The following is a 56,171-nucleotide window of genomic DNA, read 5'->3' on the forward strand; positions in this document are numbered from 1 at the left end:
AGCACCAGCGACATGATCGAGACCGCGGGGGAGCGCAGCACGGCCCGGCTGGTGAGCGCCCCGAGCGCGGTCCCGGCGAGCACGGCCAGGGCGTGCAGGACGAGGGCCGCGCCGAGCACGTCCCGGCCGGGACGCTCGCTCAGCCCGAGCAGGACGGCCCAGCCGAGCCCGACGGCGGCCAGCCCGGCGCAGGCGGCCAGGCTCGCCACGAGCCCCGCCGCGACCTCCTTGCCGCGCCCGCCCACCATGATCGCGGACAGCTCGCGCTGCCGGTCGGGCTCGGTGTCCAGCAGGCTTCGCGTGGCCCAGGCCAGAACGGGGATGATCAGCACGGCGCCGTCGGCCAGCACGGCGGCCTCCGTGCCCTTGGGCGCCCGGCTGCCGTAGACGATCGCGAGCAGCGCGAGGGTGAGCAGGAGCGCCTGGTGGACGCGGTGCGACCGCACGTACGCGGCCAGGCGGAAGACGGCCAGAGCGATCATCCGGGCTCCTCGGCGGGGTGGGGGAGGGCTTGGGCGTCCTCGATCTCGCCGGCCTGGTAGCCCTTGTCGCGCATCCTGGTCAGGAAGAGCGGGAGCTCGTCGGCGGGCAGGGTGACCGCCACGGTGACCCTCGGGCGTTCCGGGTCGCGTTCGTGGCCGGTGGCCGCGGGGGTGGCCTCCTTGAGCCGGCCGTCCACGACCGACCACGAGCGCAGCCCGGGAAGGCCGCGCAGGCCGCCCTGGTGGTCGCTGGCGATGACGATGCCCCCGCGTCCGGCGACCTCGGTGGCGATGGCGGGCAGCGTCTCGCGGGCGTCGGCGTCCAGGCCGGCGAAGGGCTCGTCCAGGATCAGCAGGCCGGGGTCCGCCATCAGGGCCTGGACCAGGCCGACCTTGTGCGCGCTGCCCTTGGACAGCTCGCCGAGCGGCAGGCCGAGGAGGTGGCCCATGTTCAGGCGTTCGGCCCAGGGCCGCCACCGCGCGCCGCCGCGTACGGAGGCCATGTGGTTCAGGTAGGCGGTCACCGTGAACGGCTGGGACGTCGGGAAGCGGTCGGGGGCGAAGCCCACGACGCCGGGACGGTCGGTGATGCGCCCCCGCGTCGGCCGCGCGAGCCCCGCGAGGAGCCGCAGCAAGGTTGACTTCCCCGCCCCGTTGACCCCGGTCAGCTCGATCACGTCGCCCGGTGCGAGCTGCGCGTCGGCTTCTTCGAGGATGAAGGGCTGACGTCTCCGGTAGCGGAAAGAGACCTGTAACAGTCGCATGGTGCTGCAACGTTATATGTCAGGGCGCAGGGCGGGGATAAAGGCCCTCACAATGGAGACACCCCGGCACATCTCTGGAGGAGTGGGCTTGAACCGCTTTCCGCGCGTCATGGGTATGCGTTCAGGCTATGACCCCGTGGAAGTCGACGCCCTGATCGTGCGCATCGAGTCGACCCTCGGCAGGGGCCCGCACCCGGTCGAGCCCGTCACCGCGGACGACGTCCGCGCCGCGACCTTCCGCGCCAAGCGCGGCGGCTACCACGAGACCGCGGTGGACTTCGCGCTGGAGGCGTTCGTCGTGGCCCTGGAGACCCAGGCCAAGCGCCCGGTACGGCCGGCCATGGCCGAACCCGCCGGGGAACTGCTGCGCGAGGAGTGGTTCGAGACCCAGGCCGCCCGCGTCGAACGGGTGGCCTTCCGCCCCGGCCGCATGGGCACCGGCTACGACGAGGACGAGGTGGACGCCTTCCTCGACCGCGTCGTCGCCACCCTGCGCGGCACGACCGAGTTCGCCGTGACCGCCGAGGAGGTGCGCGAGGCCCGGTTCTCGACCGTGCTCTTCCGCGCCGGCTACCTGATCGCCGACGTCGACTCCTTCCTCGAAGGCGTCGCCGAGATCCTGGACAAGCCCCGCTAAGCTCGTTCGACGGCGGCGAGCAGGCCGCGGAGGTCGGGCAGGACCACCCGGACGACCTCCGGGTCGGCGGGCCGCTCGCCGTGCCGGTTGATCCACACCCGGCGGAGGCCGAGGCGCTGCGCCGGGACCATGTCGTGGAAGTGGCTCTGCGCCACGTGCACCCACTCCACCGGCTCGTACGCCTTCCTGAAGTGCTCGAAGTGCGCCTCGTCCGGCTTGTAGGCCCCGGCGTCCTCGGCGGTGACCACCGCGTCGAACGGCACGGGCAGCCGTCGCAGCGTCTGGGCGATCAGGTCGCGGTCGCAGTTGGTCAGCAGCGCCAGCCGCCGGCCCGCCGCCCGCAGGGCCGACAACTCCTCCCCGACCTCGCCGAACACCGGCCAGTAGGGCAGGGTGTCGCCCAGCACCCGGGCGTCGTCGTCGTTCAGCGGGAACGCGGCGTCGGCGCAGGCGCGGCGCAGCGCCTCGGCCATGACGTCGCGGTAGCGGGCCCGCGGCGTCTCGGTCTCGACCGCGGTCTCGTGCCGCAGGTACGCCTCCAGCAGCTCCTCCCCCCTGCCGGGCGCGATCAGCTCAAGGCTGCTGCCGATGCCGTGCCGCCAGTCGACGAGGGTGCCGAAACAGTCGAACGTGATCCATCGCATGACTCACCATATGACGGTCATGTGCCGGATCCGAGCACCTGGGCGAGCACCCTGCCGACCTCGCCCTCGACCGCCGGCCCGTCGGCCCGCCAGGCCACGTAGCCGTCAGGGCGGACCAGGACGGCGGCGGCGTCGCCGTAGCGCGCGGCCCAGGCGTCCTCGACGTCGAGCACGTCCGCGCCCACCTGGTGGACCCGTACGCCGGGGCCGGCGGCCCGCGCCCAGTCGGCGCCCCCGGGGCCGCACAGCAGGACGAAGGCGTCGTGGAACAGGTCGTGGACGCCGATGCGCACGCCGTCCCGGTCGAGCCAGAGGTGCGGGGCGCGGGTGCCGGGACGGGCGCCCTGGGCCATCGAGTCGCCGAACACCGTCTCGTGGGTGGCGCCGACCATGGCCGACGAGCGGTAGCGCTGCCCCAGGATCGCCGCGACGTGGTCCAGCGGGTCGTCCTCGGGGTTGGGGCCGAACCTGGCCGCCTGGCTGCGTACGGTCAGGTCGGCCAGCTCCAGGGCCACCGGGCGGCGCTCTGCCTCGTAGGTGTCGAGCAGCGCGTCGCCGGCCCGGCCGTCGAGCACGGCGGCCAGCTTCCAGGCCAGGTTGTGCGTGTCCTGGACGGCCGAGTTGGCGCCCAGCCCGCCGGCCGGCGGCCAGACGTGCGCCGCGTCGCCGACCAGGAAGACCCGCCCCTCCCGGTAGCGCGTGGCGACGCCCACCGCCTCCTCCCACGCGGCCCTGCTGACGATCTCCACGGGCAGGTCGCGGCCGATCAGCTCCTTGGCCGTGGCGGCCAGCCGCTCGTCGGTGAAGTCGTCCGGCGACTCGGAGGCGGGGTCGTACGTCAGGGCCATGCCCCAATGGCCCGGCAGCGCGTGGGAGACCATCGCGCCCGAGGCCGTGCCGCCGGGCGCGCCGAGGATCCAGAACAGCGCCCGCTTGGTGACCAGCTCCGACAGGTCGGCCCTGAAGACGAACGACAGGTAGTTACGCAGGACGCTGTGCCCTTCGCGGGCGATGCCCAGTTGATCCCTGATCGTGCCGCGGTAGCCGTCGGCGGCGATCAGGTAGCGGGCGCGCAGGGTCCGGCGCTCGCCGGTGTGGACGTCCTCGGTCACCACCGTGACGCCGTCCGCGTCGGGCTCGATCGACTTGCATATGGTGTCGAAGCGCAGGTCGGCGCCCCGGGCGCGGGCGGCCTCGGCGAGGATCGGCTCGACCGTGCTCTGGTCGGCCATGCCGTACTCGCCCGCGGTCAGCTCGGGCAGCGCCCGGGAGGAGCCGCCCTCGAAGAGCCACTGCCATTCGCCGGCCAGCGTCTCGCAGCGGGCCACGCCCCCTTCCTCGTCGAAGGGCCGTCCGGCCTCCTTGACGGCCTGCTCCAGGCCGAACGGCCGGTAGATCTCCATCGTGCGCGGGGTGATGCCGCGCGCCCTGCCCAGGAGCGACACGCCGGGGTGGCGGTCGACGAGCACGCAGGGCACCCCGTGGTGCGACAGGAACAGGGCGGCGGTGAGCCCGGCGTAGCCGCCGCCGACGATCAGCACGGGAATCTCGGTCATGACGCCCTCAGGGCGGTCCGTTGTGGTCATGGAAGGAATAGTTGCATTGCGACTAGTAGCAAGTCAACTAGTCTCCTTGAACGATAGGGTGAGTTCATGGCGCTCGACCGCGGCTCGCCGCTCGCTCTGACCGTGCTGACCCTGCTGAACCACCAGCCCCTGCACCCGTACGGCATCCAGCGGCTGCTCAAGCAGTGGGGCAAGGATCTGGTGGTCAACGTGGGCCAGCGGGCCGGGCTCTACCGCACGATCGACCGGCTGAGTGAGGCCGGGCTGATCAGGGTCAGGGAGACCGGGCGCGACCAGCAGTACCCGGAGCGCACGGTCTACGAGATCACCGAGGCCGGCCGCGCGCGGCTGACGACCTGGCTGGACGACATGCTCAGCCGTCCCAAACAGGAGTTCCCGCAGTTCCCCGCGGCGCTGGCGAACGCGATGCTGCTCGGCCCCGGCGGGCTGGCCGAGGCGCTGGAGCGGCGGGCGGCGGCCGTGGAGCGCACGCTGGCCGAGCTGGAGTCGGGCCTGACGGCCGAGGAGGACCTGCCGCGCATCACGATGCTGGAGTGCGAATACCTGCGCGAGGTGACGGCGGCCGAGGCCCGCTGGCTCCGCGCCGTCATCGCCGACCTGCGCGAGGGGCGGTTGGAGTGGTCACGCGAGCAGCTCGAACAGGTCAGCTCGGCCCGGGAGTGATCAAATGCGGGCGCGGCCGCCGCAGCAGCGCGACGAGCACCGAGGTCACCGGCGCCGCCAGGAACGCCCCGGTGATGCCCGCGATCACGCTGCCCACCGTGATCGCGATCAGGATGACCGCCCCCGGCAGGTCGAGCGCCTTGCCGTAGACCTGCGGCGCCAGCACGTGTCCTTCGAGCTGCTGCACCGCCACCGTCACCGCGACCACGATCAGCGCCACCAGCCACCCCTTGGCCACGAGCGCCACCACCGCGGCCAGCAGCCCGGCCATGAACGCGCCCACCACCGGCAGGAACGCCCCCACGAACGTCAGCACGGCCAGCGGCAGCGCGATCGGCACGCCGAGGATCCACAGCGCGAGCCCGATGAAGAACCCGTCGACCACGCCCACGATCGCCACCCCGCGGATGTAGCGCCCGATCACCGCGAAGATCAACGTGCCGGTGTCGCGGCAGCGCGCCTTGGCCCCCTCGGGCACGAGATCGACGATCCAGGCGAACAGCCGCTCGCCGCCGTGCACGAAGTACACCGACAGGATGACCGCGAGCACCGCGCCGACGACGATCTCGCCGGCCGTCCTGACCCCGGCGATGGCGCCGCTGGTGATCTGCTTGCCCTGCTTGGACACGTACTCCCTGGCCTGCGCGAGCAGCCGCTGGTCGTCGAGCCCGAAGCGGGCGGCCAGGCCGTGCAGGTCGTCGAACGCCTTGCCCAGGCTGGTGCGCATCTCGCTCAGGCTGTCGACCGTGGGCGGCACCAGCAGCGCGATCAGCGCGCCGGCCAGCACCAGGCCGCCGACGAAGACGACCGTGGTGGCCAGCGCCGGGCCGAGCCCGCGGGAGGTGAGCCAGCGGGCCGGCGGGTGCAGCAACGCCGTGAGGAAGACGCCGATGATGACGGACATGACCACCGTGCGCAGGTGATAAAGGCAGAAGAAGGCCACCGCGATGATCGCGATCCACCCCAACGCCCGCCACGGCCTCATGCCCAACCCCCGATCGTGCCTGGTCAGAGCCTTTCCCGGCAGTGATCGAGGGCAACCCTGTCAGGACGGCGGGGTCAGGTGCGGACGCTGCGACCGCTTGGCCTCCTCGTACGCCGCCCGCTCGGCCGCCGCGCCCACCCCGGCGACGGGCACGTCCCACCACGCCTGCGAGGAGGGGGCGTCGTCGGCCATGGGGTCGGTGCGCACGTACACGACGGTCGTCCCGGCGGACGAGCGGGCCTCCTCCAGGGCCTTGCGCAGGTCGGCGAGCGATTCCGGACGCAGCACGGCCGCGCCCAGGCTCGCGGCGTTGGCCGCCAGGTCGACCGGCAGCGGGCCGCCCGTACGGGAGCGGTAGGACGTGCCCAGGCGGCGCGCGCCGACGCTCTCCGACAGTCGCCCGATGGAGGCGAAACCCGAGTTGTCCACCAGGACGACGACCAGCTGCACGTCCTCGGCGACCGCGGTGACCAGCTCCTGCGCCATCATCAGGTACGACCCGTCACCCACCAGGACGAACACCTCGCGCTCCGGCGCGGCCATCTTGACGCCCACGCCGCCCGCGATCTCGTAGCCCATGCAGGAGTTGCCGTACTCGACGTGGTAGTTGCCGGGGCCGCTCGGCCGCCACAGCTTGTGCAGGTCGCCCGGCATGGACCCGGCCGCGCACACCACGACGCCGTCCGCGCCCGCCGCCGCGTTCACGGCGCCGATGATCGCCGCCTGCGACAGCGGGGAGCCGTCGAGGGAGTACGCGCGGTCCACGCTCGCGTCCCAGTCGCGGGACAGCTCGGCGGCCCTGGCCAGGTAGGCGTCGTCGGGGCGCCGGCCGGCGCAGGCCGCGGTCAGGTCGGTCAGGCACTCCCGGGCGTCGGCGACCAGTTGCAGCCCTGACAGCTTGGCGGCGTCGAAGGCGGTGATGTTGACGTTCACGAACCTGGCGTCCGCCGCGAAGAGCGATCTCGACGCGGTGGTGAAGTCGCTGTAGCGGGTGCCGACCCCGATGATCACGTCGGCCTCGCGGGCCAGCGCGTTGGCCGCGGTGGTGCCGGTCGCGCCCACCGCGCCCATCGCCAGCGGATGGCCGTGCGGCAGCGACCCCTTGCCGGCCTGGGTCTCGGCGACCGGGATGCCGCGCGCCTCGGCGAAGGCGGCCAGTTGGGCGGTGGCCTCGCTGTAGATCGTCCCGCCGCCCGAGACGATCAGCGGACGGGCGGCCGACCTGATCAGCTCGGCCGCCCTGGCCAGCGCGGCGCGGTCCGGCCGCGGGCGCGGCACGTGCCACACCCGGCGGGCGAACAGCTCCTCGGGCCAGTCGCAGGACTCGGCCTGCACGTCCTGCGGCAGCGCCAGCGTCACCGCGCCGGTCTCGGCCGGGTCCGTGAGCACCCGCAGGGCCGCCGTCAGCGCGGCCGGCAGCTGCTCCGGACGGTTGATCCGGTCCCAGTACCGCGAGACCGGCCTGAAGCAGTCGTTGACCGAGACGTCGTACGAACGCGGGTCCTCCAGCTCCTGGAGCACCGGGTTGGCGACGCGGGTGGAGAAGACGTCGCCGGGCAGCAGGAGCACGGGCAGCCTGTTGACGGTCGCGCCGGCCGCCCCCGTGATCATGTTCGTCGCGCCGGGGCCGATCGAGGTCGTGCAGGCCAGCGTGGCCAGCCGGTTGGCGGTCCGGGCGTAGGCGGCGGCCGTGTGCACCATGGCCTGCTCGTTGCGGGCCAGGTGGTAGGGCAGGTCGTCGCCGCCGGTGGCCAGCGCCTGGCCGAGCCCGGCGACGTTGCCGTGGCCGAAGATGCCGAAGCAGCCGCCGAAGAAGCGGCGCTCCACGCCGTCCCGCTCGCTCCACTGGGCGGCCAGGAAGCGCACGACGGCCTGCGCGACGGTCAACCGGGTCATGCGCGCCCCCCGAACGGCAGTCTCGGGTCGATGCTCTGGCCCGACCAGGACGAACGGATCCAGGCGTGCCGGGGATCGTCGCAGAACGCCATCGAACGCTCCTCCGCCGGGCCCGCCAGCACGTTGAGGTAGTACAGGTCGTACCCGGGGGCGGCCATGGAGGGCCCGTGGTAGCCGTACGGGACCAGGACGACGTCGCCGGAGGAGACCTCGGCCAGCGTGTCGACCTGCCCCCGCTCGGAGGAGTAGACGCGCTGGTAGCCGAGCCCGTCGCCGGCGATCTCGAAGTAATAGACCTCCTCCAGCACCGCCTCGCCGGGGTTGGGGGTGTCGTGCTTGTGCGGCGGATAGGAGGACCAGTTGCCGCCCGGCGTCAGCACCTCGACGGCCATGAGCTTGTCGCAGTCGAACACGCCGGGGGCGCAGAAGTTGTTCACCTGCCGGCTGGCCTGCCCCGCGCCCCTGATCTCCACCGGCACCCGGGAGGCGGGCACGTGCCGCGGCGGCAGCGCCCGGCTCGCGCGGGCCGACGGCAGCGCGATGCGTCCCGCGCCGCTCAACGTGGCCCGGACGCCGATCGGCAGGTACGCGAAGTCGCTCGGCCCCTCGAACACCGAGCCGCGCCCGGCCAGCACGAACGTCTCCCCGGCGACCTCGACCGTGCACGATCCCGCCAGCGGAAGGACGATCATCTCCTCCTCGCCGGTGTCGAACTCCAGCGGCGCGCCGGTCAGGTCCGCCACCCGCAGCCCCGAGTACGTCCATCCGGCCAGCGACGGAGTGATCTCCACCGACCAGGGGCCGCCGGCGGCCTTGCCGTAGGGCAGGTAGGTCATGCGTGTGCCTCTCTCACCAGGGCGGCGGCGCCGTCCACCGCAGCCGCCACGTCGTCGTCCGATGGGTAGAGCAGGGCGCGGCCGACGACCAGGCCGCGCACGCCGGGCAGGGCCAGCGCGCGGTGCCAGTCGGCGTAGGCCGCGCCGATGTCGGGCGGGTCGCCGCCGAGGAGCAGCGTGGGCAGCGTGGTGGCGGCCATCACCCGGTCCATCTCGGCCACCACGGGGATCTTCAGCCAGGTGTGGGCCGAGGTGGCGCCGAGCGCCTGGGCGACGCTGATCGAGCGGATCACGGCGTCGGGGGACAGGTCGTTGCGCAGCACGCCGGACTCCGAGCGCGCCGCCCAGAACGGCTCCACCATGGCCACCAGCCGCCTGCGGGCCAGCCCGGTCACCGCGTGGGCGCACGACTCCAGGGTGGCGGCCGTCGCGTGGTCGCCGGGGTCGATGCGGCACAACATCTTGCCGCCGTCGAGGCGCATCGAGTCGATGGCCTCAGGGTCGAAGCCGGTGAAGCGGTCGTCCAGCTCGAACACCGAGCCCTGCAGGCCGCCCCGGTTCATCGAGCCGAAGGCCAGCCTGCCCTCCAGCGCGCCCAGCAGGAGCAGGTCCTCCAGGACGTCGGGGGAGGCGAGAACGCCGTCCACCCCCGGCCGGGCCAGGGCCGTCTGGAGCCGGTCGAGCAGGTCGTGGCGGCTGCCCATGGCCAGCGGGCGGTCGCGTACGGACAGGGCGCCCCTGGCCGGATGGTCGGCGGCGATGATCAGCAGCCGTTCGTCCGCCTCGGGCATCCTCCGGCGTCGCCGGCGGGCGGCGGCCGCGGCGATCTCCTCGGGGCGCGTCGCGCGGACGCGCGTGAGCCACTCGTAGCGGGCCGTACCCGGCAGCGTGAGGTCGCTCACGTGGGCACCTCGTCCAGCAGTTCGTGCACCTCGTCGGTGGTGGGCATGGCGTCGGCGCAGGCCAGGCGGGCGGCCACGAAGGCCCCGGCGGCGTTGGCGAAGCGGATCGTGCGTTCCAGCGGCCAGCCGCGCAGCAGCCCGAGGCAGACCGCGCCGCCGAACGCGTCCCCGGCCCCGATGCCGTTGACCACCTTCACCTCGACCGGCTCGGCCACGACGGTCTCGGTGGCCGTGCGGGCGAGCACCCCGGCCGGGCCCATCTTGACGATCGCCACCCGGACCCCGGCGTCGAGCAGCGCCCTCGCCGCCGCCTCCGGGTCGCGCACGCCCACCGCGTTCTCCACCTCGTCGAGGTTGCCGACCGCCACGTTCGCGTGCGGCAGCGCCTCGCGCGCCGCCGCGCGGGCGGCCTCGCGCGACTCCCACAGCGCCGGGCGGTGGTCGAGGTCGAACACGGTCCAGCCGGAGGTGCGGGCCGACAGGGCGGCGGCGTGCGCCGCGCGGCTCGGCTCCTTGCTCAGGCCGGTGAGCGAGAACCAGAACAGGCCGGTCGCGCGGATGGCGTCGAGGTCGAGGTGGCCGGGGGTGAGACGCAGGTCGGGCGGGTGCTCGCCGCGGTAGAAGTAGATCGGGAAGTGGTCGGGCGGGAAGATCTCGCAGAACGTGACGGGGGTGGCCGGGCCCTCGATGACGCTGACGTGGGAGTCGTCCACGCCGAAGTCGCGGATGGCCCGTCGTACGTAGGCGCCGAAGGGGTCGGCGCCCACCGCGGTGATCACCGCGGAGCGCAGCCCATGGCGTGCCGCCGCGACGGCGACGTTGGTCGGGCTGCCGCCGAGGAACTTGCCGAAGGTCTCGACGTCGGCCAGCCCGACGCCGGTCTGCAACGGATAGACGTCGACGCCGCAGCGGCCGATCGTGATCAGGTCGTACAACGCACCTCCAGAGGACGCACCCTATCTCGACACTATGGCATATTGTCATGACATAAGGATGTCCGCTAAGTTAGGGAATGATCGTTCAGGCCGGGCCCCCGTCACCTCACTTCTGTAGTGTCGGACGGTGAGGAGGTTCGCTCATGTTCGTCCCCAACGGCGTCCACCACGAACAGCACACCACCAAGCTCTCCTTCCGCCCCGCCTCAGGCAAGGGCGGAGCGGCGTGAAAGGCCACTGGAGCCTCGACGACCGCCTCGAACGGGCGCTGCGCGAGCTGCCCTTCGAGGTGCCCGCCGGGTCCGGGGCCGTCACCGTGCGGCTCGACTACGACCGGTCCCAGGGCGTGCTCGACCTCGGCTGCGGCTCACCCGACGGCTTCCGCGGCTGGTCGGGAGGGGCACGCGCCGAGTTCACGATCACCCGCGACTGGGCCACCCCCGGCTACCTGCCCGGCGACCCCGAGCCCGGAACCTGGCACGTGTGGCTCGGGCTGCACCGCGTGCCGCCGCAGGGGCTCGACTTCACCCTGGAGGTCTCGGTCCTGCGCACGGCCCCGTCCGAGCCGGTCGCCGCCGAGCCGCCGCCCGGCGAACGGCCGCCGCGCAGGGACGTCCCCGACGTCGGCGGGCTGCGCTGGTTCGCCGGCGACTTCCACGCGCACACCGTCCACAGCGACGGCTCGCTCACCGTCGCCGAGCTGGCCGAGCTGGCCCGCGGCCGGGGCCTGGACTTCCTGGCCGTCACCGACCACAACACCGTCAGCCACCACCCCTGGCTGCGCGCGACCGACCGCGGCGTCACCCTCATCCCCGGCCAGGAGGTCACCACCGACCGCGGCCACGCCAACGTGTTCGGCGAGGTCGGCTGGGTGGACTTCCGGCGGCCCGCCGACTCCTGGGCCGAGCACGCCGGCCGCGCGGGCGGCCTGATCTCCATCAACCACCCGCTGGGCGGCGACTGCGCCTGGCTGCTGCCCCTCGCCGAACGTCCGAGGGTGGCCGAGGTGTGGAGCTCCGGGTGGTGGGACCGCCGCTGGGGAGCGCCGCTGGCCTGGGCCGACGCCTGGCGCGACGACGTGGTGGCGATCGGCGGCAGCGACTTCCACCGCGACGGCAGCGACGGGCTCCCGGGCGCGCCGACCACGTGGGTGCTGGCCGAGGAGCCGGGCGCGGTGCTCGACGGCGTACGCGCCGGGCGCACCGCTGTGTCGGCCGGGCCGGACGCGCCACTGCTGCTCCGGCTGGGCGACGAACTGCTCGCGCTCGACGCCGACGGCCTGGTGCTGGTCCGCCCAGGTGGCGCCCGCCAGGCCGTCCGCGGCGAGCGGGTGCTGCTGCCGGCCGCCGAGGGACGCCACCGCCTGGAGACCTACGAGAACGAGGTGATCGCCCTATGCGAGTGAGGAGAATCGCGAACGCGCCGGTGAGCTTCGGCGTCTTCGAGCTCAGCGACGCGCCGCCGCCCCTGGGCCCCGACGAGATGGTCCGCGCGCTGGCCGAGGCCGGTTACCAGGGCATCGACTCCGGGCCCATCGGCTACCTCGGCACCGGCCCCGAGCTGGCCGCCCGGCTGGCGGCGCACGGCCTGCTGCTCGCCGGCGGCTGGGTCGACCTGCGCTACGGCGACGCCGAGGCGTACCGGCGGGGGCTGCCCGCGCTGGAGGCCGCGCTCGACGTGTTCACCGCCGCGCCCGAGGCGCCCGCGCCGTTCGCGCCCCGGCCCACGCTGGCCTGCTCGGGCTCGCCCGAGAGGTTCGCCAGGCCCGGCGGGAGCGCCCCCGGGCTGCCCGCCTCCGACTGGCCCGGGTACGCCGCCCGCGTCCAGGAGGCCGCCGACCGCTGCCGCGAACGCGGCCTGGAACCCGCCTTCCACCACCACCTCGGCACCTACGTCGAGACCCCCGGCGACGTCGAGCGCCTCCTGGAGCTGACCGACGTGCAGCTCTGCCTGGACACCGGCCATCTGCTGCTGGCCGGCGGTGACCCGGTGGCGGCGCTGCGCGACTGGGCCGGCCGGATCGGGCACGTGCACGTCAAGGACGGCGACACCAAGATCCTCGCCCAGGCCCTCGACGACGGCGCCGACCTGCGCGAGCTGATGGGCAGGGGCGGCTTCACCCGCCTGGGCGCGGGCGAGCTCGACCTGCCCGCGGTCGTGGCGGCGCTCGACGCCATCGGCTACGAGGGCTGGATCGTGGTCGAGCAGGACACGATGCCGGGCCGCCGGCCGGTCGAGCGGAACATCGCCGACCAGGCGGCCAACCGCGACCGGCTGAGGGAGCTGGGCCTGTGAAGATCGCGCTGGTCGGGTGCGGGGCCGTCACCCAGGCGGTCTACGTGCCGCTGCTGTCCAGGCGGCGGGACCTGTTCGAGGTGAGCGCCGTCTGCGACCTGTCGCGCACGCTGGCCGACGCCGTCGGCGACCGGCTGGGCGCGCCCCGGCGCCACACCGACCTGGCGGAGATGTTGTCCGACGGCGGTTTCGAGGCCGTGATCGTGCTGGCCTCCGGCTCCCACGGCGAGACCGTGCGCCGGGCGCTGGCCGCCGGGTACGCCGTGCTGTGCGAGAAGCCGCTCGCGCTGACCAGGGCCGAGGTGGCGGCGCTGCCCGAGGGGCGGCTGATGGTCGGCTACATGAAGCAGTACGACCCCGCCGTGCGCCGGGCCGCCGCGCTGCTGGACGAGCTGGGCGGGCCGGCGGCCATCCGGTCGGTCGAGGTGACCGTGCTGCATCCGAGCGGGGAGTCGCAGCTGGCGTTCGCGAACCTGACGCGGGCCGGCGACGTCGAGCCCGGCGTGCTCGGGGCGTTGCGCGAGGCCGAGGACGCGCTCGTCTCCCGGGCGCTGGGCCAGGCGGCCCCGGAGTCGCTGCGCAACGTGTACGCGGTCTCCCTGGGGTCGATCTGCCACGACCTGTCGCTGCTGCGGCGCTTCACCGGCTCGCCCGAGGAGATCTCGTACGTGGAGAGCTGGGGGCCGACACCCGGCTCATTGGAGATCTCCGGGCCGTTGCCCGTGGCGGGCCGTTTCCACATCCGCTGGCACTACCTGGACGACTACCCCGCCTACCGCGAGACCGTCGCGATCCACCACGAAGAGGGCACCTTCGAGCTGGCCTTCCCCACCCCCTACCTGATGAACGCGCCCACCACCCTCACCGTGGTCTCCGGGGCCGAGACCCGCGCCGAGCACCGTGAGGTGACCGAGGCGTTCGAGGTACAACTGACGGCCTTCCATGCTTATGTGAACGATGGCAGCCCGCCGATCACCGACGCGGGCGGCGCACTGGAGGACATCGTGACGGCTCAGCGGATCGCCGCCCGCTACGCCGTCCAGCATCGGCTGCCCATCGGAGGGGAGGCGGCGGCATGGACATAGTGGTCGTTCCGCACACACACTGGGACAGAGAGTGGTACGAGCCCTTCCAGCGCTTCCGCCTGAGGCTGGTGGACCTGCTCGACGAGGTGCTCGACACCATGGAGGCCGAGCCCGCCTACCACTTCACCCTCGACGGCCAGCTCGCCTGCGTGGACGACTACCTGGAGGTCCGCCCGGAGAACCGGGACCGCGTCGCCGCGCTCGTCGAGTCCGGACGGCTGGCGGTGGGGCCGTGGCAGATCCTGCTCGACGAGTTCCTGTGCTCGGGCGAGAACATCGTCCGCAACCTCGAACTCGGGCTGGCCGGGGCGGAGAAGCTCGGCGGCGCGATGCGGGTCGGCTACCTGCCCGACATGTTCGGCCACGCCGCCCAGATGCCGCAGATCCTGCGGCGGGCCGGGTTGGAGCACGCCTGCGTCTACCGCGGGGTGCCCTCGTCGGTGACGACCGACGCCTTCGCCTGGGTGGCTCCCGACGGCACGGCGATCCGCACCCAGTACCTGCCCGAGGGCGGCTACGGCAACGGCGCCCACCTGTTCTCCGGCGTCAAGGGGCTGGAGGGGCGGGCGGCGGAGTTCGTCACGTCCATGCGGGCCTGGCACGGCCCCGAGGGCGAGCTGCTGGCCATGTACGGCACCGACCACTCGGCCCCCGTGCGTGGGCTGCCGGAGATGGTGGCGGCCATCGGCGCCCGCATGGACACCTTGTCCGGCTATATCGAGAAATTTCCTGCTGACACCGCGGGGCTGCCCGAGGTCTTCGGCGAGCTGCGCTCGCACGCCCGCGCCAACATCCTGCCCGGCGTCATCTCCGTCCGCGCCGCCGTTAAGCAGGCCATGGGCCGGGCCGAGCGCATGGTCGAGCGCTACGCCGAGCCCCTGGCCGCGCTCTGGGGCGGCCCGTGGCCCGGCCGGTTCCTCGACATGGCCTGGCGGCGGCTGGTGGACGCGAGCGGCCACGACTCGGTCACCGGCTGCGGCGTGGACGAGACCGCCCAGCAGGTCGCCGCGCGCATCGCCGAGGCCGAGCACCTGGGGCAGGCCGTCCGCGACATGGTGACCGCGCGGCTGGCGGCGGCGGTGCCGGTCCACGGCGTGCTCGTCGTCAACCCGACGCCGGCCGACCGCAGCGGCGTGGTGATCGTCGACATGGCCGGTCTGGAACCGCTGGTGGACCCCGCCGGCCTCCCGGTGCCCACCCACACCCTGGAGTACGCGCCGACGCTCCTGCTGGACGAGCGCATCGACCCGGCCACCGTGCTGACCTACGTGCACGGCACCGAGCTGTACGGCCAGCACATCGTCGACTGGGAGGTGCTGGACGACACCCTCATCCTCACCGTGGCCCGCGAGCCGATCGGCCCGTTCGACCCGGCCGAGCTGCGCGGCGCGCTCGACGGCGTGGAGTACGTCCGCGTCGAGGCCGAGGTCCGGCGCACGGTCGCGGCCTTCGTCGAGGTGCCCGCCCTCGGCCACACGAACCTGCTGCCGGGAGAGGAAGGGGTCCCGTACTCCATGCCGCCGGGGGAGACCTGGAAGAGCCGGCATCATCAGCACTGCTGGTTCGGCTCCGACACCGAGGTCCTGCCCGTCCAGGCCGACGAGAGCGCGCTGGACAACGGCCTGCTGCGGGTCGAGATCGAGCCGGACGGCACCCTCGGCCTGTTCGGCAAGGACGGCCGCACGATCACCGGCGTGTGCCGCATCGAGGACGGCGGCGACTCCGGCGACACCTACAACCACGCGCCCCCCAAGGACGACCTGGTCGTGTCCGAGCCGGTGTCGATCAGCACGGAGCTCATCTGCCCGGGCCCGCTCGTGGCCGTCGTGGAGGTGACCCGGATGTACCTGTGGCCGGCGGCGGGCCAGGGCGTCGAGTTCTCGCCGCAGCTCCCGCCGCTCGCGCGCACCGGCGAGACCGAGGACGTCATGGTCACCATGCGGGTCGAGCTGCGGGCGGGTGAGCCGTTCGTCCGGCTGCGGGTGTCGTTCGACAACCGGTGCGCCGACCATCGGGTGCGGTTGCACGTGCCGCTGCCCCGGCATGCCGACCATTCGCTGGCCGAGGGGCAGTTCGCGGTGGTGAGGCGGGGGCTGGAGAGCGAGGGCGGCTGCGGCGAGACCCCGCTGCCGACCTTCCCCGCCTCCGGATGGGTGGCCGCCGGCGGCGTGGCCGCGCTGCTGGAGCACGTGACCGAGTACGAGCTGCTGGACGACGGCTACGAGCTGGCGCTCACGCTGCTGCGTTCGGTCGGCTACCTGTCGCGCAACCACAACGCGCTGCGCCCCGAGCCGGCCGGTCCGCAGCTCCCGACCCCGGCGGCGCAGTCACGCGGGCCGCACACCGTGTCGCTGGCGCTGATGCCGTACATGGACTGGCGGGACGTGCCGCCGGAGGCGGAGAGGTTCCGGCACGACCTGCTGGTCGTGCCCGGCAGGGGCGAATGGGATCTGCCGCAGCCCCCGGCGGCGGCCGGGCTGTCGGTGTCCGGCCAGGGCGTGACGATGACCTCGCTGCGCCGCCGCGACGACTGGCACGAGCTGCGCCTGGTGGCGCTCACCGAGACGGACACGGAGGCCGTCGTGCGGGGCGCCTTCACCAGGGCCAGGCGGGCCGGTCTGACCGGCCGCCCCGAGGAGCCGCTGGAGGCGGAGGAGGGCACGCTCAGGCTGCCGCTGAAGCCATGGGAGATCGCCACCGTCCAGCTCCGCTGACCGGAAGGGCTCAGCACAGGCCGAGCTGGCGGGCGGCGCGCACGGCCAGCCAGACCTCGGCGAACGCCGCGCTGGAGGACAGGTCGCGTCCGCTCAGCGCGGCGAACCTGCGCAGCCGGTAGGCCAGCGTGTTGGGGTGGACGTGCAGCGCGGCCGCCGCGTTCTCGACGTGCCGGTTGCGCTCCATCCAGGTGCGCACCGACAGCAGCAGCCGCGAGTCGTGGGCCTCGTCGTAGGCCAGCACCTCGCCCAGCACGTGGTCGACCAGCGCCGACAGCGTCGAGGGGTCGTCGGGCAGCCAGCGGCCCGTGGTGTCGTCGCCGTAGTGGACCAGCGGTTTGCCCGACTCGGCGGCGTGCGCGGCGGCCCACACGGCCTCGCGCTGGGCGACCCGCAGCGACTCGCCCGGCGGGAACGGGCGGCTCGCCCCCGCGCTGACCCCGGGCACGGCGGCGACCGCCGGCGCCAGGCCGGGCGGCCCCAGCAGGTAGTGGTCGTCGCCGCGCCTGAGCATCAGGTGCGGCAGCTCGCCCACCGCCCTGCGCAGCGCGTCGTCGGGCGCGTGACGCACGACGAGCAGCACCGACCCGGCCTCCAGCGGCAGGCCCATCCGGGCCAGGCGGCGACGGGCCGCGGGCGGGTCGAGCACGTCCTGGAGCAGCTCGGCCAACGTCTCGGCGCCCTCTCGGCGCAGGGTCTCGCGCTCGTGCCTGGCCATGGCGACCTGGAGGGCGGCCACGGTGGCGATGTGCTGGACCACGGCCAGCCCGGCGGGCCGCGCGCCCTCGCGCTCGAAGGCCACCAGGAACCCGGCGGGGCCGCCGGGCGCCGGCACCGGCAGCGCGAAGCCGCCCGGGATCGTGGGCGGCGCGTCGGGCTCGGCGGGCAGGACGTCGAGCGAGGGGACCGGCACGCCGGGCAGCAGCGGCCGGCCCTGCGGGGTGCACAGGTAGACGTCGTAGCCGGACAGGCGTTCCAGGCGTTTGAACAACGTGACGGTGTCGAGGTCCTCGGCGGCCAGCCAGCGCAGCGCCCCGAACACCTGGAGCTGGGCGCCCAGCCGGTGGCTGGCGTCCTCCTGCAGCGCCGCCGCCACCTCCTGCGAGACGGCGATGAACGGCACCGCGAGCGGCACCTCCAGCACCGGCATGCCGCGCTCCTCGGCGGCCTCGAAGAACGCCGGATGCAGCGGCGGGACGTGGAGCTGGGCCGACAGGGCGAGCGCCGAGACCCCGGCGTCGTCGAGGCGTTCGAGGTAGGCGCGCTGCCGGGCGGCCGAGCGCGGCAGGCCGATGCCGGTCGTCATGATGACCTCGGCGCCGAGCAGCCAGGGCGTCGGGTCGGCCAGCTCGCTGACGTGCGCCCACGAGACCGAGCGGGACAGCCCGGCCTCGCCGGCGAGCACGCGGAGCTGGAGAGCCGGGGAGCGGAGGAGGTCTTCGACCGTCATCTTGTGGTCAACCACAACACACACCGTATTACTTTGTGGGAGTAACAATTGCCGCAGGTCAGAAGCGTGACAAACACTGACGGACATGCACATCGGTCCCGTTGACTCCTCCCGGGTCCCGCGTTTCGCCGGGCCCGCCACCTTCGCCCGGCTGCCCCGGCTCGACCAGGTCGAGCGGGCGGACGTGGCCGTCGTGGGCGTGCCCTTCGACGCGGGCGTGTCCTACCGTCCGGGCGCCCGGTTCGGGCCCGCCGCCGTACGGGAGGCGTCCCGGCTGCTGCGGCCCTACCACCCGGGGCTGGACGTGTCGCCGTTCGAGCGCGTGCAGGTGGCCGACGCCGGTGACATCGCGGCGAACCCATTCGACATCGGCGCGGCCGTCGAGACCATCGAGGCCGCGGCCGACGAGCTGGACGCCAAGCTCGTCACCATCGGCGGCGACCACACGATCGCGCTGCCGCTGCTGCGCTCGGCGGCCAAGAAGCACGGTCCCGTGGCGCTGCTGCACTTCGACGCGCACCTCGACACCTGGGACACCTACTTCGGCGCCGAGTACACCCACGGCACCCCCTTCCGGCGCGCGGTCGAGGAGGGCATCCTCGACACCGAGGCGCTGAGCCACGTCGGCATCCGGGGTCCCCTGTACGGCAAGAAGGACCTGGAGGACGACCGGCGGCTCGGGTTCGGCATCCTGACCGCCGCCGACGTGCTCCGCCGCGGCCTGGACGAGGTCATCGACGTGCTGCGGCAGCGCGTCGGCGACCGCCCGCTCTACGTCTCCGTCGACATCGACGTGCTCGACCCCGCCCACGCCCCCGGCACCGGCACGCCGGAGGCCGGCGGGCTCACCAGCCGGGAACTGCTGGAGATCCTCCGCGGTCTGGCCGGCTGCCGCCTGATCGGGGCCGACGTGGTCGAGGTGGCCCCCGCCTACGACCACGCCGAGATCACCTCGGTCGCCGCCTCCCACGTGGCCTACGACCTCGTCAGCCTGCTGGCGATGCAGGAGAAGACATGAGCATCACCGAGATCGAGACCTACGGCGTCGAGCGCATCCCCGACGCCGACCGCACCGCCGGGCCCTTCGACCTGTTCCGGGTCGCCTTCGGGGGCGCGAACACGTTCGCCACCTGCGTGCTCGGGGCCTTCCCCATCCTGTTCGGCCTGTCGTTCTGGCAGGGGCTCGCGGCCACCGTGCTCGGACTGGTGGTCGGGGCGCTGATCCTGGCGCCGCTCTCCCTGTTCGGGCCGCTCAACGGCACCAACAACGCCGTCTCCTCCTCGGCCCACCTGGGCGTGCACGGCCGGGTCGTCGGCTCGTTCCTGTCGCTGCTGACCGCCATCGCGTTCTTCTCGATCTCGGTGTGGTCGTCGGGCGACGCGCTGGTGGGCGGCGCGCACCGGCTCGTCGGCCTGCCCGACACCGACCTGTCCTACGGCGTGGCCTACGCCGTCTTCGCCCTGCTCGTCCTCGTGGTCTGCGTGTACGGCTTCCGCTTCATGCTGTTCGTCAACAAGATCGCGGTGGCGGCGGCGTCGCTGCTGTTCGTCCTCGGGCTGTTCGCCTTCGCCGGGGACTTCGACCCGTCCTATCCGGGGACGCTGGCGGCCGGTGACCCGCTGTTCTGGCCGTCGTTCATCGGGGCGGCGCTGATCGTGCTGTCCAATCCCGTCTCCTTCGGCGCCTTCCTGGGCGACTGGTCCCGGTACATCCCGGCCTCGACCCCCCGCTCCCGCGTGGTGACGGCGGCCTTCCTGTCGCAGATCGCCACCATCCTGCCGTTCTTCTTCGGGCTGGCCACCGCCTCGATCATCGCCTCCAAGGCCGGTGAGTACGTCGACCCGGCCGCCCCCAACTACGTGGGCGGGCTGCTGGCGATCTCGCCGGCCTGGTACTTCGTCCCGGTCTGCCTGATCGCGCTGATCGGCGGCATGTCCACCGGCACCACCTCCCTGTACGGGACCGGGCTCGACTTCTCCAGCGTGTTCCCGCGCTTCTCCCGGGTGCAGGCGACCGTGTTCATCGGCACCCTGTCGATCGTGTTCATCTTCGTCGGGCGTTTCGCGGCGAACCTGACGGCCAGCATCTCCACGTTCGCCACCCTGATCATCACCTGCACCGCGCCCTGGATGGTGATCATGATGCTCGGCTACGTGACCCGCAGGGGCTGGTACGACCCCGACGCCCTCCAGGTCTTCAACCGGCGCCAGCGCGGCGGCCGGTACTGGTTCACCCACGGCTGGAACTGGCGCGGCCTGACGGCGTGGCTGCTCGCGGCGGCCGTGGCGCTGATGTTCGTCAACCTGCCCGGCCAGTTCGTCGGGCCGCTGGGCGACCTGGCCGGCGGCGTGGACATCTCGCTGCCGCTGGGCCTGGCGGTCGCGGCCGTGCTGTACCTGACGCTGCTCGCGCTCTTCCCCGAACCGCGCGAGGTGTACGGCCCGCAGGGCCCGCGCCTGGTGCGCTCGGCCGACACGCCGATCCTGCCCATCGTGGACGCGGCAGAATCGATGGCGTGATGGAACTCGTCGACCTGTCGGTGCCCGTCGAGACCGGGATGCCCGTCTACCCGGGCGATCCCGAGGTCTCGGTCGCCCCCGCGCTCACCGTCGCCCGCGACGGCGTCAACGTGCTGGGCCTGCACCTCGGCTCCCAGTCGGGCACCCACGTCGACGCGCCCGTCCACATCGACGACGCGCTGCCGGCGCTCGGCGGCCTGCCGCTGTCGCGCTTCGCCGGGCCCGCCGTCGTGGCGGACGCCCGGGGGCTCGCGCCCCGCTCGCCGATCGGGGCCGGGCTCCTGGCCGGCCTGCCCTGGCCCGGCGGCGGTGACGCGCCGATCGTGCTGGTCGCCACCGGCTGGTCGGCCCACTGGGGCAGCGAGACCTACCTGGGCCACCCCTTCCTCACCGAGGAGGCCGCCACGCTGCTGGTCGAGCGGGGCGTGCGCACGGTCGGCATCGACGCGCTGAGCGTCGACCCGACCCCGGCCGACGACTTCCCGGCCCACCGTGTCCTGTGCGGGGCGCACGCCGTGATCGCGGAGAACCTGACCGGCCTCGACCGGCTGCTCGACGCCCAGGGCGAGGGGAGGCCGATCGAGGTCTGGATGATGCCGCTGCGGCTCGACGGCGCCGACGGCGCTCCCGTACGGGCCGTGGCGCGGATCGGTTAGCGCGTGCCCCAGGAGTACGACTGCTTGCGCAGCTTCAGGTACACGAACGACTCCGTGGCCCGTACGGCGGGGATGGCGCGGATCTTGCTGAGGATCTCCAGCAGGTGCCCGTCGCCCTCGCAGACCACCTCGACGATCACATCGAAGGAGCCCGCCGTGAGCACCACGTAGTCGATCTCCTCGATCGCCGACAGCTCGTCGGCCACCGATTCGAGGTCGCCCTCGCAGTTGACGCCGATCATCGCCTGGCGGGGGAAGCCGAGGGTGAGGGGGTCGGTGACCGCGACGATCTGCATCACCCCGGCGTCCTGCAACCGCTGGACACGCTGACGGACCGCGGCCTCGGAGAGCCCGACGGCCTTGCCGATCGCGGCGTACGGCATGCGCCCGTCGGACTGGAGCTGCTCGATGATCTGCTTGGAGAGATCGTCGAGCACGACGGGCCCGGAACTGGCGTTGGTTCGTCGTACGCGGGGCGGCGTCGTCATGTCAGAGGAATCCTCCTAGCGGTCCGGCGTTACGGGGGCGTTCCCGCTCGATTGCCGTCCTGGTGCGACATGTTGTCAGTTCTTGGCGGTGTGTCAAGCGAATTCGTAGCAATTTGATATCTTCACCACGAAATCCCTTGTCCAGATGCAACTGCTCTGTAAGAGTCGCGGCATCTCAGCCACCTCAACGAGGAGGTCGTGCATTGACCACCCGTCTGCAGAACTTCATCAACGGTGAGTTCGTGGACGCCCAGAGCGGCCGGTTCTCCGACATCATCGACCCCTGCACGGGAGAGGCCTACGTCCAGGCCCCGATCTCCGGCGTCGAGGACGTCGACGCGGCGTACGCCGCGGCGGCCGCCGCGTTCGAGTCGTGGGGTCGGACCACCCCCGGTGAGCGGGCGAACCTGCTGCTCAAGGTCGCCGACGCGATCGACGCCCGGGCCGACGAGATCAACGAGGCCGAGTGCCTCAACACCGGCAAGCCGCGCGCCCGCATGGCCGAGGACGAGACGCCGGTCGCGGCCGACCACTTCCGCTTCTTCGCCGGCGCCGCGCGCACGCTGGAGGGGCCCACGGCCGGGGAGTTCCTCGCCGAGCACACCAGCGTCATCAGGCACGAGCCCGTCGGCGTCATCGGCCAGGTCACCCCCTGGAACTACCCGATGATGATGGCCGTGTGGAAGATCGCCCCGGCGCTGGCCGCCGGGAACACGATCGTGCTCAAGCCGTCGGACACCACCCCGGCCTCCACGCTCAAGCTGGCCGAGATCGTCGGCTCGGTGCTGCCGCCCGGCGTCTTCAACGTCGTCACCGGCGACCGCGAGACCGGCGCCCTCGTCGTGGGCCACCCGGCCGCCTCCATGGTGGCGATCACCGGGTCGGTCGGCGCGGGCATGGCGGTGGCCAAGAGCGCCGCCGACGACCTCAAGCGGGTGCACCTAGAGCTCGGCGGCAAGGCGCCGGTCGTGGTCTTCGAGGACGTCAAGGACCTCGCCAAGGCCGCCGCCGACATCGCCACCGCCGGTCTCTACAACGCCGGCCAGGACTGCACCGCGGCCTGCCGGGTGCTCGTCCAGGAGAGCGTGCACGACGAGTTCGTGGCCGCGCTGAGCGAGGCCGCCGCCGCCACCGTGACCGGCGACCTGGCCAACGAGGACGCGCTCTACGGCCCGCTGAACAACGAGAACCAGCTCTCCAGGGTCCAGGGCTTCATGGACCGGGTCCCCGGCCATGCCAAGGTGCTCACCGGCGGTCACCGCGTCGGCGACAAGGGCTACTTCTTCGCCCCGACCATCGTGGACGGCCTCAAGCAGGACGACGAGATGGTGCAGAACGAGGTCTTCGGCCCCGTCATCACCGTCCAGACGTTCACCGACGAGGCCGACGCGCTGGCCAAGGCCAACGACGTCCGGTACGGCCTGTCCGGCTCGGTGTGGACCTCCGACCACGGCCGCGCCATGCGCATGTCGAACCGCCTCGACTTCGGCGTGGTCTGGGTCAACACGCACATCCCGTTCGTCTCGGAGATGCCGCACGGCGGCTTCAAGCACTCCGGGTACGGCAAGGACCTGTCGGTGTTCGGTCTGCACGACTACACCAGGGTCAAGCACGTCATGCACTACATCGGCGAATAAGGACGAGCCTGGACATGACCGAGCTATTCGCGATCCAGCTAGAGGACGTCGTCAAGGAGTACCTCTCGCACGGCGAGGTCGTCCAGGCGGTCAAAGGTGTGTCGCTGGACATCGCCGAGGGGGAGTTCTTCTCCCTCCTCGGCCCGTCCGGATGCGGCAAGACCACGACCATGAGGATGATCGCCGGCTTCGAGGAGCCCACCAAAGGGCTCGTGAGGCTGCACGGCAAGGACGTCACGAACGTCCCGCCGAACAAGCGTGACGTCAACATGGTCTTCCAGTCCTACGCCCTGTTCCCGCACATGAGCGTGTGGGACAACGTGGCGTTCGGCCTGAAGCAGCGCAAGACGCCGCAGGAGGAGATCCAGCGGCGGGTCGGCGAGATGCTGGAGATCGTCGACCTCTCGGGCCGGGAGAAGCGCCGGCCACGGGAGATGTCCGGCGGCCAGCAGCAGCGCGTGGCCCTGGCCCGCGCCCTGGTCAACCGGCCGCGGGCGCTCCTGCTCGACGAGCCGCTGGGCGCGCTCGACCTCAAGCTGCGCCAGGCCATGCAGATCGAGCTCAAGCGCATCCAGCGCGAGGTCGGCATCACGTTCGTGTACGTGACGCACGACCAGAACGAGGCGCTGACCATGAGCGACAGGATCGCCGTGATGAACGACGGGCTGGTCGAGCAGCTCGCGAGCCCGCGGGAGATCTACGAACGGCCGGCCACCGCGTTCGTGGCGGGTTTCATCGGCACCTCCAACCTGATCAGCGGGACGGTGACCGGCGGGGTGCTGGAGATCGGCGGCGGCCGGGTGCTGGTGCCGGGACGCGAGGGCGACGTGACGGTGACCGTCCGCCCCGAGAAGATCACGATCTGCGCGGACGAGCCGGGGCGCGGGCTGAGCGCCGTCCCCGGGACCGTCACGGAGATGGTCTACCTGGGCACCTCCAACAGCTATGCGGTGCAGCTCGCCGACGGGGCCGAGATGACCGTATTTGAGCAGAACGCGCATGACGCGACGGCGACCGCGGAGCGGGGCGACTCCGTGTGGCTGTCGTGGGAGGCGCAGCACTCTTACGTGATTGGAAGTTGATAGCACCCCATGAACCCCCGCCAGATCACCCCCGCCCTCCTCAGGGGCATGACCCAGCCCCGCACCCGCCGCGACTTCTTCCGTGTCACCGGACTGTCGGCCGCCGGCCTCGCGCTCGCCGCCTGCGGCGTCCAGGGCCAGAAGGCCGCCCCTCCGAAGGCCGACGCCGTCAAGGACTACTGGGCCAAGCAGAGCAAGCACGGCAAGCTCGTCTTCGCCAACTGGCCCGAGTACATGCCCGAGGACCAGGCCCCGCTGAAGAAGTTCACCCAGACCACCGGGATCTCCGTGGAGTACAAGGAGGTCATCCAGGAGAACGCGGAGTTCTTCGGCAAGGCCGACCCCGTGCTCCGCGCCGGTCAGTCGCTCGGCTACGACATCGTCGTGATGACCAACGGCGTGCAGCTCCAGCACATGGTCGAGCTCGGCTACATCGTGCCGCTCGACCACAGCCGGATGCCGAACTTCCTGGCCAACGCCGGTGACAAGTACAAGGAACGCGCCTACGACCCGGGCAACCAGTACACGATGCCCTACTCCTCGGGCGTGACCGGCATCGCGTACAACACCAAGTACGTCAAGGACGACATCACCAGCATCGAGGCCCTGTTCGACCCCAAGTACAAGGGGCGGGTCGGGATGATGGCCGACGCGCAGGAGATCGGCAACTTCGGCATGTTCGCCCTCGGCGTCGATCCGGAGAAGTCGACCGAGGCGGACTGGAAGAAGGCCGGGGAGAAGCTCAAGCAGCAGCGCGACGCGGGAATCGTCCGGAAATATTACGACCAGAGCTACATCGACGCGGTCTCCAAGGGCGACGTCTGGCTGACCATGGCCTGGTCGGGCGACATCTTCCAGCGGCAGCTCGCCGGCGAGCCGGTCAAGTTCGTGGTCCCCGACGAGGGCGGCACGATCTGGACCGACAACATGCTCATCCCCAAGGGCGCGGCCAACCCCGTGGACGCCCTCACCCTCATGGACTACCTGTACCAGCCTGCGGTGGCCGCCGAACTGGATGAGTTCATCCAGTTCGTCACCCCGATCCCGGCCGTCCAGGACCTGCTGCGCGAGAAGGCCGCGACGGCCAAGGGCGAGGACAAGAAGGCCCTGGAGGACATGGTGGACAGCCCGCTCATGTTCCCTTCGGCGGCCGACTACGCCAAGCTGCGCACGTACACCACCCTGACCACGCAGCAGGAGCAGGTGTTCAACTCCATCTTCCAGTCGATCACCCAGGCATAGCCATGAAACGGCTCACCCCCTACCTGCTCGCCCTGCCGAGCTGGCTGTGGCTGGCGATCTTCCTGGTCGTGCCCATGGTGGCGATGGCGTCGGTCTCGCTCCAGACGGGCAACGCCATCGACGGCTACGCCATGACGTTCAGCTTCTCCAACTACGCCGACGCGCTCGGCAGGTACAACGACCAGTTGCTGCGCTCGCTCCTGTACGGCGGCCTGGCCACCGTGGCGATGCTGGTGATCGGCTACCCGGTGGCGTACTGGATCGCCTTCAAGGGCGGCAGTCGCAAGTCGGTGTACCTGTTCCTGCTGCTGCTGCCGTTCTTCGTGTCGTTCGTGCTGCGGACGATCTCGTGGAACTTCCTGCTGGCCGACAACGGCATCCTGTTCGGGACGCTGAAGGGCTGGGGCGTGCTGCCCGAGGGCTTCCACGTGCTGGCCACGACCGTGGCCGTGGTGGGCGGGCTCACCTACAACTTCCTGCCGTTCATGATCCTGCCGATCTACGTGGCCCTGGAACGGGTCGACCCGCGGGTGGTCGAGGCGGCCCAGGACCTGTACGCCACCCGAGCCGGGGCCTTCCGCCGGGTGGTGCTGCCGCTGTCGCTGCCGGGCGTCTTCGCCGGGGTGCTGATGACGTTCGTGCCCGCGACGGCCGACCCGGTCAACGCGCAGATCCTCGGCGGCACGGCCAACACCATGATCGGCAACATCATCCAGACCGAGTACCTGACCAACCTCGACTACCCGACCGCCTCGGCGCTGTCGTTCACGCTGATGGCGATCCTGCTGGTGGGCATCTTCGTCTACGCCCGCGCGCTCGGCACCGAGAACGTCCTTGAGGCGGCGGCGCGATGAGGGGCGCGCGGGGCAGGTTCGGCGACCGTCTGCTGCACGTCTACACCTGGCTGATCATCCTGTGGCTGTCGTCGCCGATCGCCGTCATGATCCTGTTCGGCTTCAACGACAAGAAGAGCAAGTCGAACACGAGCTGGCAGGGCTTCACCCTCAAGTGGTACGGCGAGCTCTTCGAGATCTCCGACCTGACCACGGCGCTGCGCAACTCGATCGTGATCGCGCTGGTCAGCACCGTGATCACGGTCGTCATCGGGACGATGCTGGGCCTGGCCGTCGGCCGGCACCGCTTCCGCGGCCTCGGCGCCACGAACTTCCTGGTCTTCGCCGCCATCTCCACGCCGGAGCTGGTGATGGGGGCCTCGCTGCTGTCGCTGTTCGTCTCGGGCAACGTGCCGCGCGACGGCAACACGATCATCGTGGCGCACGTGCTGTTCTCGCTCTCCTTCGTCGTGGTGACGGTCAGGGCGCGGGTCATCACGCTCGACCCGTCGCTGGAGGAGGCGGCCAAGGACCTCGGCGCGACCGCGTGGGGCACGTTCCGGCAGGTGACCCTGCCCTCGATCATGCCGGGCGTGCTCGCGGGCGCGATGCTCTCCTTCGCGCTGTCGATCGACGACTACGTGGTGACGAGCTTCGTCAACGGCTCGACCGTCACCTTCCCGCTGTGGATCGTGGGCGCGGTGAAGACCGGCATTCCACCGCAGGTCAACGTGATGGGTACGCTCATCTTCGGGATCGGTGTCCTGATCGCCGTGGCGAACGCGGTGGCCGCCAGACGCCGCGCCTAGGATCTGCTCCAACAGGCTTTCCCCCCGCGATCCGGCGGGGGGATCGGTGTATTCCGACCAAGAACAGGGAGGCGAGATCGGATTTCGGCGGGGGGAACCCGCGCGTGATCACATCACCCCTTTGGATCCCGCAATAAAAACAATGAACAATCTAAGAACTTCGTAGGGAAGTGGGATTTGTGGATCCGCTGAAGGCGCTGGCTGACGCGGAGCGCAAGCCGTACTGGCTGGACAGTCCGGCCAGACCCGAGCCGCGCGCGCGGCTCATCGGAAAGACCGACGCCGACCTGGTCGTCGTCGGCGGAGGCTTCTCGGGGCTGTGGACGGCCCTGATGGCCAAGGAACGTGACCCTTCGCTGGACGTCGTCCTGCTCGAAGGGCGCAGGATCGGCTGGGCGGCGACCGGCCGCAACGGCGGGTTCTGCATGGCGACCCTCACCCATGGCCTGGCCAACGGCCTGGAACGGTGGCCGGAGGACATCGGCCGCCTCGAACGCATGGGCGTGGACAACCTCGACGAGATCGAGCGCACGCTGGAGCGGCACGGCATCGACTGCTCCTTCGAGCGCACCGGCGAGCTGCACGTGGCCACCGAGCCGTGGCAGCTCGACTCGCTGGCCGAACACCTGGACCTGATCTCCGAGCTCGGCCTCGACTACGTGCCGATGGACGAGCGTCAGGTGCGGGCCGAGGTCAACTCGCCGACCTATCTGGGCGGGCTCTGGGAACGCAGCGGCTGCGCCATGCTGGACCCGGCGCGGCTGGCCTGGGGGTTGCGCGAGGCGTGCCTGCGGCTCGGCGTACGGGTCTTCGAGCGCAGCCCGGTGCGTTCGCTGCGCGACGACGGCACGACGATCACCCTGCGGACCCCGTACGGGTCGGTGACGGGCCGGCGGGTGGCGCTGGGCACGGGGGTCTTCCCGCCCCTGTTGCGCAGGCTCAAGCACTTCGTCGTCCCGGTGTACGACTACGCCCTGATGACCGAGCCGCTGACCGCGTCCCAGCTCGCCGAGGTGGGCTGGCACAACCGGCAGGGCGTCGGCGACTCGGGCAACCAGTTCCACTACTACCGGCTCACCGACGACAACCGCATCCTGTGGGGCGGCTACGACGCGGTCTACTACAACGGCGGCCTGGTCAAGCCGGAGTACGAGCAGCGCGACGAGACCTTCGTCAAGCTCGCCGAGCACTTCGCCACCACCTTCCCGCAGCTGTCCCAGGTGCGCTTCACGCACCGCTGGGGCGGCGTGATCGACACCTGCAGCCGCTTCAGCGCCTTCTACGGCACGGCGCACGGCGGCCGGCTGGCCTACGCCGTGGGCTACACCGGCATGGGCGTCGGGGCCACCAGGTTCGGCGCGAACGTGATGCTGGACCTGCTGTCGGGGGAGGCCACCGAGCGGACCGAGCTGCGGATGGTCAAGGAGAAGCCGGTGCCGTTCCCGCCCGAGCCGGTCCGGTCGGGGGTGATCCAGTTCACCCGGTGGTCGATCGCTCAGGCCGACCAGCATCAGGGCAGGCGCAACCTGTGGCTGCGCACGCTCGACAGGATGGGCCTCGGGTTCGACTCCTGATCCGGTGTTCCGAGGGGGCGCCGGGCCCGCGTGCCGCGGGCCTGGCGCACACTTGTGACCATGAGGATCGAGTTCGCCGCCGACGGCGTTCCCCTGGCCGGTGACCTGCGGCTGCCCGAGGGCACGGGCCCCTGGCCGGGTCTGGTGCTCACCGGGCCGTTCACCGGGGTGCGCGACCAGGTCACGGGCCTGTACGCCGAGCGGCTGGCCCGCCGGGGCTACGTGACGCTGGCCTTCGACCACCGCAACTGGGGCGAGTCCGGCGGCGAGCCACGTGGGCACGAGGACCCGCAGGCCAAGCTGAACGACCTGCGGGCGGCGGTGTCGCTGCTGCGGTCGCGCCCCGAGGTGGACGGGGGCCTGATCGGGGCCGTCGGCATCTGCCTGGGCGCCGGGTACGCGCTGAAGTTCGCCGCCTTCGACCCGCGCGTACGGGTGTTCGCGGGCATCGCCGGGGCCTACAACAACCCGTACACGATGCGGTCGGGCATGGACTACCAGGAGGCGCTGGCCGGGTTCGCCGGCGTGCTGGAACGGCAGGACCTGGGCGGCCCGGTCGAGTACCTGCCCGCCGTGGCGGAGGACGGCGAGGCCGCGATGCCGGGCGACGAGCCGTTCGCCTACTACGGCACCGAGCGCGGGGCCTCCTCCTCCTGGCGGAACGCGGTCACCCGGGCCGGTCTGCGCGAGCTGATCACCATGGACAACATGATGGGCGCCGACTTCCTGTCGCCGAAGCCCGCCCTGATCGTGCACGGCGTGATCGACCGGTTCTGCCCGCCGGAAGGGGCCGAGGAGGCGTTCAGGCGGCTCGACGAGCCCAAGAAGCTCGTCTGGGTCGACGCCAAGCAGCACGTCGACCTCTACGACCGCGAGCCGTACGTGTCGCAGGCCGTGGACGCGACCGCGGACTTCCTCGCCGAGCACCTCCGGCCGGGCGGCTCCGGAGCCTGACGTCTACGCTGGGGGTATCGCGCGGAATGGGGGATTCATGCGTGCCATCCAGTTCACCCGCTTCGGCGGCCCGGAGGTGCTCGAAGAGGCAGAGGTGCCCGATCCGGTCGTGGGACCGGGCCAGGTGCTGGTGGACGTCGAGGCCGCGGGGCTGAACTTCGCCGACGTGCGGCAGATCTCCGGCCACTACTCCAGCCCGGACCGCCTGCCGCACATCCCCGGCAGCGAGGTCGTCGGGCGCGACCACCGGGGACGGCGGGTGATGGGCTTCACCGCCAACGGCTACGCCTCCAAGGCCGTTCTGGACGAGGGCGACGTCGTGGTCGTGCCCGACTCGCTGCGGGCCGGCGAGGCGCTGGCGCTGCTCGTCCAGGGGCTCACCGCCTGGCATCTGCTGCGTTCGTCGGCGCGGCTCAGGGAGGGCGAGAGCGTGGTCGTCCACTCCGGCGCGGGCGGCGTGGGCAGTCTGGCCGTGCAGCTGGCCAAGGTGTTCGGCGCCGGACGCGTGATCGCCACCGCCTCCAGCGAGGACAAGCGGTCGCTCGCCCTCGACCTGGGCGCGGACGCCGCCGTGGACGGCGCGGCCGACGGGTACGCCGAGCGCGTCATCGAGGCCAACGGCGACCGGCCGGCGGACGTGGTGCTCGACGCCGTCGGCGGGGCGGTCTTCGACGCGGCGCTGACCGTCCTGGCCCCCTTCGGGCGGCTGGTGAGTTACGGGTCGTCGTCGGGCGAACAGGCCCGGCCGGTCGATCCCGCGCGGCTGACCGCGGGCAACCTCGCCGTCCTCGGGTTCTGGCTGCGTCCGCTGCGGGGGCGGCGGGAGATGGTCGGGCCCCCGCTGGGCGAGCTGCTCGCGCTGACCGCGGCCGGACGGCTGCGTCCGCTGGTGGGCGGCGAGTACCCGCTGGCGGAGGCGGCCCGGGCCGTGGCCGACCTGGCCGGACGGCGAACTGTCGGAAAAGTGGTGCTCCTGCCCTGACAGGCAGGGTGTGGCCAATGCCGCGACTGGGCAGAGGGTGATCAAAACCCCCGAGAAGTGATGATCGCGGGGGTTTTGTGCGTGTGGTGGAGATTGCTGGTCGTGGCGGTGGTCTGGGGGTTCGTGACCGGTTGTTCGGTCGAGCGGCTGCCCGGGGTGCCGGGCGTGGTGAAGGTCAGAGCGAAGGTCGACCGATGCGTCCTGAAATTTCGGGACAAGAGGGCCGGGAGGGCGGCCCGCGCCCGGCTTGAGCACGACGTCGAGCAGTACGTCTCCCGACGCCCCGGACGGGTCGCCTACAGCATGCTGGAGCTCACCAGCGGCCTCACTCTGGGCCGCGCCGAGCACCAGCACGACATGATCACCGCCAGCGGCGTCAAGGTGGACATCCTCACGGCGCTCGTGCTCGGCCACGGGACCCTGGGCGAGGAGGAACGCGACCTCGCCGAGCGCATGATCATCGAGAGCGACAACGGCGCCGCCGACGCGTTGTGGGGCCGGGTCGGCGGCGCGATGGGCGACTTCTACCGGCGCATGGGCCTGAACGAGACCGTCCCCGGGCCCGGCGTCTTCTGGGGCGGCACCAACACCAGCCCCGCCGACCGCATCCGCCTGCTCCAGGTGCTGGTGAACGGCGGCGAGGGCCTCTCCGACCGCGACCGCGCCCTCGTGCTCGGCCTGATGGGACGGGTGGTCAAGGACCAGTCGTGGGGCGTCAGCGCGGCCGCCCGCCCGGTGGACCGGGTGGCGTTGAAGAACGGCTGGACGCCGCGCCCGTTCATCCACAACACATGGGCGGTGACCAGCTACGGCCGCGTCGTCGGGCCGGGGCGCGACCTGCTGCTGGCGGTGCAGACCGACGGGCAGCCGGGGGAGGGGGTGGGCATCGAGACCATCGAAGGGGTGGCCAGGATGATCGGCTCCCGGCTCGACGAGCTGTCCCCGACGACGCCCCGGTCCTGCCCGAGGAACCCTGGCGCCTGACGGTGTTCCTCTCGGCCGTCGCACCCTGCCGGCGGTGAGCAGCCCGATTCCTGCAATAGGATCGGCTCTCGTCACGTTTGACTGAAGTGAACTGATTGACCGCTCGGCGGCCGGCGCGCGCCGGTATCTACCCCGGTCGAAGCCCACCTCCGACGGTGTGCTCCCCCCCCGGGAGGTCTCCGTCATGATCTGGACGGAGACCCTTGAAGTCCTATCTCGACGTGCTGGCCACCCCCGGAGCCTGGCGGTTCCTGGTGCCCGCGCTGCTGGCCCGCGTGCCGTTCGCGATGACCCAGATGGGCATCCTGCTGCTGGTCCAATGGTCCACCGGCTCCTACGGCGCGGCCGGGATCACCTCCGCCGCCGCCGCCGTCTTCCAGGCTCTCATCGGCCCCCAGACCGGCCGCCTGGCCGACCGGTACGGCCAGGCGCGGGTGCTGCTGCCGCAGGTCGCGGTGCACGCCCTGGCCATGGGCGGCCTGCTGGCCTTCGCCGCCGCGCACGCCCACCTCGCGCTGCTGGTCGCCATGGCAGCCGTCGTCGGCGCGTCCGGACCGCAGGTCGGCTCGATGGTCCGGGCCCGCTGGGCGCACCGGCTCGGCGGCACCGGCAGGCTGAACACGGCGTTCGCGGTCGAGTCGATCACCGACGAGCTGACGTTCACGCTGGCCCCTGTGCTGCTGGTGGGGCTGTCGACGGCGTACTCGCCGGTGGTCGCGCTGCTCGGCGGGCTCGTGCTGATCCTGGTCGGCACGGTGGTCTTCGCCGCCGTCCGGACGGCCGCGCCCGAGCCGGTGCCGGTCCGGATCGCCGCCTCCAAGGGCGTGCTGCGCAGGCGCGGCGTGGCGCTGCTCGCCGCCGCCTTCCTCGCCATGGGGTCGGTCTTCGGCAGCCTCCAGGTCGGCGTCACCTCGCTCACCACCGCCCTGCACGCGCCCGCGTCCGCCGGTCCCGTCTACGGCGTCTTCTCCGGCGCCAGCATGCTCGGCGGCCTGCTGTACGGCGCGGTCCGCTGGCGGCTGCCCGCCCGCGTCCGGCTGGTCGGCGGGCTGGCCCTGCTCGCGGTCGCGACCAGCGCGTTCACGCTCGCCGGAGCGGTCCCCCACCTGTACGTCGCCGCCGCCCTGGCCGGACTGGTGATCGCCCCCGTGGTGATCACCGGCTACACCCTGGTCGAGGGCCTGGTCGCGGCGGAGGTCCGCACCGAGGCGTTCACCTGGCTGAACGGCGGCATCGCGCTCGGCATCGCGGCCGGGTCGTCGGTTGCCGGGCAGCTCGTGGACCACTTCGGCGCGTCCTGGGCGTTCGTGGTCGCGCCGGTGGCCACCGGGGTGGCCGCGCTGCTCGTGCTGGCCAGGGTCGGCAGCCTGCGCCCGCTGCCCGCCGGGCCCGCGGCGGACGTCCCCGCGCTCAGTGAGGGACCGGCGACTCTTCCTGGATGACCTTCGGCACGCCGCGCAGCCCGGTCAGCGCGAACACCGCGACCACGGCCAGCAGGACCGCCGTGAGCAGCGTCGTCACCTGCATCCCCGCCACGAACGCCTCCCGCGCCGCGCGCATCAGCTGCTCGGCCGCTTGCGGGGGCAGGGCCGCCGCCGTGGCGGTGGCTCCGGCGATCGACTCCCGCGCCGCCTCGCCGGGCACCCCGGCGGGCAGCAGCAGGTTCGCGCGGTAGACGCTGTTGAGCACGGTGCCCAGGACCGCGATGCCCAGCGCGCCGCCCAGCTCGAACGCCGTCTCCGACACCGCGGCCGCCGCCCCCGCCCGCTCCCTGGGCGCGGTGGCCAGGATGTTGTCGTTGTTCACGGTGAACGTGAGCCCGACCCCCAGCCCGCCGATCATCATCACGGGCAGCAGGGTGAGATAGTCCACCTCGGTGCCGAGCATGCCGTACCGGACGAACGCGCCGGCGTTCAGCGCCAGGCCGAGCGCGACCACGCCGTTCCTGCCGAGCCGGTTGATCAGCCGGGCCGCGAGCACCCCGCCCACCGCGCCGCTCAGGCCGCCGGGGATCTGCGCCAGCCCGGCCACCAGCGGGGACCAGCCCAGGACGAGCTGCAGGTACCAGGCGAACAGCAGGCTCATGGCCGACAACGCGAAGATCGCCAGCAGGTTCGTGCCCACGGACGCGCTGAACGCCCGCCGCCGGAACAGCCGTACGTCGATCAGCGGCGTGTCCAGCCGCTTCTGCCGCCGGACGAACAGCACCAGGCACGCCACGCCCACCACGGCCGCCCCCAGGACGTCGGCGTGCGCCAGGCCCTGGTGGGCGGCCTCCTTGACCGCGTAGACGGCCGTCACGACACCGGCGAACGACAGCGCCACGCTGAGCCCGTCGATCCGCCCGGCGGTGGGGTTGCGCGACTCCGGCAGCACCAGGAAGCCGCAGACCAGCACCAGCACCATGATCGGCACGTTGAGCAGGAACACCGACCCCCACCAGAAGTGGTCCAGCAGCACGCCCCCGACGACCGGCCCCATCGCGAACCCGGCCGCGCTCATCCCGCTCCAGATCCCGATCGCCGCGGTCCGCTCGCCCGGGTCGGTGAAGACGTTCCTGACGATCGAGAGCGTGGACGGCATGATCATCGCGCCCGCCACGCCCAGCAGCGTCCTGGCGGCGATCAGCAGCTCGGGGTTCGGGGCGTAGGCCGTCACCAGAGAGGCCGCGCCGAACCCGGCCACGCCGATCAGCAGCAGCCGCTTGCGGCCCACGCGGTCGCCGAGGTTGCCCATGGTGACCAGGAGGCCGGCCAGGGCGAAGCCGTAGATGTCGCCGATCCAGAGCAGTTGCGTCGAGTTCGCACCGAGGTCGGCGACCAGGCGGGGGAGCGCCAGGTGCAGCACGGTGAGATCGACCGAGAGCAACAGTGTCGCGAGGCAGGCTATGGCCAGACAGGCCCATTTGCGCGTCATGCCGTCCACGGTGGCCGGGGCGGCTGACGGCCCGCCTACCGTCCGCTGACCGCCCTGTCGAGGGCGGCGTCGATGCGGTTGCGGATGTCCTCGGTGCTGTACCAGTCGTCGGGACACTCCGCGCGGGCCTGGGCCAGCAGGGACAGCGCGAGGCCGCGCTCGCCGGCGGACAGCGCCACCTCGGCCAGCCCGAGGTCCGCCCAGGCCAGCACGTCCATGGAGCCCACCCGGCGGGCCAGCTCGGCCGCCTCCTCGTAGTCGGCCCGCCCGCCCAGCGGCTCGCCCATGCCGAGCAGCGCGTCGCCGCGCCGGCACAGGGCCTCGGCCATCTCCGCCCGCGCGTCGAGCTCGCGGGCCAGCGTCAGCGCCTCGTCCGACAGCGCGTACGAGGCCGCGTAGTCCCCCCGCTCGGAGGCCAGCGCGCCGAGCCCCGACAGCACCAGGATCGTCCCCCAGCGCTCGCCGATCGCGCGGAAGGCGGCCAGGGCGCGCCGGAAGGCGGCCAGCGACTCCTCGGCCCGGCCCAGGATCTGCAGCACGAACCCCATGCCGCAGTACGACAACGCCCGCTGCCAGGGCGGCAGGCCCTCAGTGAAGGCCCGCAGCTCGTGGTAGATCGTCTCGACGTCGCCCGGCGGCCCGGTGAACATCGACCGCATCATCATCAGGAACTCCACCCGCTCCGGCAGGTGGGTGATCGGCAGCAGCCCGCGCACCTCGGCCAGCCGCTCGCGCAGGTCGTCGTCGGCCACGCCCGTCCAGGCCGTGACGAGCACGCACATGACGTACTCCTCCTCCATGCCGGCGGGGCGGGCGTCGCCGATCGCGGCCAGCAGCCCGGCGGCCAGGCCGGCGACGGCGCCGCGGTGGCCGCGCATCCACCAGTAGCAGGTGCCGTGCGCCAGCAGCCGCAGGCCGGTCGCCAGCTGCCCGGACTCGGTCGTCCAGCGCACGGCGGCCTCGACGTCGTCGCTCTCCTCGTCCAGGCGGGCCAGCCAGTCGAGCTGGGCGGCGGTGCGCAGCAGCGGGTCGGCGGTCAGCAGCAGGTCGAGGTAGTAGGCGGTGTGGGCGTCCCTGATCGCGGCGGTCTCGCCGGACTCGGCCAGGCGTTCGGCGCAGAACGCCCTGATCGTGTCGAGCATGCGGTAACGGCCGCCGACGTGCTCCACCAGCGACTTCTCCGCCAGCGAGAACAGCACCTCCTCCGGTGCCCCGCACACCCGCTCGGCCGCCTCGGGCGTGGCGCCGCCCACGAAGACGCTCAGCCGGCCGGCCAGGCGCTGCTCGGCGTCGTCCAGCAGGTCCCAGCTCCACGCGACGACCGCGCGGAGCGTCTGGTGCCGGGGCAGCGCCGTACGGCTGCCGCGGGTCAGCAGCCGGAACCGGTCGTCCAGGCGGGCCGCCACGTCCGCGACCGACAGCGTACGGAGGCGCGCGGCGGCCAGCTCGATGGCCAGCGGCAGCCCGTCGAGCGCCCGGCAGATGCGCACCACGTCCGCGGCGTTGCCGCCGTCCACGCCGAACCCGGGACGCACGGCGGCGGCGCGGTCGGCGAACAGCCGGACGGCCGCGTACGCCAGCGGGTCGTCCGGCTCGGGCGGCGGCAGGCGCAGCGGGGACACCGGCAGGATCGACTCCCCGGTGATGCCCAGCGCCTCCCGGCTGGTGGTCAGCACCCGCAGCCCGGGGCAACCGGCCAGCAGCGCGTCGGCGAGCTCGGCCACGGCGGCGACCAGATGCTCGCAGTTGTCCAGGACGAGCAGCAGGTCGCGCTCGGCCAGCGCGGTGAGCAGCCGGGTGACCGGGTCGATCGCCGGGCGCTGGGACGTGTGCAGCAGGGCGTCGCGGATGTCGAGCGCGACCAGCACCGCGCCGGGCACGCCGGTCGCGCCGGCCGCGCCGGTCACGTGGGCGAGGGGCACGAAGCACACGTCGCCCGGTTCCTGGGCGGCCGCCTCCTGGGCGAGCCTGGTCTTGCCCGCGCCGCCGGGGCCGATCAGCGTGACGAGCCTGTTGTCCCGCAGCCGCGCGCCGAGCTGCGCCAGCTCCTCCGCCCGCCCCACGAAGCTGGTGAGCTGCGCCCGCAACCCCCGCTTGAGCCCTCCGGCCGGCGGCGCGGAAGGCCCGCCGGGCACCGCGGCCACGGGCGTGCCAGCGGGCGCGCCGGCTGACGTGCCGGCGGGGGCGAGTGACGGGTCGGCGCGGAGGACGGCCAGATGGGCGGCGGTCAGCTCGGCGCCCGGCTCGATGCCCAGCTCCCGGTCGAGCAGCCGTCGCGCCTCGTCGTAGACGGCCAGCGCCTCGGCCTGGCGGCCACTGCCGTACAGGGCGCGCATGAGCTGGGCGCGCAGGCGCTCGCGCAGCGGATGGGCGGCGGTGAGCCGGCGCAGCTCGGCGACCAGGTCGCGGTGCCGCCCAAGCTCCAGGTCGGCCTGGAGCCGGTCCTCGGTGGCCGCCAGCCGCAGCTCCTCCAGCCCGGCCGCGGCCGACACGGCGTGCGGCGCGTCGGCGAGCGGCACGCCCCGCCACAGCTCCAGCGCCTCGCCCAGCAGCGCCGCCGCCCGCCGGGCGTCCCCATCGGCCAGCGACCGCCGCCCGTCCCGGGCCAGCAGCTCGAAGCGGCGCGCGTCCACGTCCTGAGGATCGGCGACCAGCCGGTAGCCCGCCGGGTGGAACTCGACCAGGTCCCGGCCGAGCGCCCGGCGCAGCCTGGAGATCTGGGACTGCAGCGCGTTGGCCACACCGTCCGGCGGGTGGGGGCCGTACAGGCCGTCCACGAGCTGGCCGGCGCCGACGACGCGGCCCGCGTTCAGGGCCAGCAGGGTGAGCAGGGCGCGCACCCGGGGCCCGCCGAGCGCCACGGGCGCGCCGTCCTCGTCCAGCACGCTGGTGGGTCCGAGGATCTCGAAGCGCATGTCTCGATTATCGGGCCTGGGGGAGGAGTGCGGCGATTTCTCCGTACGTCGGCAGCTTGGGGGCGTTCTTGCCCTGCGCGCCCAGCACGGCGGCCAGAGCGCCCTGGAGCGCGGCCCGGTAGAGCAGCGACCCGGTGCTCACCCGCGCCACCCCCGCCTCGGCGAGCTGGTCGAGCGTGGGCCCGCCCGGCTGGTAGAGCACGTTCAGCGGCAGCCGCGTACGCGCGACGACCTCGGCGATCTCCGCCAGGTCGGACAGGCCGGGGACGAAGATGCCGTCGGCGTGCTCGTAGGCGTCCACCCGCTCGCGCCAGTCGCCGGTGCCGAGCCAGTGGGTGTCGGTGCGGGCGTTGACGAACACGCCGTGGCCCTTGGCGGCCTCGATGATCCGCCGGTGCAGCTCGACCGGGCGCAGGGTGCCGTCGGGACGGCCGTCCTCCAGGTTCACGCCCGCCACGCCGAGCGCGGCCAGGCTCGCCACCAGGGCCGACACCTCGTCCGGGTCGTCGCTGAACCCGCCCTCGATGTCCACCGTGACCAGGACGTCCAGGTCCTTGACCGTCTCGGCCAGCTCGATCGTCTCGGCCCTGGTCGCGCCGGCGGCGTCCGGCTTGCCGTGCACGGCGGACACGCCGAGGCTGGTGGTGCCGATCGCGGGGAAGCCGTGCGCGGCGAGGATCGCGGCCGAGCCGTAGTCCCAGGCGTTGGGCAGCAGCAGCGGGTCGCCCGGCCGGTGCAGGTCGTGGAAGTTCATCGGCCGGTCCCTTCGAGGAGCGCGTCGAGCACGCCGGCGGCCAGCGCGAGGGCGTGGGCGGGAGCGGGGCACGGACGCAGGCCGTCCCCGAACGTCAGATGGGGGGCGGGGCCCCGGGAGGCGTCGAAGCGGCCGGGATCGGCGAACACCTCGGGATCGCGGTTGGCCGCGACCAGGTCGATCGTGACCTCCTGGCCGGTGCGGGTGTCGAGCCTGCGGCCGGCCTTCAGCGGCGGGTCCTGCCTGAGCGTCTCGTGCAGCACCGCCTCGGGGTCGTCGCCCGGCACGGCGTGGGCGAGCGCGTTCTCGATGAGCGCCTCGGTGGCGGCGTGGCCCTGGAGCAGCAGGGTGACGGCCGGCAGGTCGGTCAGCCCGAGCAGTTCGGCGACGGCGGCGTCGGCCCGCGGGCTTCCCTCGCCCGACAGGTAACCGCTCGCGGCCGCGGGCACGGCCGAGGTGTCCGGCACGCCGAGCGCGGCCCCCAGCACGGCCGTCGGCACGCCACGCCAGTCGCCGCCGCGGTCCTCGGTCGCGGCCCTGGCAGCCGTCCTCAGCGCGGCCGGGTCCAGGGCGGACAGGCGCTCGACGACCAGGCGGCGGCGTCCGGCGTGCGTCTCGCCGGTGCTGAAGCGCGAGACGTGGGCCCGCAGCCAGGCGAGCGTCCCGGGCTCGCCGTCCTGCGGGACGGGCGGCGGCACGTACCGGCTGTCGGAGAGCACCGCACGGGCTTCGGCGTGGTGGGTGATGAGCATGGGTCCACGCTAGGACGCGGACCGTTCGACGGGGGACGAAGTATGGACGCGTCCCCGGTGTCCCCGCTGTCCCGGTTTCCGGTCACGCCGCCAGCCGCTGCCGGCTCTCGGGCTGCGCGGGCGCCCCGGTGGCCCGCGTGCCCTCGATCCGTACGGCCGCGCGGCCCGGTGCGCTTGCCAGCGCCATCGACACGACGAGCACGATCTCGGCCAGCACCACACCCCGTTCGAGCAGCCCGTAGTAGGCGCCGCCGCCGATCAGCGAGGAGGTGAAGGCGGCCGGGTGCGCCGCCAGGTACGCGCCCAGCGTCAGCCCCGAGGTCACGCTCAGGGCCTTGACCGCGCTCCAGCGCACGGCCGCCGTCCGCCCCCTGGCCAACGACCAGCCGGCGACCGGCAGCGCGGTGAAGACCACGGCCGCCGACCAGCGGTGGATCTCGCCAGTGAGAGTGCTGATGTCCGACATGCCGGGATCGGTGGGGAAGAGCGCGCTCAGCATCAGCCCGGCCGCCCCCGCCAGCAGCAGCACGCGGGTGGCGGCGGTCCGCCCAGGCTCCCGGGCGGCCAGCCCGTACGCCAGCGACAGGCAGGCCACGGCCAGCGCGAGCGTCCCGACCAGCACGGGCAGCATGCCGCCGGGGACGAGCGCGTAGTCGCTGATCAGCGGCTGCGCGGGCAGGACGGCCTGCGCGTAGCCGAGGGCGGCCACCGCCGTCACCGCTCCGGCGACCGGAGCGAGCACGGTGCGCCAGGTCATCGGGTCACCTCGTCGTAGATCTGCTCGAAGCGGGCCAGCGACGTCTGGTCGTCGTGGGTGAGCGCCAGCGCCCGGCTGGCGTTGCCCAGGCGGGCGCGCAGGTCGTCGTCGGTGAGGATCGCGGTCAGGTGCCTGGCCAGCGAGACGACGTCGCCCGGCTGGTAGAGGTAGCCGTTGCCGTCCACCAGGTGCGGCAGCGCCATCGCGTCGGCGGCCACGACGGGCAGGCCGGACGCCATGGCCTCCAGCGTGGCAATGCTCTGCAACTCGGCGACGCCCGGCATGCCGAACACGTCGGCGGCGGCGAACGCCTGCGGCATGCTCTCGTCGGGCACGAACCCGACGAAGAACACCCGGTCGCCCACCCCGATGCGCTTGGCCAGCTTCTCCAGCTCCATCCGCTGGTTGCCGCGGCCCACGAACGCCACCTGCGCGTCGGTCTCGTTGAGCACGAGAGGCAGGGCGCGGATCAGCTCGTCGAGGTGCTTCTCCTCGTCCAGGCGGCCCACGAACAGGACGGTCGGCCGGTCGGGCAGCGCGAACCGCCGGCGCGCCCAGGACTTGGGCTCGGCGTGCGGGTGGAACCTGGCCAGGTCGATGCCGCACGAGACGGCCTCGACGTCGCGGGAGAAGCCCTGGTCGGCCAGGAGCTTGGCGGCCAGCGGGGTCGGCGTCGTGATGTGGTCGGCCCGCTTGAAGATCCGGCTGAAGTCGCGCCAGGCCAGCCGGCCCGCCCTGGTCCGCAGCGCCTCGGGGACGTGCCCGAACTGGAAGAGGTTGTCGGGCATGAAGTGGTTCGTGGCCACGACCGGCACGCCGCGGCGGCGGGCGGCGGCGATGGCGGCCCGGCCGACCACGAAGTGGCCCTGGGTGTGCAGCACGTCCGGGTCGATGTCGGCGACCAGCCGGTCGAGCCTGGTCGGCACGGTGACCCGCATGGTCGGGTGCACCAGCAGCGGGGCCGAGCGCAGCCGGTGGACGATCACGCCGTCCACCACGTCGGCGCTGGCCGGGCCGGCCTCCGACTGGCACACCACGTGCACCTCGTTGCCGCGCGCGGCCAGGCCGGTGGCCAGCCGGTGGGTGAAGTAGGCGGCGCCGTTGACGTCGGGGGGATAGGTGTCGGTCGAGATCAGGACGCGGCGGGGACGTTCGGGGGCGGGGGCGAGGTGAGCGTGGTCGGTGACGTTCTGCAGGGGCATGGCCATGACGGTGACTCCGCTTTCACAAGGGGGGACGGCTGGGGGAGGGCCGAGGGGCGAACAGGGGGTTTCGGTCAGGGGAGGGGCAGGGGGAGGAGGTCAGGCGAGGTCGTTGCGCGCCTCCAGCGGGGTCGTCCGGGCCAGGGCGACCGTGCCGGCCGCGGTCAGGGCGGCGGCCGCGATCGGCGCGATGCCGGACGGCAGCGGCTCGCCGAGCAGCAGCGCCCCGAACGCCACCGCCGTGAGCGGGTCGGCGATCTGCAGCGAGGCGAAGGAGACGCCGAAGTGCCCGACGGCGTAGGCGCGTTGCAGCATCATGAGCGCCAGCAGCAGCGGGACCGGCAGGGCCAGCAGGTACCACCAGTTCCAGCCGCCGTCCACAAGCACGCGCATGAGCGTGGCGGTGGCGCCGTACAGGACGCCGGAGCCCGTGGCGAGCAGCGCGGCGCGGCCGGCGGGGGAGGCCGCCTTCGAGCCCGCCCACAGCAGCACCGTCGCGACGCCCGACACGGCGAGCAGGGTGAGTACGCCCGTGGGCGCCAGGTACGTCGGCCCGTCGGACTCGGGCACCAGCAGCACCAGGCCGATCAGCCCCGCCGCGACCACGCCCGCCGCGGCCAGTTCCCTGCCGGAGGGCCTGCGCCCGTGCAGCGCGGCGGCGATGGGCAGCGCGAACAGCAGGCTGGCCACCCCCATCGGCTGCACCACGGTCAGCGGGCCGAGCCCGAGTGCGACGATGTGCAGGCCGCCGCCCGTCACGATGGAGACGCCGCCGAGCAGCCAGCGCGGCCTGCGCAGCAGGGTCAGCAGAGCGGGCTTCGCCGAGCCCGCCGCCTCGAACTGCTGCAGCGCGGCTCCGAGCGCGAAGAACAGCGAACCGACCAGCGCGATCGCCGCGGCCAGCACACTCATTGCTCACTCCCTTCAGACGGATGGTTGCCGGACAGGGTCAAACGGACGTGTCCGCCGGAAGACGTTCCGGGGAAGGCTGGGTGGCGCGCCGCTTCCTGGTCCACCGCACCAGCTCGACGAGCCCGGTGATCGACAGCGCGATCCCGAGGCCCAGCAGCAGGCCCTTGATCGGGTCGTTCTCGAAGGCCATGCCGCCGAAGAAGCCGATCAGCCCGGAGTACACCGCCCACGAGCTCGCCGCGATGGCGTCGAAGAACGTGAACGAGCGCAGCGGATGACCCACGGCGCCCATGGTCAGCGTCGTCGCGGTGCGCCCGCCGGGGATGTACCTGGCCACGATCAGCACCATTCCGCCCCGCTCGGCCAGCGCGCCGCGCGCCCAGACGAACGCCTTCTTGTCCCGCAGCCGCCTGGCCGACTTGTTGCCGATCAGGTACGACACGTGGTCGCCCACGAACGCGCCGAGCGCCGCGACCACGATCACCAGGGCCAGGTTGGTCTGGCCGGAGGCGGCGAACACCGCCGCGGTGATGACCGACGTCTCGGCGGGCACGATGGGGAAGAAACCGTCGAGCAGCGCCAGGGCGAACAGCGCCACGTACAACCATGGCGATGACATCACCTGCTGGACCAGGTCGAGAATGGCGTGCGACATATGGGTGGACTCCGATCGTCAGGGCACTCACAAAGCCTGTCGGTGTGAGCGGACCGGGGACATCGGGGATGCCCCCGGTCGAACGCGGGCCCTTCCCCTAGGAGGGTCAGGGCCGCCTACCCCATGAAGGTAGAAATTCCGCAGGTCGTGGCGCATCGGACCATCGGCACGCGTCACCCCCTACTTTCGTCAGGGGCGGACCTGCGACTTCCGTGTGACACCCACGATCAAACCGGTTGCGCGCCCCGGAAACAGGAGAGGAGGTATCCGCCTTTCAGGTGGAGCTAGCCCCACCGTGACCGGTGCGGCAGGCCCCACCCTGACTTTCGTCAGGGGTGCCGGATGACCTTCGGGCGGGACGCGCCCCGGCCGGCGGCGGATACCGTCGGTGCGTGAACCGTCTGCGCCGTGAGAATCGCCGTCAGGTCGTCTCGGACCTGCTGCTCTGGGTCGTCCTGAGCATCTTCGTGACCGCCATGGGCCCCGACCCGTTCGTCGACCCTGCCGCGTTCGCGATGGTGACCCTGCCCAGGGTGGGCCTCGCCGCGCTGGCCGTGCTCGTGGGCCGGCCCTGGCCGCTGGCGGCACTGGTGCTGCTGCTGCCGCTCGGCCCGTGGCGCTTCACCGACGGCTTCGCGACGGTGGACCTGACGTGGCTGCTGCCCCGGCGCGACGTGAAGATCCTCCCGCTGCTCGCCACCTCGCCGTTCATCATCTGGTACGCCTACCTCACCGGCCGGCGCATGGCCCGGCTGTGGCCCGCGGGGGCCCTGTTCTGCCTGATCACGGCCGTCGGGTGCGCGGTCGTGCTGGTCCAGGGCGGCGACCTGGCACTGTGGGTGTCGATGGGCACCGGGCTCGTCGGCACGTACGCGGTGCCGTACCTGCTGGGGCTGCTCCGGCGCGGCCTGCTCCAGCAGCGGCGGCAGGCGCGGCTGTCGGTCGAGGCGCAGGCGCGGCTGCGCGAGCGGGCCAGGATCGCCCGCGAGATGCACGACTCGCTCGGCCACGACCTGGCGCTGATCGCGGTCCGCGCCGGCGGGCTCGAAGTCGCCCCCGGCCTCGGCCCGGCCCAGGTCAAGGCGGCCGGCGAGCTGCGCATGGCGGCGGCCGACGCGACCGAGCGGCTGCGCCAGATCATCGGCCTGCTGCGCGAGGAGGCCGAGGCGGCCCCGCTGTCCCCGGTGGACGAGGACGTCACCGAGCTGGTCGGCCGGGCCCGCGACTCCGGCATGTCGATCACCCTCGACCTGGCGCCGGGGGCGTCGTCCGAGCTGGCGCACGCCGTCGTCCAGGAGGGGCTCACGAACGCGGCCAAGCACGCGCCGGGGGCGGCGGTCGCCGTGTCGGTCGCGCCGCACCGGGTGGTCGTGCGCAACGGCCCGCCGCGCTCGCGTCCCAGCGCCCGGTCCGGCGGGCTGGGCCTGGCGGGGCTGCGCGAGCGCGTACGGCTGGCCGGCGCCACGCTGACCGCCGGACCCGACGGCGACGGCTTCAGCCTGGCCGTCGAGCTCCCCCACGCGGGGGAGGCGGATCCCCGCCGCTCGGGAGGAGAAGAGCCCGCCTGAGCCGCACGATCGGAGCATGACAGAACAGCGAGCGGGCATCGGCCGGCTCACCGCCGCGATCGTGGCGGTCGCCGCCACGCTGCCCTATCTCACGATCAAGACGCTCTGGCTGACCGGCGACTCCGTCGGCGTCTCCGACCCCGCGCTCATGGAGGGCGGGCAGATGATGGGCATGAACGCGCTGACCTTCGCCATGGAGGCCGTCGGCCTGCTGCTGGCGCTGGCCTTCACCATGCGCTGGGGCATGCGGCTGCCCGCCTGGCTGGTGCTGCTGCCACTGTGGGTGGGCACCGGCCTGCTGTCGGTGCTGGCCGTCACGACCCCGCTGATCCTGCTGGTCGGCGGCCTGGACGTCTTCAGCGGCGGCCCCATCCGGACGTGGGTCTACCTGGTCGTCTACGGCGGTTTCATCACCCTGGGCCTGGCCCTCATGACGGCCTTCGCCCTCTATGCCCGCGACCGCTGGCCGGCCGTCTTCGTCACCCCGGTCCGCTCGTCCTTCCCGAGTGCGACCCGGTCGTTGCAGGAGGTGGTGGCCTGGGGTGCGCTCCTGGCGGCGGCCGCCGTGGCGGTGCTGCGCGTCGTCCTGGCGTTCGACGGGACCGCCCAGGCGATCCAGAACGGGGTGAAGGCCGTACTGGCGGTCGGCGGGGCGGTCGCGCTCGTGGCCCTGGTCAGGCGGCGCGGGAACGGGCCGTTCTGGCGGCCGCTGGTTCTGGCCTGGCTGGGGTCGGGCTCGCTGTTCGGCTGGGGGCTGTTCTCGATGATCGTCCGGTCCACGGGCGGCCCGCTGGCCTACGGCGGCACGGGCGTCGCGGACTTCGCCGAGCTGTTCGGCATGCTGACCGGGCTGGTCATGGGGATGTGCGGAGCGTTCCTGCTGGCCGAACGGTCAGGCGTGGGCCACGTGCAGCCGGGCCAGGACGCGCTTGAAGGCGAGGATCGAGAAAGTGATCGCCAGCCCGCTGATCACGGCCACCGCTGAGGTGCGCAGCACCATGAACGCGCCCAGCGAGCCCTCCAGCTTCTCGTAGACGGCCAGGAAGATGCTCAGCGTCGAGTTGGCCAGCAGCACGAACGCCCACAGCAGCGTGATCCTGGCGAAGAACCTGCGCACCCGCTCGTGCTTGAGCACCGCCGACGGCAGATGGATGTAGTCGAGGGTCAGCTTCTGCACCAGCGGCCGGTTGAGCCGGACGGAGGCCAGGAACACCATGCTGATGCAGATCGTGCCCAGCTCCGGCTGGATGAAGAACCACATCCAGGTGCCCGTCCAGAACGACACCAGGGCCCGTACCGTGATCGCGAACGCGGCCAGGAACATGGTGGCGGGCACCTTGACCCCTCTGACCAGCCGCCAGGCCACGCCGAGGTACACCCAGGAGACCGTGGCCACCAGGGCCCACTTGAAGCCCAGCACGACCATGGCGAGGTAGAACACCAGCAGGGGGGCGACCACACCTTCGAGCAGGCGGGGGGCCGCCTGACGGGCGAGCGCGGTCAGACGGGGGAGGGCGACCGGATGGTGGTTCAAGGCTGCTCCGCAGATAGGCCGACGATCAGCGTCTACCCGGGCTTCGGGGGTCAAGGCTTGCCGGATGGACCGGTCCTCGTCACCGACGAGTGCGACCCCGAAGGCCGGTGGCCTACCGTACCGGAGCCCGGTGAGTAGGACTGCCGCTTTTGACGCGTTCCAGCTGTTCCATACGAAACCAGTCCACCCTTGAACCCGGCTTTCAGCCGAGTGACGCCGTGGCGAGCTTGGCGCCGAATCCGAGGAACAGCGCGCCGACGCCCGAGGTCAGGCCCGCGCTGAGCTTCTTGTGCCGGCGGAACTGGGCGGCCAGGAACGTTCCGGAGAAGATCAGCGTGGTGAGGTAGAGCACGCTGAAGACCTGGATCACCGCGCCCAGGATGAGGAAGGACAGCCAGGGGGCGCTGTAACCGGGGTCCACGAACGGGATGAAGAACGACAGGAAGAACAGGATCGCCTTCGGGTTCAGCAGGCTGATCGTCAGGGCCTTGCGGAACGGCCGCGCCTGACGTACGGGGGCCGCCGCGGCGTCGGCCGTCGTCGCCGGACCGGCCCGCCAGGCCCGTACCGCGCCGCGGATCATCTGGAAGCCCATCCAGGCCAGGTAGGCGGCGCCCGCGTACTTGACGACGGTGAACAGCACGGGCGTCGCGCGCAGCAGGGACGCGGCCCCGGCGGCGGCGAGCACCATCAGGACGGTGTCGCCGAGGAACACGCCCATCGCGGCCCGGTAGCCCTGCCGGACGCCGTGCTGGGCGGCGAAGCTGAGGACGTACAGGGAGTTCGGGCCGGGGAGCAGCACGATGAAGAAGGCGCCGACGACGTAGGTCCAGACGTCCGTGATACCGAAGAACACGCTTAACGGTATCGCGTGATATATGCCGATTCAGTCGCCTGGTGGTCGCTCATTGCGACGCACATGCCTATTGACCGGGTAGGGATACTCGTGAATATCTGGTGTCATGGCACTCTGGACCCCCGACCCCACGTTCTACCCCTCCCCGCGCGACGCCGTCGAGGCCCCCGTGGAGAAGCTGGCCTACGTCGCCGCCTTCGACAGGTCGGCGCAGCGTCCGGACGCGCTGGCCGTGCTCGACACCGACCCCGCCTCCCCGGCCTACGGCACGATCGTCGGCTGGACCGACCTGCCCGGCACCGGCGACGAGCTGCACCACTTCGGCTGGAACGCCTGCAGCAGCGCCCTGTGCCCGAACGCGCCGCACCCGCACGTCGAGCGGCGCTACCTGGTCGTCCCCGGGCTGCGCTCCTCGCGCATCCACATCTACGACACCAAGGACCGGGTCAGCCCCGAGCTGGTCAAGGTGATCGACGCCGAGTCGCTGGCCAGGCGGGCGGGCTACTCCCGCCCGCACACCGTCCACTGCGGGCCCGAGGGCCTGTACGTCTCGGCGCTCGGCGGCGCGGACGGCGCCGAGGGGCCCGGTGGGATCGCCGTGCTCGACCACACCTCCTTCGAGGTCCTCGGCCGGTGGGAGCTGGACCGGGGGCCGCAGTACCTGGCCTACGACTTCTGGTGGCACATCAACCACGACGTGCTGATCACCTCCGAGTGGGGCACGCCGTCCATGATCGAGGACGGCGTGGTCGGGGAGCTGCTGCTCGGCCGCAAGTACGGCCACAAACTGCACTTCTGGGACCTGCGTAAGCGCAAGCACGTCCAGGAGGTGGATCTGGGCGACCAGTACCAGATGCCGCTGGAGCTGCGCCCCGCCCACGACCCCACCCGCCTGTACGGCTTCGTCGGCGTGGTCACCAGCGTGGAGGACCTGTCGGCCTCCGTCTGGCTGTGGTTCCACGAGGACGGCCGCTGGCAGGCGCGGCAGGTCATCACCATCCCCGCCGAGCCGGCCGACCCCGCCCTGCTGCCACCGGTGCTCCAGCCGTTCGCCGCCGTGCCGCCGCTGGTCACCGACATCGCCCTGTCCGTGGACGACCAGCGCCTCTACGTCTCATGCTGGGGCACCGGGGAGCTGAAGCAGTACGACGTGTCGGACCCGTACAAGCCGGTCGAACTGGGGTCGTTGCGCATCGGCGGCATCACCCGGCGCACTCCGCACCCCGCCGAACCCGGCCTGCCGCTGCGCGGCGGCCCCCAGATGGTCGAGGTGAGCCGCGACGGCCGCCGCGTCTACCTCACCAACTCCCTGTACGGCTCCTGGGACGACCAGTTCTACCCCGAGGGCGTCGGAGCCTGGCTCGCCAAGGTGGACGCCGACTCCTTCACCTTCGACACCCGCTTCTTCCCCCATGGCGACGCCTTCCGCGGCCTGCGCCCCCACCAGGTACGCCTCCAGGGCGGCGACGCCTCCTCCGACTCCTACTGCTACCCCTGACCATGCCTGCCATGAGCACCGCGACCGTCCTGCTGCTCGGGGCCTTCCACGGTCTGAACCCGGCCATGGGCTGGCTCTTCGCGGTGGCTCGCGGTCTCCAGGAGCGCAGCCGTGACCTGCTGCTGCAGTCGCTCCCCGTGATCGCCTTGGGCCACCTGGCGTCGGTGGCCCTGGTCGCCCTGGTGGTGGCCGCCACCGGCTCCGTGGTGACGGGCGCGGCGCTGCCGGTGATCGGCGGGCTGGTACTGGTGGCGTTCGGGTTGTGGCGGCTGCTGTCCAACCGCCACTTCCGCTGGGTGGGCATGCGCCTGTCGCTCGGCCAGCTCGCCGGGTGGTCGTTCCTGATGTCGTCGGCCCACGGCGCGGGCCTGATGCTGCTGCCCGTCCTCACCGGGATGCGGGCGGAGGGCCACGCGGGCCACGCCGTCTCAGGCGGACTGGCGGTGGCGGCCCTCCACACGCTGGCCATGTTCGTGGTGGCCGGCGTCGTGGCCGTGGTGGTCTACGAGGTGCTCGGCCTGACGATCCTGCGCCGCGCCTGGTTCAACGTGGACCGCATGTGGGCCGTCGCCCTGATCGGCGCCGGCGTGCTCACACTCCTCCAGGCCTGACCGGACCGCCGTCGTCGAACACGTCGGAGAGACTGGTCGCGTGGACGGCCCTGCCGATCCAGGTTTCGATCAGGGTGGTGTCGGTGCAGGAGGTGATGCGCTTCCGCGCGGCGTCGGGAACCACCACACCACGATGGTCGAGCAACAGAAGCAGTGCTCTGACTCCGCCGTGCACTTGGCCTTCGGCGCGGAGCATCTCGGCGTACTCGGATCGGTAGCGGTAGGTCATGGCCGCCGTCAGCCCTGTTCCTGCCGCTCGTCGTCCACGCCGAAGATGTCGGAGAGGCTGGTCGCGTAGAAGGCCTTGTCGACCCAGGCTTCGATCACCGTGGTGTCGGTGCAGGAGGTGATGCGCTCCCGCACGGCGTCGGGAACCACCACGCCCCGGTGGTCGAGCAGCCGCAGCAACACTGCAGCCTCACCCTCGGCCTTCCCCTCAGCCTTCCCCTCGGCCTTCCCTTCGGCCTTCCCTTCGGCGCGGAGCATTTGGGCGTACTCGGACTGGTAGCGGTAGGTCTTGGTCGCCATTAGATCTCTCCAGATTCGTCGGGCGTCGGTGTTTCCGAGGCCTACTTCGGTTTGTTCGGCGATGTGTCCGGCGCTGGTGGTGTCAGTGGTGTCCAAGGCGTCTGCCAGGACTTCCAGTATGGCAGTGACCTCGCCGGAACGGGCGTGGGTGAGCGCCGAGAACATGGTGAGCACCACGTCGTTCACCGCCTCGGCGAGGTCGTCGATCACGGGGATGTTGTGCGGGCCCACGACGACCGCGCGGACGGACAGGGTCGGCCAGTCCGGCAGGCCGATCGTCTTGGGGGCGGCGGCCCAGGTGGCGGTCGCCTCGTCCTGGCAGATCACCAGCAGCGTCACCGGGCAGTTGAACTTGACGTGCACGTGGCTGATGTAGTGCGCCCAGGCGGCGGTCTTGCGCTCGTCGGGCTTCGACTGCGACTCGCTGATGACCACGTGCCGTCCCTCCAGGGACGTGAACATCATGATCGTGTCCGCGCGCCGCTCGATCGGCTTGATCTCGGTCAGGTCGGTGTCCACCACCGCGACCTCGGTCGGGGACGGGAAGGGGATGTCGAGCACCTTGAAGACGCTCGTGTAGAGCTCTGGATTGTCACGGAAGACGCGATGCAGCGCCTCGTGCTGGAGGGAGATCATGCGCGGAACGTTAGCGGCTGATGACACTGTGTGCTGACAAATAACGGACAGCAGGCGCTTGACGGTGGAAAGAACTTATCCGTGGAAGAAAGGGCGGTAGAAAAACCTCTACCTGAGCATGTTCGCAGGCAGGGCAGGATGTGGTGCGTGCGGATATCCATCCTGGGGCCGTTGGAGGTCGAGGGCGACGGAGGGCCGGTCGCGGTCGGTGGTCTCCGGCTGCGGGCGCTGCTGGCCGTGCTGGCGCTCGAAGCGGGCCGTTTGGTCACCGCCGAGCGCCTGATCGACGTGCTCTGGCCGCAGGAGCCGCCCGCCAACGCGGCCAACGCGCTGCAGACGTTGGTCAGGCGGCTGCGGGCGGCGCTCAGGCCGGACGAGGTGATCGACAGCCGCCCCGGCGGGTACGCCCTCGCGCTGCCCGCCGAACAGGTGGACGCGCTGGCGTTCCGGCGGCTGGCGGGCGAGGACCCCGAACGGGCGCTGGCGTTGTGGCGGGGGGCGGCGCTGGCGGATCTGACGTCGGTCCCGTACCTGGCCGACGTGGCGACCGCGTTGGAGCAGGAGCGGCTGGCGGCGGTCGAGGCCAGGGCCGAGCGCCTGCTGGCGGACGGGCGGCCGGTCGAGCTCACCGCCGAGGTGGCGGCGCATCCGTTGCGCGAGCGGCTGGTCGGGCTGGCCATGCGCGGGCTGGCCGCGTCGGGACGGCAGGCCGAGGCGCTGGAGATGTTCGAGCGCACCCGCCACAGGCTGGCCGACGAGCTGGGCGTCGATCCGGGCGCCGAGCTGCGGGCCGCGCACCTGGCCGTGTTGTCGGCCGAACCGCCTCCGGCCGCTTGGCCCAGGAGCAGGCCCAAGGGAAACGTACGCAAGCCGCGCACCAGCTTCATCGGCCGGGAGGCCGAGCTCGGACGGCTCACCGACCTGCTCGGGCGGGACCGGCTGGTGACGCTCGTCGGCCCTGGCGGCGCGGGCAAGACCAGGCTGGCGACCGAAGCGGCCCTCCGCCTCGCCCCGGAACCCCACGGACCAGTGACGAAAGGCCCCGGCACGCCGGCCGGGGCGTGGATGGTGGAGCTGGGGCCCGTCAGTGAGCCGGCCGGTGTGCCCGGGGCCGTGCTCGACGCGCTCGGCCTGCGCGACGACCGTCCCGGTTACCGGCCGCCCGAGGAGGCCCGCGACGTGGTCGAGCAGGTCGCCGAGGCGCTGGGCGGGCGGCCCCTGCTCGTCGTGCTGGACAACTGCGAGCACGTGGTGACGGCGGCGGCCGTGCTGGTGGAGCGGCTGCTCGACGAGTGCCCGGCGCTGCGGGTGCTGGCCACCAGCAGGGAGCCGCTCAATGTGCCGGGCGAGCGGCTGGTGCCCCTCCCGCCGCTCGAACCGCCGCCGGTGGGGGCCGGGGCGGACGAGGCGACGGCGTACCCGTCGGTGCGGTTGCTGGTCGACCGGGCGGCGGCGGCCCGGCCGTCGTTCGCCGTGGACGAGGAGAACGCGGCGGCCGTGGTCGCGCTCTGCCGCCGGCTCGACGGCATGCCGCTGGCGATCGAGCTGGCCGCCGCCCGGCTGCGGACGATGACGCCACGCCAGCTCGCCGACCGCCTGGACGACAGGTTCAGGCTGCTGGACGGCGGAAGCCGTACCGCGCTGCCGCGCCAGCAGACGTTGAGGGCGGTCGTCGAGTGGAGCTGGGACCTGCTCGACGAGGGGGAACGTGTGCTGGCCAGGCGGCTCGGCGTGTTCGCCGACAGCGCGACCCTGGAGGCCGTCGAGGAGGTGTGCGGCGGCACGGCCGACGTGCTCGGCGCGCTGGCCGACAAGTCCCTGGTACGCGTCTCGCCCGAAGGCCGCTACTCGATGCTGGAGACCATCCGCGCCTACGCCCTGGAACGCCTGGCCGAGGCCGGCGAGACCGCCGAGTACCGCGACCGGCACGCCCTCCACCTGCTCGACCTGGCCGAACGCGCGGTGCCCGAGCTGCGTACCGCCAGGCAGGTGGAGTGGATCGAGCGGCTCGCGGCCGAACGCGACGACTTCGCGGCGGCGCTGCGCTGGCTGATCGACCGGGGGGACTCCGGGCCCGCGTTGCGGCTGTGCGGGGCGCTCAACTGGTACTGGTGGATGTGCGGCTACCGGCGGGAGAGCGCGGCGTGGGCCGTGCAGGCGCTCGACCTGGCCGGGGACACGCCGCCTCCAGGGCTCGCCGCGGCGTACACGGCCTGCATGTTCGCCTACGGGATCGACCTGTTCGGGACGATCAGCAACGACCGCGCGGCCATGACCGAGCTGTCGACCCGGATGGACGCGCTGGTGGAGCGGGCCGTCCAGGAGGGGCCCGTGCACCCGCTGCTGCTGATCAGCAGGGTCGTCATGGTCGCCGCGGCCGGACGGGACGAGCAGGCGGTCGCGCTGCTCGGCGAGTACGCCGGCAGCGACGACCTGTGGTTGTCGTCCGCGGCCCTGATGATCGGTGGCCGGATGCGTTCGGCGTCGGAGCGGGAACGGGAGCTGGAGCAGGCGGTCGAGGGGTTCAGGCGGCTCGGCGACCGGTGGGGGCTGAGCGAGGCGCTGCTGGGGCTGGCCGACCTGCGGGCCGAGCGCGGCGCCCCGACCGACGACCTGATCGCCGAGACCTGGTCGCTGACCAGCGAGTGGGTCAGCGACGACGAGTCGATCTCCACCCTGATCCGGCTCGCCCAGGTCCGCCTGCGGGTGGACGACCTGGACGGCGCGGGCGCCGACCTCGCCCTGGCCAGGGCCCGGGTGGGGGAGGAGACGTCCCCGTGGACGCTGGTGCTGCTCGGCCTGGGCGAGGCCGCGTACGAGACGCGGCGCGGCGACCTGGACAGGAGCCTGGCGATCTACCGGGACATGAGCGGCGCTGTGGCGGCGGCACCCCAGGTGCCGCAGCTCACGGCGATGTACCTGACGTCCTACGGCAGGGTGCTGGCCCGCGCCGGCGACCTGGAGGCCGCGCTCGCCCGGCACCGCCAGGCGCTCGACGTGCTCGGGCACGTCCGCCCGGACCGCCCGCTGCTGTCGATGACGCTGGCCGGGTTCGCGCTGGCGGCGCAGGCCGCGGGCGACCAGGAACGGGCGGCGGTGCTGTTCGGCGGCGCGTCGGCGTTCGTCCCGCAGGACACCTCGCCCGAGACCGCGCAGGGACGCGCGGCGGCCGAGAAGGCACTGGGCGAGGAGCTCTTCGGCCGCCGCTTCGCCGAGGGCGCGGCGTTGTCGCTGGACGACCTCCACTCGCTGGTCGGCGGCACCACATAGGGAGAGCGTGCCGTCCGGCCCCGGCCCCGCGAAGCGGTCTCGATCACCGGACCTTGCGGTTGTAGGCGCGCAGGGCGAAGGGCGCGAACAGGGCGAGCAGCGCGGCGGCCCAGCCGAGCGTGATCCACACGTCGGAGGCCGCCAGACCGCCTACCATGAGGCCGCGCAGGGCTCCGGCCAGGTGAGAGACGGGGTTGACGCCCATCCACCAGGTCAGCCAGCCCGGCAGGTCGGTGGCGGGGATGAAGGCGCTGCTGCCGAACGTGAGCGGCAGCAGCACGGCCGTGGCGATGCCCTGCATCGAGGCGACCGACTTGGCCACCAGCCCGATCCAGGCCGACCCCCAGCTCAGGGCCGTCACCATGAGCAGCACCAGGCCGACCCCGGCCAGCGCGCTCAGCGGATCGGTCCGCACGCGGAAACCGACGGCGTACCCCACGGCCAGCGACATGGCGATGGTGATCAGCAGGGTCAGCAGGTCGGCCATGATCCGTCCGGCCAGCGGCGCCGATCTGGCGATCGGCATGGTCCTGAACCGGTCGAACACGCCGTTGCCGATGTCGGTGGCCAGGTTCATGCCCGTCGTGATCGTCGCCATCAGCGCGACCTGGACGAGCACGCCGGGCAGCATGTACGACACCGCCCCGGCCCGGTCACCCCCGGCCGCCCCGCCGAACAGGTAGACGAAAATGACGATCATGAAAACGGGCTGGAGCAGCAGCCCAGCGAGCTGGCCGGGGTTGTTCCTCAGCGGGATCAGGCTGCGCCAGGCGAGCGTCAGCCCTTGGGAGAGCGCGGTGGTCATGAGCTTGCTCCGGTGAGTGTGCGGAAGACGTCGTCGAGGGAGGGCAGGCGCAGGGCGTGCTCGGCCAGCACGATCCCGGCGTCGTCCAGCCTTCCGAGCAGGTCGGGTGGCGCGGCCAGGTCGTGCACGGGGACGCTGAGCAGCCCGTCCACGGCCGCCACGCCGAGGATCGAGCCGGCCTTCTCCAGGTCGTCGGCGCGCAGCGGCCGGACGTCCAGCCGGTGGCCGCCGGCCAGCGCCTTGAGCTCGGCCGGCGTGCCGCTCGCCGCCACCCGGCCGCGGTCGACCACCAGCAGGTCGTCGGCGAGCTGGTCGGCCTCCTCCAGGTACTGGGTGGTCAGCAGGACCGTCACCCCGTCCGCGACCAGCTCCCTGACGACGTCCCACAGGTCGCCGCGGGCCCGCGGGTCGAGGCCGGTGGTCGGCTCGTCCAGGAACAGGATCCGGGGCCGGCTGACCAGGCTGACCGCCAGGTCGAGCCGGCGGCGCATGCCGCCCGAGTACCCGCCGGCCGCCCGGCCCGCCGCCTCCTCCAGGCCGAACCTGGCCAGCAGCTCGGCGGCCCTGACCCTGGCGGCGGCCCTGGACAGGCCGAGCAGGCGGCCGACGAGCACGAGGTTCTGGGTGCCGGTCAGCTTCTCGTCGACCGAGGCGTACTGGCCGGTCAGGGCGATCAGCTCGCGGACCCGGCGGGCCTGGGTGACGACGTCGTACCCGCCGACCGTGGCGTGGCCGGCGTCAGGGGCGGCGAGGGTGGCCAGGATGCGTACGGCGGTGGTCTTGCCCGCGCCGTTGGGGCCGAGCACGCCGAGCACGGTGCCGGTCCTGACCCGCAGGCCGACGCCGTCCAGCGCGGTCTTGTCGCCGTACCGCTTGACGAGCCCTTCCGCTTCGATCGCGTATGTCATGTCCCTACTGTCGAGGGGCACGCTGGCAGCGCCCTGGCAGCTACCTGTCAGCCGCCGCCAGCGGCTGGATCCGGTGCGGCACCACGGTCGACAGCGCGATGACCGTGGTGCTCCTGCGCACGCCGGGGATCGTCAGCATCTGGTCGATGACCCGCTGGATGTGCTCGTTGTCGCGGCCCGCGATGCGGCACCACACGTCGCCCGGACCGGTCACGATGCAGGCTTCGAGCAGCTCGGGGATGGACTCCAGGGTCCTGGAGATGTGCTCGCGGGCGGCCTGCTCGACCTCCAGGGTGGTGAACGCCTGCACCGGGTAGCCGAGGGCGGCGGGGGACAGGTTCGGGCCGTAGTCGGTGATCACCCCGTCCGCGGCCATCCGGTCCAGCCTGGCCTGTACGGTCCCGCGCGCCACCCCGAGCAGCCGGGCGATCTCCAGCAGCCCGCTGCGCGGCCGGTCGGCGATCAGGCGGAGGACCCGCAGGTCCAGATCGTCGAGCCCGCGGCGACGTGCCGGCATATTCGCCTCCCAAAAGCCCGTTCGGCTGTCAGATCGGCAGCATACGGCGAGCGGTGTTGTCAGACCCGCCGGTCGTGCGGAGACTGCGGATCTTATGGAGCACCAGTATCCGTTCGTCCCCTACCGGCCCGAACGCTACGACGCCGACGAGATGATCAAGCGCGGGGAGGAGTTCCACGCACTGGCCGACCGGCGGCGCAGCGTGCGCTTCTTCAGCGACGAGCCGGTGCCGTACCGGTGCGTCGAGCTGGCCGTACGGGCGGCCAACACCGCGCCGTCGGGCGCGCACCAGCAGCCGTGGAAGTTCGTGGCGATCGGCGACCCCGAGACCAAGCGGCGCATCCGCGAGGCCGCCGAGGAGGAGGAGCGCCGCAACTACGAGGGCGGCCGGCTGCCGCAGGAGTGGCGCGAGGCGCTGGCGCCGCTGGAGACCACCTCCGACAAGGGCTACCTGGAGGTCGTGCCCTGGCTGGTGGTGTGCTTCGCCGAGAAGTACGGCGTGCGCCCCGGCGGCCGCAAGGTCAAGCACTACTACGTCAACGAGAGCGTGGGCATCGCCTGCGGCCTGTTCATCACCGCCCTGCACGCCATGGGCCTGTCCACGCTCACTCACACCCCCAACCCGATGGCCTTCCTCACCGACATCTGCGAACGCCCGGCCAACGAGCGGCCCTACATCCTGTTCCCCGTCGGGTACGCCGCCCCCGACGCCGAAGTGCCCGATCTTGCCAGGAAACCGCTGGAAGAGACGCTGATCCGGTTCGACGGAAAATTGGGCCTTTCCTAGGGCACTGTTCGTCTTCACTCTCGGTTCAGGCGCGGGTCAAACCCCCCAGTCCCGCGCGGGCGAGGAGGACGAGGTGAAACGCCGATTACTCACCCTGCTGGCGGTCCTGAGCATGGTCTGCCTGACCGGCATGACCGGCGCCGGGGCCGGTGCGG

General features: G+C 72.4%; 52 protein-coding genes (2 of these 52 cut by a window edge). 26 read left to right on the plus strand and 26 right to left on the minus strand.

Translation table 11 applies throughout. From position 1 onward, the window contains the following. Both ACWCSU_RS05110 and ACWCSU_RS05115 read right to left on the minus strand, forming a co-directional pair. On the minus strand, positions 1 to 482 hold the 5' portion of the coding sequence (locus ACWCSU_RS05110) for a hypothetical protein (protein ID WP_449933623.1). It extends 190 nt beyond the left edge of the window; only the first 482 of its 672 coding nucleotides appear in the window; the start codon lies at positions 480 to 482; the stop codon falls past the left edge of the window. After that, positions 479 to 1,246, minus strand: a complete 768-nt coding sequence (locus ACWCSU_RS05115; protein ID WP_449933625.1) for an ABC transporter ATP-binding protein — start codon at positions 1,244 to 1,246, stop codon at positions 479 to 481. Before ACWCSU_RS05115 ends, ACWCSU_RS05110 begins: the two co-directional genes overlap by 4 nt. A gap of 136 nt (positions 1,247 to 1,382) precedes the next feature. Here ACWCSU_RS05115 and ACWCSU_RS05120 point away from each other — a divergent pair, with 136 nt between their 5' ends. Next, the gene (locus ACWCSU_RS05120) at positions 1,383 to 1,883 is read left to right on the plus strand and encodes a DivIVA domain-containing protein (protein WP_449933627.1); all 501 of its coding nucleotides are present in this window, start codon (positions 1,383 to 1,385) and stop codon (positions 1,881 to 1,883) included. Here ACWCSU_RS05120 and ACWCSU_RS05125 read toward each other — a convergent pair. Next, positions 1,880 to 2,527, minus strand: a complete 648-nt coding sequence (locus ACWCSU_RS05125; RefSeq protein WP_449933629.1) for an HAD-IA family hydrolase — start codon at positions 2,525 to 2,527, stop codon at positions 1,880 to 1,882. The two genes, ACWCSU_RS05120 and ACWCSU_RS05125, sit on opposite strands and share 4 nt — an antisense overlap. 17 nt (positions 2,528 to 2,544) lie before the next feature. After that, a complete protein-coding gene (locus tag ACWCSU_RS05130; RefSeq protein ID WP_449933631.1) occupies positions 2,545 to 4,113 on the minus strand; it encodes an FAD-dependent monooxygenase in 1,569 nt (522 codons plus the stop codon). Positions 4,114 to 4,179: 66 nt separating this feature from the next. Here ACWCSU_RS05130 and ACWCSU_RS05135 point away from each other — a divergent pair, with 66 nt between their 5' ends. Beyond that, complete coding sequence (locus ACWCSU_RS05135; protein ID WP_449933633.1) at positions 4,180 to 4,776, plus strand: PadR family transcriptional regulator; 597 nt, start codon at positions 4,180 to 4,182, stop codon at positions 4,774 to 4,776. Here ACWCSU_RS05135 and ACWCSU_RS05140 read toward each other — a convergent pair. The 5 genes from ACWCSU_RS05140 to iolC are packed head-to-tail and all read right to left on the minus strand — an operon-like array spanning position 4,757 to position 10,330. Further along, positions 4,757 to 5,761: an AI-2E family transporter gene (locus ACWCSU_RS05140; RefSeq protein WP_449933635.1), complete on the minus strand. Its 1,005-nt coding sequence runs from the start codon at positions 5,759 to 5,761 to the stop codon at positions 4,757 to 4,759. The two genes, ACWCSU_RS05135 and ACWCSU_RS05140, sit on opposite strands and share 20 nt — an antisense overlap. Positions 5,762 to 5,821: 60 nt before the next feature. Continuing rightward, positions 5,822 to 7,657, minus strand: coding sequence for a 3D-(3,5/4)-trihydroxycyclohexane-1,2-dione acylhydrolase (decyclizing) (gene iolD, locus ACWCSU_RS05145; protein ID WP_449933637.1), 1,836 nt, complete (start codon positions 7,655 to 7,657; stop codon positions 5,822 to 5,824). Then, the gene (iolB, locus tag ACWCSU_RS05150) at positions 7,654 to 8,493 is read right to left on the minus strand and encodes a 5-deoxy-glucuronate isomerase (protein ID WP_449933639.1); all 840 of its coding nucleotides are present in this window, start codon (positions 8,491 to 8,493) and stop codon (positions 7,654 to 7,656) included. The genes iolD and iolB overlap by 4 nt, the downstream gene beginning before the upstream one ends. Then, positions 8,490 to 9,395: a Cgl0159 family (beta/alpha)8-fold protein gene (locus ACWCSU_RS05155; protein ID WP_357707161.1), complete on the minus strand. Its 906-nt coding sequence runs from the start codon at positions 9,393 to 9,395 to the stop codon at positions 8,490 to 8,492. Before ACWCSU_RS05155 ends, iolB begins: the two co-directional genes overlap by 4 nt. Beyond that, positions 9,392 to 10,330, minus strand: a complete 939-nt coding sequence (gene iolC, locus ACWCSU_RS05160) for a 5-dehydro-2-deoxygluconokinase (RefSeq protein WP_364099775.1) — start codon at positions 10,328 to 10,330, stop codon at positions 9,392 to 9,394. The genes ACWCSU_RS05155 and iolC overlap by 4 nt, the downstream gene beginning before the upstream one ends. Positions 10,331 to 10,556: 226 nt before the next feature. Here iolC and ACWCSU_RS05165 point away from each other — a divergent pair, with 226 nt between their 5' ends. Genes ACWCSU_RS05165 through ACWCSU_RS05180 form a run of 4 tightly spaced genes read left to right on the plus strand, consistent with a single transcriptional unit; the run spans position 10,557 to position 16,424 of the window. After that, positions 10,557 to 11,735, plus strand: a complete 1,179-nt coding sequence (locus ACWCSU_RS05165) for a CehA/McbA family metallohydrolase (protein WP_449933642.1) — start codon at positions 10,557 to 10,559, stop codon at positions 11,733 to 11,735. Continuing rightward, a complete protein-coding gene (locus tag ACWCSU_RS05170) occupies positions 11,726 to 12,625 on the plus strand; it encodes a TIM barrel protein (protein WP_357707165.1) in 900 nt (299 codons plus the stop codon). Before ACWCSU_RS05165 ends, ACWCSU_RS05170 begins: the two co-directional genes overlap by 10 nt. After that, positions 12,622 to 13,710: a Gfo/Idh/MocA family protein gene (locus tag ACWCSU_RS05175; protein WP_357707167.1), complete on the plus strand. Its 1,089-nt coding sequence runs from the start codon at positions 12,622 to 12,624 to the stop codon at positions 13,708 to 13,710. Before ACWCSU_RS05170 ends, ACWCSU_RS05175 begins: the two co-directional genes overlap by 4 nt. Beyond that, complete coding sequence (locus ACWCSU_RS05180; RefSeq protein WP_449933645.1) at positions 13,701 to 16,424, plus strand: glycoside hydrolase family 38 N-terminal domain-containing protein; 2,724 nt, start codon at positions 13,701 to 13,703, stop codon at positions 16,422 to 16,424. The genes ACWCSU_RS05175 and ACWCSU_RS05180 overlap by 10 nt, the downstream gene beginning before the upstream one ends. A 10-nt stretch (positions 16,425 to 16,434) precedes the next feature. Here the strand turns inward: ACWCSU_RS05180 and ACWCSU_RS05185 are convergent, their stop codons facing one another. Next, complete coding sequence (locus ACWCSU_RS05185; protein ID WP_449933647.1) at positions 16,435 to 17,889, minus strand: PucR family transcriptional regulator; 1,455 nt, start codon at positions 17,887 to 17,889, stop codon at positions 16,435 to 16,437. 70 nt (positions 17,890 to 17,959) lie between these two features. Between ACWCSU_RS05185 and speB the strand changes: the two genes are divergently transcribed. The 3 genes from speB to ACWCSU_RS05200 are packed head-to-tail and all read left to right on the plus strand — an operon-like array spanning position 17,960 to position 21,050. Further along, positions 17,960 to 18,892, plus strand: coding sequence for an agmatinase (gene speB, locus ACWCSU_RS05190; RefSeq protein ID WP_357707171.1), 933 nt, complete (start codon positions 17,960 to 17,962; stop codon positions 18,890 to 18,892). Beyond that, positions 18,889 to 20,394, plus strand: coding sequence for a purine-cytosine permease family protein (locus ACWCSU_RS05195; protein WP_449933649.1), 1,506 nt, complete (start codon positions 18,889 to 18,891; stop codon positions 20,392 to 20,394). The genes speB and ACWCSU_RS05195 overlap by 4 nt, the downstream gene beginning before the upstream one ends. Beyond that, positions 20,394 to 21,050 carry a cyclase family protein gene (locus ACWCSU_RS05200; RefSeq protein ID WP_449933741.1) on the plus strand — a complete coding sequence of 219 codons (657 nt, stop codon included), beginning with the start codon at positions 20,394 to 20,396 and terminating at the stop codon, positions 21,048 to 21,050. The genes ACWCSU_RS05195 and ACWCSU_RS05200 overlap by 1 nt, the downstream gene beginning before the upstream one ends. On the opposite strand, the gene ACWCSU_RS05205 is transcribed toward ACWCSU_RS05200, so the two are convergent. Continuing rightward, complete coding sequence (locus ACWCSU_RS05205; protein WP_125631294.1) at positions 21,047 to 21,538, minus strand: Lrp/AsnC family transcriptional regulator; 492 nt, start codon at positions 21,536 to 21,538, stop codon at positions 21,047 to 21,049. The genes ACWCSU_RS05200 and ACWCSU_RS05205 overlap by 4 nt on opposite strands. A gap of 203 nt (positions 21,539 to 21,741) precedes the next feature. Between ACWCSU_RS05205 and ACWCSU_RS05210 the strand changes: the two genes are divergently transcribed. From ACWCSU_RS05210 to ACWCSU_RS05255, 10 genes are all read left to right on the plus strand, one after another. Then, a complete protein-coding gene (locus tag ACWCSU_RS05210) occupies positions 21,742 to 23,175 on the plus strand; it encodes a gamma-aminobutyraldehyde dehydrogenase (RefSeq protein WP_449933652.1) in 1,434 nt (477 codons plus the stop codon). 14 nt (positions 23,176 to 23,189) lie between these two features. Continuing rightward, positions 23,190 to 24,257, plus strand: a complete 1,068-nt coding sequence (locus tag ACWCSU_RS05215) for an ABC transporter ATP-binding protein (protein ID WP_364099751.1) — start codon at positions 23,190 to 23,192, stop codon at positions 24,255 to 24,257. 9 nt (positions 24,258 to 24,266) lie between these two features. Next, positions 24,267 to 25,499: a polyamine ABC transporter substrate-binding protein gene (locus ACWCSU_RS05220; protein ID WP_357707175.1), complete on the plus strand. Its 1,233-nt coding sequence runs from the start codon at positions 24,267 to 24,269 to the stop codon at positions 25,497 to 25,499. Positions 25,500 to 25,501: 2 nt separating this feature from the next. Further along, positions 25,502 to 26,353, plus strand: a complete 852-nt coding sequence (locus ACWCSU_RS05225) for an ABC transporter permease (protein ID WP_449933654.1) — start codon at positions 25,502 to 25,504, stop codon at positions 26,351 to 26,353. Continuing rightward, entirely contained in the window at positions 26,350 to 27,141 is a 792-nt protein-coding gene (locus tag ACWCSU_RS05230; protein WP_357707177.1) for an ABC transporter permease, read from the plus strand. Before ACWCSU_RS05225 ends, ACWCSU_RS05230 begins: the two co-directional genes overlap by 4 nt. A 179-nt stretch (positions 27,142 to 27,320) precedes the next feature. After that, positions 27,321 to 28,715, plus strand: a complete 1,395-nt coding sequence (locus ACWCSU_RS05235) for an NAD(P)/FAD-dependent oxidoreductase (RefSeq protein ID WP_357707178.1) — start codon at positions 27,321 to 27,323, stop codon at positions 28,713 to 28,715. A gap of 60 nt (positions 28,716 to 28,775) precedes the next feature. Next, entirely contained in the window at positions 28,776 to 29,669 is an 894-nt protein-coding gene (locus tag ACWCSU_RS05240; protein ID WP_449933657.1) for an alpha/beta hydrolase, read from the plus strand. Between the two features lie 37 nt (positions 29,670 to 29,706). After that, positions 29,707 to 30,651, plus strand: a complete 945-nt coding sequence (locus tag ACWCSU_RS05245; RefSeq protein WP_357707180.1) for a quinone oxidoreductase family protein — start codon at positions 29,707 to 29,709, stop codon at positions 30,649 to 30,651. A gap of 81 nt (positions 30,652 to 30,732) precedes the next feature. After that, entirely contained in the window at positions 30,733 to 31,635 is a 903-nt protein-coding gene (locus ACWCSU_RS05250; RefSeq protein WP_449933660.1) for a serine hydrolase, read from the plus strand. A gap of 203 nt (positions 31,636 to 31,838) precedes the next feature. Beyond that, positions 31,839 to 33,077, plus strand: coding sequence for an MFS transporter (locus tag ACWCSU_RS05255; protein ID WP_357707183.1), 1,239 nt, complete (start codon positions 31,839 to 31,841; stop codon positions 33,075 to 33,077). On the opposite strand, the gene ACWCSU_RS05260 is transcribed toward ACWCSU_RS05255, so the two are convergent. From ACWCSU_RS05260 to ACWCSU_RS05295, 8 genes are all read right to left on the minus strand, one after another. Then, the gene (locus tag ACWCSU_RS05260) at positions 33,046 to 34,551 is read right to left on the minus strand and encodes an MFS transporter (RefSeq protein WP_357707185.1); all 1,506 of its coding nucleotides are present in this window, start codon (positions 34,549 to 34,551) and stop codon (positions 33,046 to 33,048) included. The two genes, ACWCSU_RS05255 and ACWCSU_RS05260, sit on opposite strands and share 32 nt — an antisense overlap. Before the next feature lie 35 nt (positions 34,552 to 34,586). Then, a complete protein-coding gene (locus tag ACWCSU_RS05265; RefSeq protein ID WP_449933662.1) occupies positions 34,587 to 37,466 on the minus strand; it encodes an AfsR/SARP family transcriptional regulator in 2,880 nt (959 codons plus the stop codon). 7 nt (positions 37,467 to 37,473) lie between these two features. After that, a complete protein-coding gene (locus tag ACWCSU_RS05270) occupies positions 37,474 to 38,220 on the minus strand; it encodes an isocitrate lyase/PEP mutase family protein (RefSeq protein WP_357707187.1) in 747 nt (248 codons plus the stop codon). Further along, a complete protein-coding gene (locus ACWCSU_RS05275; RefSeq protein WP_449933665.1) occupies positions 38,217 to 38,972 on the minus strand; it encodes a cytochrome P450 in 756 nt (251 codons plus the stop codon). The genes ACWCSU_RS05270 and ACWCSU_RS05275 overlap by 4 nt, the downstream gene beginning before the upstream one ends. A gap of 82 nt (positions 38,973 to 39,054) precedes the next feature. After that, positions 39,055 to 39,729, minus strand: coding sequence for a DUF998 domain-containing protein (locus tag ACWCSU_RS05280; protein WP_357707190.1), 675 nt, complete (start codon positions 39,727 to 39,729; stop codon positions 39,055 to 39,057). Continuing rightward, complete coding sequence (locus ACWCSU_RS05285; RefSeq protein ID WP_449933667.1) at positions 39,726 to 40,937, minus strand: glycosyltransferase; 1,212 nt, start codon at positions 40,935 to 40,937, stop codon at positions 39,726 to 39,728. The genes ACWCSU_RS05280 and ACWCSU_RS05285 overlap by 4 nt, the downstream gene beginning before the upstream one ends. 93 nt (positions 40,938 to 41,030) lie before the next feature. Then, positions 41,031 to 41,843 (minus strand): DMT family transporter, encoded by an 813-nt coding sequence (locus ACWCSU_RS05290; protein WP_449933669.1) that lies wholly within the window; start codon positions 41,841 to 41,843, stop codon positions 41,031 to 41,033. A 37-nt stretch (positions 41,844 to 41,880) separates the two neighbouring features. After that, on the minus strand, positions 41,881 to 42,498 hold the full coding sequence (locus tag ACWCSU_RS05295) for a DedA family protein (protein WP_449933671.1): 618 nt from the start codon (positions 42,496 to 42,498) through the stop codon (positions 41,881 to 41,883). A 392-nt stretch (positions 42,499 to 42,890) separates the two neighbouring features. On the opposite strand from ACWCSU_RS05295, the gene ACWCSU_RS05300 reads away from it, so the two are divergent. Then, positions 42,891 to 44,066 carry a sensor histidine kinase gene (locus tag ACWCSU_RS05300; protein ID WP_357707196.1) on the plus strand — a complete coding sequence of 392 codons (1,176 nt, stop codon included), beginning with the start codon at positions 42,891 to 42,893 and terminating at the stop codon, positions 44,064 to 44,066. A 16-nt stretch (positions 44,067 to 44,082) separates the two neighbouring features. Continuing rightward, positions 44,083 to 45,051: a hypothetical protein gene (locus tag ACWCSU_RS05305; RefSeq protein WP_449933673.1), complete on the plus strand. Its 969-nt coding sequence runs from the start codon at positions 44,083 to 44,085 to the stop codon at positions 45,049 to 45,051. Here the strand turns inward: ACWCSU_RS05305 and ACWCSU_RS05310 are convergent. Next, on the minus strand, positions 44,959 to 45,600 hold the full coding sequence (locus tag ACWCSU_RS05310; protein ID WP_357707198.1) for a VC0807 family protein: 642 nt from the start codon (positions 45,598 to 45,600) through the stop codon (positions 44,959 to 44,961). The genes ACWCSU_RS05305 and ACWCSU_RS05310 overlap by 93 nt on opposite strands. Before the next feature lie 202 nt (positions 45,601 to 45,802). Next, positions 45,803 to 46,456 carry a leucine efflux protein LeuE gene (gene leuE / locus ACWCSU_RS05315; protein ID WP_449933675.1) on the minus strand — a complete coding sequence of 218 codons (654 nt, stop codon included), beginning with the start codon at positions 46,454 to 46,456 and terminating at the stop codon, positions 45,803 to 45,805. Between the two features lie 106 nt (positions 46,457 to 46,562). On the opposite strand from leuE, the gene ACWCSU_RS05320 reads away from it, so the two are divergent. Together ACWCSU_RS05320 and ACWCSU_RS05325 are read left to right on the plus strand one after the other, a co-directional pair. Next, a complete protein-coding gene (locus tag ACWCSU_RS05320) occupies positions 46,563 to 47,954 on the plus strand; it encodes a selenium-binding protein SBP56-related protein (RefSeq protein ID WP_357707201.1) in 1,392 nt (463 codons plus the stop codon). Between the two features lie 11 nt (positions 47,955 to 47,965). Then, positions 47,966 to 48,565 (plus strand): hypothetical protein, encoded by a 600-nt coding sequence (locus ACWCSU_RS05325; RefSeq protein ID WP_397040282.1) that lies wholly within the window; start codon positions 47,966 to 47,968, stop codon positions 48,563 to 48,565. On the opposite strand, the gene ACWCSU_RS05330 is transcribed toward ACWCSU_RS05325, so the two are convergent. Further along, positions 48,546 to 48,794 carry a hypothetical protein gene (locus ACWCSU_RS05330; RefSeq protein ID WP_449933677.1) on the minus strand — a complete coding sequence of 83 codons (249 nt, stop codon included), beginning with the start codon at positions 48,792 to 48,794 and terminating at the stop codon, positions 48,546 to 48,548. The two genes, ACWCSU_RS05325 and ACWCSU_RS05330, sit on opposite strands and share 20 nt — an antisense overlap. A gap of 8 nt (positions 48,795 to 48,802) precedes the next feature. Beyond that, a complete protein-coding gene (locus ACWCSU_RS05335) occupies positions 48,803 to 49,729 on the minus strand; it encodes a hypothetical protein (RefSeq protein WP_449933679.1) in 927 nt (308 codons plus the stop codon). Positions 49,730 to 49,876: 147 nt separating this feature from the next. Here ACWCSU_RS05335 and ACWCSU_RS05340 point away from each other — a divergent pair, with 147 nt between their 5' ends. Continuing rightward, complete coding sequence (locus ACWCSU_RS05340; protein WP_449933681.1) at positions 49,877 to 52,999, plus strand: BTAD domain-containing putative transcriptional regulator; 3,123 nt, start codon at positions 49,877 to 49,879, stop codon at positions 52,997 to 52,999. A gap of 43 nt (positions 53,000 to 53,042) precedes the next feature. Here ACWCSU_RS05340 and ACWCSU_RS05345 read toward each other — a convergent pair whose 3' ends face one another. From ACWCSU_RS05345 to ACWCSU_RS05355, 3 genes are read right to left on the minus strand one after another with little or no spacing between them, the layout of a single operon-like run. Continuing rightward, a complete protein-coding gene (locus tag ACWCSU_RS05345) occupies positions 53,043 to 53,804 on the minus strand; it encodes an ABC transporter permease (RefSeq protein ID WP_357707208.1) in 762 nt (253 codons plus the stop codon). Continuing rightward, positions 53,801 to 54,712, minus strand: a complete 912-nt coding sequence (locus ACWCSU_RS05350; RefSeq protein WP_364099693.1) for an ATP-binding cassette domain-containing protein — start codon at positions 54,710 to 54,712, stop codon at positions 53,801 to 53,803. The genes ACWCSU_RS05345 and ACWCSU_RS05350 overlap by 4 nt, the downstream gene beginning before the upstream one ends. 40 nt (positions 54,713 to 54,752) lie before the next feature. Beyond that, positions 54,753 to 55,229, minus strand: coding sequence for an Lrp/AsnC family transcriptional regulator (locus ACWCSU_RS05355; protein WP_449933684.1), 477 nt, complete (start codon positions 55,227 to 55,229; stop codon positions 54,753 to 54,755). A 94-nt stretch (positions 55,230 to 55,323) separates the two neighbouring features. Here ACWCSU_RS05355 and ACWCSU_RS05360 point away from each other — a divergent pair, with 94 nt between their 5' ends. Together ACWCSU_RS05360 and ACWCSU_RS05365 are read left to right on the plus strand one after the other, a co-directional pair. Beyond that, positions 55,324 to 56,016: a nitroreductase family protein gene (locus ACWCSU_RS05360; protein WP_357707212.1), complete on the plus strand. Its 693-nt coding sequence runs from the start codon at positions 55,324 to 55,326 to the stop codon at positions 56,014 to 56,016. 73 nt (positions 56,017 to 56,089) lie between these two features. Further along, positions 56,090 to 56,171, plus strand: the 5' portion of a protein-coding gene (locus ACWCSU_RS05365) for a M14 family zinc carboxypeptidase (protein ID WP_449933686.1). Its footprint extends 1,748 nt past the window's final position; the window shows 82 of its 1,830 coding nt (coding positions 1–82); the start codon lies at positions 56,090 to 56,092; its stop codon lies beyond the right edge, outside the window.

Source organism: Nonomuraea sp. NPDC001699, from assembly GCF_053596455.1.

Bases quoted from the DNA above. Each gene is read 5' to 3' on its own strand.
- ACWCSU_RS05115 (WP_449933625.1), bottom strand. From the start codon at position 1,246: ATGCGACTGTTACAGGTCTCTTTCCGCTACCGGAGACGTCAGCCCTTC.
- ACWCSU_RS05125 (WP_449933629.1), bottom strand. From the start codon at position 2,527: ATGCGATGGATCACGTTCGACTGTTTCGGCACCCTCGTCGACTGGCGG.
- ACWCSU_RS05130 (WP_449933631.1), bottom strand. From the start codon at position 4,113: ATGACCACAACGGACCGCCCTGAGGGCGTCATGACCGAGATTCCCGTG.
- ACWCSU_RS05135 (WP_449933633.1), top strand. From the start codon at position 4,180: ATGGCGCTCGACCGCGGCTCGCCGCTCGCTCTGACCGTGCTGACCCTG.
- ACWCSU_RS05140 (WP_449933635.1), bottom strand. From the start codon at position 5,761: ATGAGGCCGTGGCGGGCGTTGGGGTGGATCGCGATCATCGCGGTGGCC.
- iolD (WP_449933637.1), bottom strand. From the start codon at position 7,657: ATGACCCGGTTGACCGTCGCGCAGGCCGTCGTGCGCTTCCTGGCCGCC.
- iolB (WP_449933639.1), bottom strand. From the start codon at position 8,493: ATGACCTACCTGCCCTACGGCAAGGCCGCCGGCGGCCCCTGGTCGGTG.
- ACWCSU_RS05170 (WP_357707165.1), top strand. From the start codon at position 11,726: ATGCGAGTGAGGAGAATCGCGAACGCGCCGGTGAGCTTCGGCGTCTTC.
- ACWCSU_RS05180 (WP_449933645.1), top strand. From the start codon at position 13,701: ATGGACATAGTGGTCGTTCCGCACACACACTGGGACAGAGAGTGGTAC.
- speB (WP_357707171.1), top strand. From the start codon at position 17,960: ATGCACATCGGTCCCGTTGACTCCTCCCGGGTCCCGCGTTTCGCCGGG.
- ACWCSU_RS05195 (WP_449933649.1), top strand. From the start codon at position 18,889: ATGAGCATCACCGAGATCGAGACCTACGGCGTCGAGCGCATCCCCGAC.
- ACWCSU_RS05200 (WP_449933741.1), top strand. From the start codon at position 20,394: ATGGAACTCGTCGACCTGTCGGTGCCCGTCGAGACCGGGATGCCCGTC.
- ACWCSU_RS05205 (WP_125631294.1), bottom strand. From the start codon at position 21,538: ATGACGACGCCGCCCCGCGTACGACGAACCAACGCCAGTTCCGGGCCC.
- ACWCSU_RS05215 (WP_364099751.1), top strand. From the start codon at position 23,190: ATGACCGAGCTATTCGCGATCCAGCTAGAGGACGTCGTCAAGGAGTAC.
- ACWCSU_RS05220 (WP_357707175.1), top strand. From the start codon at position 24,267: ATGAACCCCCGCCAGATCACCCCCGCCCTCCTCAGGGGCATGACCCAG.
- ACWCSU_RS05225 (WP_449933654.1), top strand. From the start codon at position 25,502: ATGAAACGGCTCACCCCCTACCTGCTCGCCCTGCCGAGCTGGCTGTGG.
- ACWCSU_RS05230 (WP_357707177.1), top strand. From the start codon at position 26,350: ATGAGGGGCGCGCGGGGCAGGTTCGGCGACCGTCTGCTGCACGTCTAC.
- ACWCSU_RS05240 (WP_449933657.1), top strand. From the start codon at position 28,776: ATGAGGATCGAGTTCGCCGCCGACGGCGTTCCCCTGGCCGGTGACCTG.
- ACWCSU_RS05245 (WP_357707180.1), top strand. From the start codon at position 29,707: ATGCGTGCCATCCAGTTCACCCGCTTCGGCGGCCCGGAGGTGCTCGAA.
- ACWCSU_RS05260 (WP_357707185.1), bottom strand. From the start codon at position 34,551: ATGACGCGCAAATGGGCCTGTCTGGCCATAGCCTGCCTCGCGACACTG.
- ACWCSU_RS05265 (WP_449933662.1), bottom strand. From the start codon at position 37,466: ATGCGCTTCGAGATCCTCGGACCCACCAGCGTGCTGGACGAGGACGGC.
- ACWCSU_RS05270 (WP_357707187.1), bottom strand. From the start codon at position 38,220: ATGAACTTCCACGACCTGCACCGGCCGGGCGACCCGCTGCTGCTGCCC.
- ACWCSU_RS05275 (WP_449933665.1), bottom strand. From the start codon at position 38,972: ATGCTCATCACCCACCACGCCGAAGCCCGTGCGGTGCTCTCCGACAGC.
- ACWCSU_RS05280 (WP_357707190.1), bottom strand. From the start codon at position 39,729: ATGACCTGGCGCACCGTGCTCGCTCCGGTCGCCGGAGCGGTGACGGCG.
- ACWCSU_RS05285 (WP_449933667.1), bottom strand. From the start codon at position 40,937: ATGGCCATGCCCCTGCAGAACGTCACCGACCACGCTCACCTCGCCCCC.
- ACWCSU_RS05290 (WP_449933669.1), bottom strand. From the start codon at position 41,843: ATGAGTGTGCTGGCCGCGGCGATCGCGCTGGTCGGTTCGCTGTTCTTC.
- ACWCSU_RS05295 (WP_449933671.1), bottom strand. From the start codon at position 42,498: ATGTCGCACGCCATTCTCGACCTGGTCCAGCAGGTGATGTCATCGCCA.
- ACWCSU_RS05305 (WP_449933673.1), top strand. From the start codon at position 44,083: ATGACAGAACAGCGAGCGGGCATCGGCCGGCTCACCGCCGCGATCGTG.
- ACWCSU_RS05320 (WP_357707201.1), top strand. From the start codon at position 46,563: ATGGCACTCTGGACCCCCGACCCCACGTTCTACCCCTCCCCGCGCGAC.
- ACWCSU_RS05325 (WP_397040282.1), top strand. From the start codon at position 47,966: ATGAGCACCGCGACCGTCCTGCTGCTCGGGGCCTTCCACGGTCTGAAC.
- ACWCSU_RS05330 (WP_449933677.1), bottom strand. From the start codon at position 48,794: ATGACCTACCGCTACCGATCCGAGTACGCCGAGATGCTCCGCGCCGAA.
- ACWCSU_RS05335 (WP_449933679.1), bottom strand. From the start codon at position 49,729: ATGATCTCCCTCCAGCACGAGGCGCTGCATCGCGTCTTCCGTGACAAT.
- ACWCSU_RS05345 (WP_357707208.1), bottom strand. From the start codon at position 53,804: ATGACCACCGCGCTCTCCCAAGGGCTGACGCTCGCCTGGCGCAGCCTG.
- ACWCSU_RS05350 (WP_364099693.1), bottom strand. From the start codon at position 54,712: ATGACATACGCGATCGAAGCGGAAGGGCTCGTCAAGCGGTACGGCGAC.
- ACWCSU_RS05355 (WP_449933684.1), bottom strand. From the start codon at position 55,229: ATGCCGGCACGTCGCCGCGGGCTCGACGATCTGGACCTGCGGGTCCTC.
- ACWCSU_RS05360 (WP_357707212.1), top strand. From the start codon at position 55,324: ATGGAGCACCAGTATCCGTTCGTCCCCTACCGGCCCGAACGCTACGAC.